Origin of the sequence: Streptomyces sp. NPDC048442 (genome assembly GCF_040651475.1) — a bacterium.
In the GTDB taxonomy this organism is placed as follows: Bacteria; Actinomycetota; Actinomycetes; order Streptomycetales; family Streptomycetaceae; genus Streptomyces.
Genome location: NZ_JBEZKB010000044.1, coordinates 1 through 54,472, shown reverse-complemented (window position 1 = coordinate 54,472; position 54,472 = coordinate 1). Strand labels below are relative to the sequence as shown.

At 70.5% G+C, this 54,472-nt stretch carries 41 protein-coding genes, 1 tRNA gene and 2 pseudogenes; 16 read left to right on the top strand and 28 right to left on the bottom strand.

The annotated features are described in order from the left end of the window. Positions 1–89: 89 nt before the first annotated feature. The 6 genes from hflX to miaA all read right to left on the bottom strand — a co-directional run bounded on the left by hflX (position 90) and on the right by miaA (position 8,266). Positions 90–1,568 carry a GTPase HflX gene (gene hflX / locus AB0D18_RS38790; protein ID WP_362430120.1) on the bottom strand — a complete coding sequence of 493 codons (1,479 nt, stop codon included), beginning with the start codon at positions 1,566–1,568 and terminating at the stop codon, positions 90–92. Positions 1,569–1,786: 218 nt separating this feature from the next. Beyond that, on the bottom strand, positions 1,787–3,283 hold the full coding sequence (locus AB0D18_RS38785) for a M1 family metallopeptidase (protein WP_362430117.1): 1,497 nt from the start codon (positions 3,281–3,283) through the stop codon (positions 1,787–1,789). Positions 3,284–3,401: 118 nt separating this feature from the next. Beyond that, positions 3,402–5,591, bottom strand: a complete 2,190-nt coding sequence (locus AB0D18_RS38780) for an HD domain-containing protein (RefSeq protein ID WP_362430114.1) — start codon at positions 5,589–5,591, stop codon at positions 3,402–3,404. 163 nt (positions 5,592–5,754) lie between these two features. After that, entirely contained in the window at positions 5,755–6,651 is an 897-nt protein-coding gene (dapF, locus tag AB0D18_RS38775; RefSeq protein WP_362430111.1) for a diaminopimelate epimerase, read from the bottom strand. Between the two features lie 89 nt (positions 6,652–6,740). Beyond that, entirely contained in the window at positions 6,741–7,220 is a 480-nt protein-coding gene (locus AB0D18_RS38770; RefSeq protein WP_362430134.1) for a hypothetical protein, read from the bottom strand. A 107-nt stretch (positions 7,221–7,327) separates the two neighbouring features. Continuing rightward, positions 7,328–8,266 (bottom strand): tRNA (adenosine(37)-N6)-dimethylallyltransferase MiaA, encoded by a 939-nt coding sequence (miaA, locus tag AB0D18_RS38765; protein ID WP_362430108.1) that lies wholly within the window; start codon positions 8,264–8,266, stop codon positions 7,328–7,330. A 183-nt stretch (positions 8,267–8,449) separates the two neighbouring features. Between miaA and AB0D18_RS38760 the strand changes: the two genes are divergently transcribed. Next, positions 8,450–8,761 carry a hypothetical protein gene (locus AB0D18_RS38760; protein ID WP_362430105.1) on the top strand — a complete coding sequence of 104 codons (312 nt, stop codon included), beginning with the start codon at positions 8,450–8,452 and terminating at the stop codon, positions 8,759–8,761. 51 nt (positions 8,762–8,812) lie between these two features. Next, positions 8,813–9,061 (top strand): antitoxin, encoded by a 249-nt coding sequence (locus AB0D18_RS38755; RefSeq protein ID WP_362430102.1) that lies wholly within the window; start codon positions 8,813–8,815, stop codon positions 9,059–9,061. A 184-nt stretch (positions 9,062–9,245) separates the two neighbouring features. Here the strand turns inward: AB0D18_RS38755 and AB0D18_RS38750 are convergent, their stop codons facing one another. Together AB0D18_RS38750 and miaB are read right to left on the bottom strand one after the other, a co-directional pair. Further along, positions 9,246–9,977, bottom strand: a complete 732-nt coding sequence (locus tag AB0D18_RS38750; protein ID WP_362430099.1) for a class III extradiol dioxygenase subunit B-like domain-containing protein — start codon at positions 9,975–9,977, stop codon at positions 9,246–9,248. A 51-nt stretch (positions 9,978–10,028) separates the two neighbouring features. Then, entirely contained in the window at positions 10,029–11,513 is a 1,485-nt protein-coding gene (gene miaB / locus AB0D18_RS38745) for a tRNA (N6-isopentenyl adenosine(37)-C2)-methylthiotransferase MiaB (RefSeq protein WP_362430096.1), read from the bottom strand. Between the two features lie 104 nt (positions 11,514–11,617). Here miaB and AB0D18_RS38740 point away from each other — a divergent pair, with 104 nt between their 5' ends. Continuing rightward, on the top strand, positions 11,618–12,616 hold the full coding sequence (locus AB0D18_RS38740; RefSeq protein WP_362430093.1) for a TAXI family TRAP transporter solute-binding subunit: 999 nt from the start codon (positions 11,618–11,620) through the stop codon (positions 12,614–12,616). Positions 12,617–12,641: 25 nt separating this feature from the next. Here the strand turns inward: AB0D18_RS38740 and AB0D18_RS38735 are convergent, their stop codons facing one another. Both AB0D18_RS38735 and AB0D18_RS38730 read right to left on the bottom strand, forming a co-directional pair. Beyond that, positions 12,642–14,033 (bottom strand): ATP-binding protein, encoded by a 1,392-nt coding sequence (locus AB0D18_RS38735; protein WP_362430090.1) that lies wholly within the window; start codon positions 14,031–14,033, stop codon positions 12,642–12,644. A gap of 129 nt (positions 14,034–14,162) precedes the next feature. After that, positions 14,163–14,861: pseudogene (locus tag AB0D18_RS38730) on the bottom strand (response regulator transcription factor); the annotation flags it as partial. Positions 14,862–15,117: 256 nt separating this feature from the next. Here AB0D18_RS38730 and AB0D18_RS38725 point away from each other — a divergent pair. From AB0D18_RS38725 to AB0D18_RS38690, 8 genes are all read left to right on the top strand, one after another. Continuing rightward, positions 15,118–15,903, top strand: coding sequence for an amino acid ABC transporter ATP-binding protein (locus tag AB0D18_RS38725; protein WP_362430087.1), 786 nt, complete (start codon positions 15,118–15,120; stop codon positions 15,901–15,903). An 80-nt stretch (positions 15,904–15,983) separates the two neighbouring features. Beyond that, positions 15,984–16,907: a glutamate ABC transporter substrate-binding protein gene (locus tag AB0D18_RS38720; protein ID WP_362430084.1), complete on the top strand. Its 924-nt coding sequence runs from the start codon at positions 15,984–15,986 to the stop codon at positions 16,905–16,907. Positions 16,908–17,026: 119 nt separating this feature from the next. Next, on the top strand, positions 17,027–17,674 hold the full coding sequence (locus AB0D18_RS38715; protein ID WP_362430081.1) for an amino acid ABC transporter permease: 648 nt from the start codon (positions 17,027–17,029) through the stop codon (positions 17,672–17,674). After that, positions 17,671–18,537 carry an amino acid ABC transporter permease gene (locus AB0D18_RS38710; RefSeq protein WP_362430078.1) on the top strand — a complete coding sequence of 289 codons (867 nt, stop codon included), beginning with the start codon at positions 17,671–17,673 and terminating at the stop codon, positions 18,535–18,537. Before AB0D18_RS38715 ends, AB0D18_RS38710 begins: the two co-directional genes overlap by 4 nt. A 222-nt stretch (positions 18,538–18,759) precedes the next feature. After that, the gene (locus AB0D18_RS38705; protein ID WP_362430075.1) at positions 18,760–20,424 is read left to right on the top strand and encodes an FAD-dependent monooxygenase; all 1,665 of its coding nucleotides are present in this window, start codon (positions 18,760–18,762) and stop codon (positions 20,422–20,424) included. 32 nt (positions 20,425–20,456) lie between these two features. Further along, on the top strand, positions 20,457–20,543 hold the full coding sequence (locus tag AB0D18_RS38700; RefSeq protein WP_362430131.1) for a putative leader peptide: 87 nt from the start codon (positions 20,457–20,459) through the stop codon (positions 20,541–20,543). A gap of 169 nt (positions 20,544–20,712) precedes the next feature. Further along, complete coding sequence (locus tag AB0D18_RS38695) at positions 20,713–21,261, top strand: cysteine dioxygenase (protein ID WP_362430072.1); 549 nt, start codon at positions 20,713–20,715, stop codon at positions 21,259–21,261. After that, entirely contained in the window at positions 21,258–21,686 is a 429-nt protein-coding gene (locus tag AB0D18_RS38690; protein WP_362430069.1) for a rhodanese-like domain-containing protein, read from the top strand. The genes AB0D18_RS38695 and AB0D18_RS38690 overlap by 4 nt, the downstream gene beginning before the upstream one ends. Positions 21,687–21,965: 279 nt before the next feature. Here the strand turns inward: AB0D18_RS38690 and recX are convergent, their stop codons facing one another. From recX to AB0D18_RS38670, 4 genes are all read right to left on the bottom strand, one after another. Further along, positions 21,966–22,868, bottom strand: a complete 903-nt coding sequence (gene recX, locus AB0D18_RS38685) for a recombination regulator RecX (RefSeq protein WP_362430066.1) — start codon at positions 22,866–22,868, stop codon at positions 21,966–21,968. A 3-nt stretch (positions 22,869–22,871) separates the two neighbouring features. Then, positions 22,872–24,002, bottom strand: coding sequence for a recombinase RecA (gene recA / locus AB0D18_RS38680; RefSeq protein WP_362430063.1), 1,131 nt, complete (start codon positions 24,000–24,002; stop codon positions 22,872–22,874). A gap of 216 nt (positions 24,003–24,218) precedes the next feature. After that, positions 24,219–25,370 carry an AI-2E family transporter gene (locus AB0D18_RS38675; RefSeq protein WP_362430128.1) on the bottom strand — a complete coding sequence of 384 codons (1,152 nt, stop codon included), beginning with the start codon at positions 25,368–25,370 and terminating at the stop codon, positions 24,219–24,221. A 261-nt stretch (positions 25,371–25,631) separates the two neighbouring features. After that, complete coding sequence (locus AB0D18_RS38670) at positions 25,632–25,826, bottom strand: DUF3046 domain-containing protein (RefSeq protein WP_362430060.1); 195 nt, start codon at positions 25,824–25,826, stop codon at positions 25,632–25,634. 79 nt (positions 25,827–25,905) lie between these two features. Between AB0D18_RS38670 and AB0D18_RS38665 the strand changes: the two genes are divergently transcribed. After that, positions 25,906–26,820 carry a hypothetical protein gene (locus AB0D18_RS38665; RefSeq protein WP_362430057.1) on the top strand — a complete coding sequence of 305 codons (915 nt, stop codon included), beginning with the start codon at positions 25,906–25,908 and terminating at the stop codon, positions 26,818–26,820. 113 nt (positions 26,821–26,933) lie between these two features. Here AB0D18_RS38665 and AB0D18_RS38660 read toward each other — a convergent pair whose 3' ends face one another. From AB0D18_RS38660 to AB0D18_RS38650, 3 genes and pseudogenes are all read right to left on the bottom strand, one after another. After that, positions 26,934–27,242, bottom strand: a complete 309-nt coding sequence (locus AB0D18_RS38660) for an AzlD domain-containing protein (RefSeq protein ID WP_362430055.1) — start codon at positions 27,240–27,242, stop codon at positions 26,934–26,936. Next, positions 27,239–27,979: an AzlC family ABC transporter permease gene (locus AB0D18_RS38655; protein WP_362430125.1), complete on the bottom strand. Its 741-nt coding sequence runs from the start codon at positions 27,977–27,979 to the stop codon at positions 27,239–27,241. The genes AB0D18_RS38660 and AB0D18_RS38655 overlap by 4 nt, the downstream gene beginning before the upstream one ends. Positions 27,980–28,096: 117 nt before the next feature. Beyond that, positions 28,097–28,957, bottom strand: a pseudogene (locus AB0D18_RS38650) (AraC family transcriptional regulator); the annotation flags it as partial. A gap of 92 nt (positions 28,958–29,049) precedes the next feature. Between AB0D18_RS38650 and AB0D18_RS38645 the strand changes: the two are divergent. The 3 genes from AB0D18_RS38645 (at position 29,050) to AB0D18_RS38635 (ending at position 35,807) form a co-directional block, all read left to right on the top strand. Further along, positions 29,050–33,789: a DEAD/DEAH box helicase gene (locus AB0D18_RS38645; protein WP_362430052.1), complete on the top strand. Its 4,740-nt coding sequence runs from the start codon at positions 29,050–29,052 to the stop codon at positions 33,787–33,789. Positions 33,790–34,098: 309 nt separating this feature from the next. After that, complete coding sequence (locus AB0D18_RS38640; RefSeq protein ID WP_362430049.1) at positions 34,099–34,959, top strand: DNA-formamidopyrimidine glycosylase family protein; 861 nt, start codon at positions 34,099–34,101, stop codon at positions 34,957–34,959. Positions 34,960–34,991: 32 nt separating this feature from the next. After that, positions 34,992–35,807: an SDR family oxidoreductase gene (locus AB0D18_RS38635; RefSeq protein ID WP_362430046.1), complete on the top strand. Its 816-nt coding sequence runs from the start codon at positions 34,992–34,994 to the stop codon at positions 35,805–35,807. 65 nt (positions 35,808–35,872) lie between these two features. Here AB0D18_RS38635 and AB0D18_RS38630 read toward each other — a convergent pair whose 3' ends face one another. From AB0D18_RS38630 to AB0D18_RS38585, 10 genes are all read right to left on the bottom strand, one after another. After that, the gene (locus tag AB0D18_RS38630; protein ID WP_362430043.1) at positions 35,873–36,115 is read right to left on the bottom strand and encodes a hypothetical protein; all 243 of its coding nucleotides are present in this window, start codon (positions 36,113–36,115) and stop codon (positions 35,873–35,875) included. Between the two features lie 186 nt (positions 36,116–36,301). After that, positions 36,302–36,775 carry a DNA starvation/stationary phase protection protein gene (locus AB0D18_RS38625; RefSeq protein ID WP_362430040.1) on the bottom strand — a complete coding sequence of 158 codons (474 nt, stop codon included), beginning with the start codon at positions 36,773–36,775 and terminating at the stop codon, positions 36,302–36,304. A 230-nt stretch (positions 36,776–37,005) separates the two neighbouring features. After that, a complete protein-coding gene (locus AB0D18_RS38620; RefSeq protein WP_362430038.1) occupies positions 37,006–37,401 on the bottom strand; it encodes a helix-turn-helix transcriptional regulator in 396 nt (131 codons plus the stop codon). A 109-nt stretch (positions 37,402–37,510) separates the two neighbouring features. Then, complete coding sequence (locus AB0D18_RS38615) at positions 37,511–37,999, bottom strand: nicotinamide-nucleotide amidohydrolase family protein (RefSeq protein ID WP_362430122.1); 489 nt, start codon at positions 37,997–37,999, stop codon at positions 37,511–37,513. A gap of 98 nt (positions 38,000–38,097) precedes the next feature. Further along, positions 38,098–38,757, bottom strand: coding sequence for a CDP-diacylglycerol--glycerol-3-phosphate 3-phosphatidyltransferase (pgsA, locus tag AB0D18_RS38610; protein WP_362430035.1), 660 nt, complete (start codon positions 38,755–38,757; stop codon positions 38,098–38,100). Next, positions 38,754–40,253, bottom strand: a complete 1,500-nt coding sequence (rimO, locus tag AB0D18_RS38605; RefSeq protein ID WP_362430032.1) for a 30S ribosomal protein S12 methylthiotransferase RimO — start codon at positions 40,251–40,253, stop codon at positions 38,754–38,756. Before rimO ends, pgsA begins: the two co-directional genes overlap by 4 nt. Positions 40,254–40,405: 152 nt before the next feature. Next, a complete protein-coding gene (locus AB0D18_RS38600) occupies positions 40,406–41,239 on the bottom strand; it encodes a helix-turn-helix domain-containing protein (RefSeq protein WP_362430029.1) in 834 nt (277 codons plus the stop codon). 302 nt (positions 41,240–41,541) lie between these two features. Continuing rightward, positions 41,542–44,424, bottom strand: coding sequence for a DNA translocase FtsK (locus AB0D18_RS38595; protein WP_362430026.1), 2,883 nt, complete (start codon positions 44,422–44,424; stop codon positions 41,542–41,544). Between the two features lie 166 nt (positions 44,425–44,590). Continuing rightward, positions 44,591–45,274 (bottom strand): response regulator, encoded by a 684-nt coding sequence (locus AB0D18_RS38590; protein ID WP_362430023.1) that lies wholly within the window; start codon positions 45,272–45,274, stop codon positions 44,591–44,593. Between the two features lie 287 nt (positions 45,275–45,561). Continuing rightward, positions 45,562–50,964, bottom strand: coding sequence for a HAMP domain-containing protein (locus tag AB0D18_RS38585; protein WP_362430020.1), 5,403 nt, complete (start codon positions 50,962–50,964; stop codon positions 45,562–45,564). A 381-nt stretch (positions 50,965–51,345) separates the two neighbouring features. Between AB0D18_RS38585 and AB0D18_RS38580 the strand changes: the two genes are divergently transcribed. Next, positions 51,346–53,985: a SpoIIE family protein phosphatase gene (locus tag AB0D18_RS38580; RefSeq protein ID WP_362430017.1), complete on the top strand. Its 2,640-nt coding sequence runs from the start codon at positions 51,346–51,348 to the stop codon at positions 53,983–53,985. Between the two features lie 87 nt (positions 53,986–54,072). On the opposite strand, the gene AB0D18_RS38575 is transcribed toward AB0D18_RS38580, so the two are convergent. Then, a tRNA-Thr gene (locus tag AB0D18_RS38575) sits at positions 54,073–54,145 on the bottom strand. Positions 54,146–54,472 lie beyond the last annotated feature (327 nt).

The window sequence follows — 54,472 nt, the reverse complement described above, 5'->3', positions numbered from 1 at the left end:
TATTCCCGCCCCCTTTCCCCCCGCCCCCATCCGGCGGGGGCCCCCCCCCCCCGTGACGGGGGTGCGGGCCACCGGCCTTTGTCTGCTGCTCAGTGCGCGGTGGGGACGAACGAAGCGAACTCCGCCGCCAGTTCCGCGTGCACCCGTGCCTTGAGCTGCGTGCCCTCCGGGGTGTGCTCCTCGGAGATCACCTCGCCTTCGGCATGCGCCCGCGAGACCAGTGCGCCCTGGATGTACGGCACGAGTGCCTCGATCTCGACCGAGGGGCGCGGCAGTTCGCGGTCGATGAGCTCCAGGAGCTCGTCGATTCCCTGACCCGAACGGGCCGAGACCGCGATGGCGTGCTTCTCGATGCGCAGCAGCCGCTGGAGGACGACCGGGTCCGCCGCGTCCGCCTTGTTGATCACGACGATCTCCGGCACGTCGAGCGCGCCGACGTCACGGATCACCTCGCGCACGGCGGCCAGCTGCTCCTCGGGCGCCGGGTGCGAGCCGTCCACCACGTGCAGGATCAGGTCGGAGTCACCGACCTCCTCCATGGTGGAGCGGAACGCCTCGACGATGTGGTGCGGCAGGTGCCGGACGAATCCGACGGTGTCCGCCAGCGTGTAGAGCCGCCCGCTGGGCGTCTCGGCACGGCGCACGGTCGGGTCGAGGGTGGCGAACAGCGAGTTCTCCACCAGTACGCCGGCGCCCGTGAGGCGGTTGAGCAGCGAGGACTTGCCCGCGTTGGTGTACCCGGCGATGGCGACCGAGGGCACCTTGTTGCGCCTGCGTTCCTGGCGCTTGAGCTCGCGGCCGGTCTTCATCTCCGCGATTTCCCGGCGCATCTTCGCCATCTTCTCGCGGATCCGGCGCCGGTCCGTCTCGATCTTGGTCTCACCGGGACCGCGGGTGGCCATGCCGCCACCGCCGCCGCCACCCATCTGACGGGACAGCGACTGACCCCAGCCGCGCAGTCGCGGCAGCATGTACTGCATCTGCGCGAGTGCGACCTGCGCCTTGCCCTCTCGGGACTTGGCGTGCTGGGCGAAGATGTCGAGGATCAGCGCGGTCCGGTCGACCACCTTGACCTTGACGACGTCTTCGAGATGGATGAGCTGGCCGGGGCTGAGCTCACCGTCACAGACCACGGTGTCGGCGCCCGTCTCCTGGACGATGTCGCGCAGTTCCAAGGCCTTGCCCGAGCCGATGTACGTCGCCGGGTCGGGCTTGTCGCGCCGCTGGACCACGCCGTCGAGCACCAGGGCTCCGGCCGTCTCGGCGAGCGCCGCCAGCTCCGCGAGGGAGTTGTCCGCGTCCTGCGCGGTCCCCGAGGTCCACACACCGACCAGCACGACGCGCTCCAGGCGCAGCTGCCGGTACTCGACTTCGGTGACGTCCTCGAGCTCGGTGGAGAGGCCCGCCACACGTCGCAGCGCGGCACGCTCGGAGCGGTCGAACTGGTCGCCGTCCCGCTCTCCGTCGATCTCGTGGCTCCAGGCGACGTCCTCTTCCATCAGGGCATCGGCCCGCAGGCTGTCTGTGATGTTGTCGTTCGTGGAAGGGGAAGAAGTGGAGGGGGTCATTGGATCCTTAGGTCGTGTGTCGGTGGACTCGTGTGTCCCTGCGGGAAGCCGGAAAGCTTCCGTCGATAGTCACAACGCGTGACGGGCTCGGATGATTCCCCGGGGTTCGCGTGAATTCCCGGGAAAGTTTCCGCCGTCGGGCTGTGCCGTCGACCCGTTGATGGTCGCACGCCACGGCCCAGTCGTCACACGGGTTTATCGGCCTGCGGCGCCCGTGCTCAACGGTGACTCGCCGGCCCCTGGGGCACCGAACTCTTCCAGTCCGAGTGTCCCGGCATCGGCGGGGTCTTCTGCCCGTACAGCCACTTCTGGAGAAACCCGGAAAGGTCGCGTCCGGCACTGTCCGAGGCCAGCTCGACGAAGTCCGCGGTGGTCGCCACCGAGTCCCGGTGCTCGCTCACCCAGCGCCGCTCGACCCTGTCGAACGCCGCCTCGCCGATCTCCTGGCGCAGCGCGTAGAGGACGAGGGCGCTGCCGTCGTACACGACCGGCCGGAAGATGCTGATCTTCTGGCCGGGCCGGGACGGCTTCGGGGCGGCCGGGGCGCCGCCCTCCCGCCGCCACTCGTCGGAACTGCTGTACGCGGCTTTCATGCGCTCCTCAAGAGGGCGCTGCTTCTGTGCGTACAAGGCCTCGTACCAGGTGGCGTGCCCCTCGTTGAGCCACAGGTCGGACCAGGAGCGGGGCGAGACGCTGTTGCCGAACCAGTGGTGCGCCAGCTCGTGCACCATGATCGAGTCGACGTACCACTCCGGGTAGCCGACGCCGGTGAACAGCGACCGTTCGAAAAGCGACAGGGTCTGTGTCTCCAGCTCGAATCCCGTGTTGGCCGCCGCGACGAGCACTCCGTACGTCTCGAAGGGGTAGCGCCCGACGCGTTCCTCCATCCACTCCAGGTGTGCCGGGGTCTTCTTCAGCCACGGCTCCAGCTGCTTCACGTCGGCGGCCGGCACCACGTCCCTGACGGGCAGGCCGTGCGGCCCCGTCCGGTGCAGGACGGCGGACCTGCCGATCGACACCTGGGCGAGCTCGGTCGCCATGGGGTGGCTGGTGCGGTACGTCCAGGACACCGCGTCCTTGGCCGGCCCGGGGGACTTCGCTCCCTTGAGGGCCTTGATCTGTCGCGGCACGGCGGACGGCAGCCCGTTGGCGACGACCGTCTGTCCCTTGGGCGCGGTCACCCGGAAGGTGAAGAAGGCCTTGTCGGAGGGGTGGTCGTTGCACGGGAAGACGCGGTGTGCGGCGTCCGCCTGGTTGGCCATGGCGAGCCCGTCGCCGGTGCGCACCCAACCGCCGTCGGAGGCGTCGCCGCCGGGGTTGCTGGTGTGCCGAACGGTGACAACCGTGCGGCTCCCCTCCTGGACGGCCTGCTCGGGCGTGACGACCAGGTCCTCGCCCGTGACGGCGAACTCCGCACCTGTGCCGTTGACGTCGACCGACTTCACGGTGCCGTGGGCGAAGTCGAGGTTGATGCGCTCCAGCGGCGCCGTCGCCCGCGCTTCGATCCTGGTGACGGCGTCCAGCGGCTTGCTGTGGTCACCGCTGTAGGTGAGCCCGATGTCGTACGAGAGGACGTCGTACCCCGGGTTGCCGAGGTGCGGGAAGAGCGGATCGCCGATGCCGAGGGGTACGGGGGCCGGCAGGACGGCACCGACGAGGGAGACGGAGGCCGAGGCCAGCAGAACGGCACGCAGGCGCCGGAAGGTGAGCAGCATGAACTACCGCTATCAGCGCGCGAGTCCACGCGGGGGGACGGCACGCACCGCACCACCCGAACGAGGGTCGGCCACGCTGTGAATCCGATCCGGACAGCGCGACCGCTTTGTGGCGCCGTCAGGCGGTCGCCGGGTGCTGGGCGCGGCCGACGTCGTACACCCCGGGCACCTCGCGCATCGCCCGCATGAGCGCGGGGAGTCCCGCGGCGTCCGGGAGCTGGAGGGTGTACGTGTGGCGGACGCGCTGCTCGGAGGGCGGTTCGACGGTGGCCGAGACGACTTCTGCCCCGGCCGTCGCGATGGCCTCCGTGAGGTCGGCCAGCAGGTGCGGCCGGCCGAAGGACTCGGCGACCAGGGTCACCCGGCAGTCCGTGGTGTCCTGCCAGCGCACACCGACGGGCTCCCGTCCGAGGGCCCGCATCCGGGCGACGGCGGCACAGCCCTCGCGGTGCACGGTGACGACGCCGCCGCGCACCGCGAAGCCGAGGACCCGGTCGGGCGGGACGGGCGTACAGCATCCGGCCAGGCGCACACTCGCGTCCGGCAGGTCGGTCACGGCGTTCTCCACGACGGGCCGCGAAGCCCCCTCCACGGCCGCAGGGGCGCCGGAGACCGGCGGAGCGACCCCCGGGGCTCCCGCCGTCTCTCCGTCCGGCCTGCCGCGCTTCGGGAGCCCCGCGTCGTGCGCGGTCTCCGGGTCGGCGAGCCAGCCCGCGATCGCGATCCGTGCGGCGGGGGTGCGCGCGTGGTCGAGCCAGTCAGGCGAGGGCCCGGAGGCCGCGTCGTGGGCCAGCAGCAGCTGCACGCTGTCGCCGTCGCACAGCACCGTGCTGAGCGTCGCCAGACGGCCGTTGACGCGCGCACCGATGCAGGCGTGGGCGGCCTCGCCGTACTGCGCGTACGCGGCGTCCACACAGCTCGCGCCGGCGGGCAGCCCGAGCGTGCCGCCGTCGGAGCGGAACACGGTGATCTCCCGGTCCTGCGCGAGATCGGCCCGCAGCGAGGTCCAGAAGGCGTCGGGGTCGGGCGTGGACTCCTGCCACTCCAGGAGCCTCGACAGCCAGCCGGGCCGGGTCGGGTCGACGCGCTCGCCGTCGGGTACGGATTCGGCGGCGTCCGGCTGGGCGTACGGGTTGCCGAGCGCGACGACGCCCGCCTCGGCCACTTTGTGCATCTGGTGCGTACGGATGAGGACTTCGGCGACCGCCCCGTCGCCGCCGGCGACCGCGGTGTGCAGCGACTGGTACAGGTTGAACTTGGGCGAGGCGATGAAGTCCTTGAACTCGGAGATCACCGGGGTGAAGCAGGTGTGCAGCTCGCCGAGGACCGCGTAGCAGTCGGCGTCCTCACCCACCAGTACGAGCAGCCGCCCGAAGTCCGTGCCCCGCAGGTCGCCGCGTTTGCGGGAGACCCGGTGCACGGAGACGGAGTGCCGTGGCCGGACGACGACCTCTGCGGTGATCCCCGCCTCTTTGAGGACGCCGCGGACGTTGTCGGCGATCGGGGCGAGGGGGTCGCCCTGGGCCGCGTTGTTGTCGATCAGCGTGCGGGTGCGGGCGTAGTCGTCGGGCTGGAGGATCGCGAAGACGAGGTCCTCCAGCTCGGTCTTGAGCGCCTGCACCCCGAGCCGTTCGGCGAGCGGGATGAGTACCTCGTGGGTCACCTTGGCGATGCGGACCTGCTTCTCGGGGCGCATCACGCCCAGGGTGCGCATGTTGTGCAGCCGGTCGGCGAGCTTGATCGACATCACGCGTACGTCGTTGCCGGTGGCCACCAGCATCTTCCGGAAGGTCTCCGGTTCGGCGGCGGCCCCGTAGTCGACCTTCTCCAGCTTGGTGACGCCGTCGACGAGGAAGCACACCTCGTCGCCGAACTGCTCGCGCACCTGCTCCAGGGTCACGTCCGTGTCCTCGACGGTGTCGTGGAGGAGGGACGCGGTCAGGGTGGTGGTCTCGGCGCCGAGCTCGGCGAGGATCAGCGTGACGGCCAGCGGGTGTGTGATGTACGGCTCGCCGCTCTTGCGCATCTGTCCGCGGTGCGAGGACTCGGCGAGGACGTAGGCCCGGCTGAGGATCGTCAGGTCGGCTTCCGGATGGTGCGCGCGGTGGGCCTCGGCCACATGGGCGATCGCGTCGGGGGTGCGGCCCCGCGCGGCGGAACCGAGCAGGGCTGCCTTGCCCAGTCGGCGCAGGTCGATCCGGGGACGGCCGCGCCTGCGGCCCTGCGCGGTCCGCTGGAGCGCCGCCGGCTGGGTCAGCGGGCGAAGCTCTGGCGACACACCGTTGGGATTGGTGGCCTCTGCACTCATGGGCACCTCCGGCAGCCTCGACCGGCGGTGGGCGGGTGGCGACTCCCCCTGCCTTCGTACGGGCGTGTCCCGTCGGGGCCGGTGCTTGATGCTACCGAGCCCACCATGCGGTGCTTACCGGGTCCCGCCAGGCGTGAACCGGATCACCCATTCGAGCGAAGGTCTATGCGGTGCTGTTTTCGATGTTTCCGAGCCATGAAGGCTCGATGTGCCCCTCCGCGACGATGACGGCGGGGCCGGTCATCTCGACTGCGCCGTCCGGCCGTTCGGTGATCATGAGGCGTCCGCCGAGGACGTCCACGGTGTACGTCACGGGGGCACCGGTGACGGTGGGGTCGGCCCCGTCACGGCGGGCGGCGGCCACCGCCACGGCGCACGCACCCGTACCGCAGGAGCGTGTTTCGGCGGCGCCGCGCTCGTGGACACGCATCGCAACGTGCCGCGGGCCGCGGTCGACGACGAATTCGACGTTCACCCCCTGCGGGTAGGCGGTGGCGGGGCTGAACGGCGGCGGGGTGTACAGATCCCCGGCGTGCGCCAGGTCCTCGACGAAGGCGACGGCGTGGGGGTTGCCCATGTTGACGTTACGGGCGGGCCAGCTGCGGTCGCCGACGGAGACGGTGACGTCGCCCTCGGGCAGCGCTGCGCGGCCCATCGAGACGGTGACGTCGCCGTTCTTGTCGAGGTGGACGCGCTTGACGCCACCTCGGGTGGCGATGTCGAGGTCACCCTCGTCGACGAGGGCGGCGTGCTGGAGGTAGCGGGCGAAGACGCGTACGCCGTTGCCGCACATCTCGGCGACGGAGCCGTCGGCATTGCGGTAGTCCATGAACCACTCGGCCGTGTCGGCCATCGCGCGCGCGTCGGGGTGCGTGGCGGACCGAACGACGTGCAGCAGCCCGTCGCCGCCGATGCCGGCCCGGCGGTCGCACAGCCGGGACACGACGGATGCGGGCAGGTCGAGGACGTTCTCCGGGTCAGGAACGATCACGAAGTCGTTCTCGGTGCCGTGGCCCTTGAGGAAGGCGATCGGCGCGGGGGCGGCAGATGCGGTGGTCACGCGATCCATCGTAAAGGGAGGGACCGACAACGGATCTTCGGCTGCGGTGCTCACCAAAGCGGTGCGGGAAGGTGCTCGGCGCGACAGTGTCAGCGGAGCCGGGCGACGCGCCAGACAGCGAGGGCGATCAGTACCGCGCACACCGCCGCATAGAGCGCGGCGACCCGCCAGTCCGCTCGTCCGCCGGAGCCACGGGCGGGAAGGCCCGGCCAGGTGTAGCCGACGCGGCGGGCGGCCATCATGCCCCAGCCTGCGGCGCAGCTGCTGATCAGCAGGCCCAGCATGGCGACGACCGCTCCTCCGTCACCGGTCTCGAAGGCCAGGGGGAACGCGAACATCAGCGATCCGAGGGCGGCGAGCATCACGATCGGGGCGAGCTGCCAGATCCGCAGGCGCCGCTGCGGCCGCAGCTCCACCTCGACCTCGGCCTCCGGGTCGGGCAGACCGGGGACTTCTGGAATCTCCGGGACGTCGGGAAGTTCTCCCGGTGCGCCGGGCTGGTCTTCGGGCCCGTCAGGACTCAACCGCTCCGGTTCTTCCTGTGCTCTGTCACGAGGGCCGGCCTCCATCGCCACGCGCCCTCCCCACTCGGACTCCAACTGTCGATCGAAGCTCGATGATGGCACGCGCTCGGGCACCCGAATGACGGGCGGAGCGTCCCGATGCCATCACGTGATCAGGCTGTGACCGCCCGTTCGAGCAACGCCAGCGCCTGGTGCGGGAGTTCCGCACGGTGCTCGGCCGCACCGCTCAGCCAGTGCACCCGGGGGTCGCGGCGGAACCAGGAGTCCTGGCGGCGGGCGAACCGCTTGGTGGCACGCACCGTTTCGGCGCGCGCCTCGTCGTCGGTGCAAGCGCCCGTGAGTGCGGCCAGTACCTGCTGGTATCCCAGGGCCCGCGAGGCGGTGATGCCTTCGCGCAGCCCCAGCTCCGCCAGTGTGCGCACCTCGTCCACCAGGCCGGCGTCCCACATGCGGTCCACGCGCGTGGCGATGCGTTCGTCGAGCTCCGGGCGGGCGACGTCCACGCCGATCTGCACGGTGTCGTACACCGACTCGTGGCCGGGCAGATTGGCCGTGAAGGGGCGTCCGGTGATCTCGATCACTTCGAGGGCACGGACGATGCGGCGGCCGTTGCTGGGGAGGATGGCGCGGCCCGCGTCGGGGTCGGCGGCCGCGAGGCGCAGATGCAGGGCGCCGGGGCCCTGTTCGGCCAGTTCGGCCTCCAGTCGGGCACGTACCACGGGGTCGGTGCCGGGGAACTCCATGACGTCGATGGCGCCCTTGACGTACAGCCCGGAGCCTCCGACGAGGACGGGGGTACGGCCCTCGGCGAGCAGCCGGTCGATCTCCTTGCGGGCGAGCCGCTGGTACTCGGCGACGTTCGCCGTGACGGTGACGTCCCAGATGTCGAGCAGGTGGTGCGGGATACCACCGCGCTCCTCGGGCGTCAGCTTGGCGGTGCCAATATCCATCCCCCGGTAGAGCTGCATGGAGTCGGCGTTGACGACCTCGCCCCCGAAATGCTGGGCAAGGGCTACGCCCAGATCGGACTTTCCGGCCGCGGTCGGTCCGACGACGGCGATGACCCGCGGTGCGGGAGCTGCGCTTCTCACTGACCCAGTCTCGCAAACCTCACGGCCGGTCCCCGAACGAGCGACGTGACGGCACACGCGCGGGGTCGTTTCCTGTTGCGAGGTTCCGCACGCCGGTTTACGGACCGGTGTCCCCGGGCGACGCAATGGGACGCACCGGCAGGACGCGGGATTTCGCCCACACGAGTACGATATGGAGTAGATATGGGCGTTTTTGCAATGTTTCGCCGGAAGTCGAAGGACGCCGCAGAGGTGTCCACCGAGGAGGGCCAGGAGGCCACTCCGACGGCCGACACCAACGGGGAGTCCGTGACCGCCGAAAAGGCGGAGGCTCCGGAACCCTCGAAGGCCGAAGCGACCTCCTCCGACGAAGCCCCTGCTGGGGCGGCGACCACGGAAGCGGACACTCCGGCGGCCGAGGACGCCGAGGAAGCCGCCGCGGGCCTGGAGATCCCCAAGCAGCAGTCCGCGGAGGAAGCAGCGGACAATGAGGTCGGCGAAAGCGTCCGGAAGTAGAACCTCCGGATCCGACAACGAACGAATACGTCCCCACAGGGAAGGTGACCCATGGGCTTCCTGGACAATTTGAAAGCCAAGCTGGCTCCGGCGAAGGAAAAGGCCGCAGACCTCGCGCAACAGCACGGGGGCAAGATCGAGCAGGGCCTCGACAAGGCCGCTCAGGCAGTCGACTCCAAGACCAAGGGCAAGTACAGCACCCAGATCCAGTCCGGGACGGGCAAGGCAAAGGACGCCCTGGACCGTCTCTCCACGAAGGACGACGGCGGCACTGCGCCGCCCCCGCCGCCTGCTTCCTGAAGCTTCCGGCGCGATACGGGAACGGCCGCGGAACCATTTCGGTTCCGCGGCCGTTCCCGTGTTGTCAGCGCACCTTGGAAATTCAACAAGGCAGCAATTCCGGTCCCTTTCCCAGGGCCGGTGGGCCCGTTGCAGGGCCTACAGGGGCCCTTTCCGGGGCCTACAGGGCCCCTTTCCGGGGCCTTCAGGACCAGGCGGCGACGAAGTACCCCACGCCGTACGGAGCACCCTCGTACAGCAGTTGCCCGCCCAGGCCCGTCCCCTCCCCGGCTCCCGCAAGCACCTGCCAGGGGGCGCGGCCGGCGGCCTTCAGCGCGTACGCCAGGTCCTCGTCCAGCGCGAGCAGGGCTGCGGTGTCGGCGGTGCCCAGCGCCCGGACCGCGGCGGCGTCGAAGCCCTCGGCGCGCTCGTCGAGGTAGCCGGGTGCCTTGAGGGTGCGGCAGGCGCTGCCGTCGCCCATCACCAGGAGGGCCACCCGGTCCGCCCTCTTGGCGATCTCGCGGCCCGCTTCCGCGCATCGGGCCGCGGCCAGGGGCTCTCCGCCGAGCCCCTCCACGGGGGCGCCCGCCCAGTCCGTACGGCCGAGGAGCCAGGCGGCGACGGAGAGGGAGACGGGAAGCGTGCGCTCCTGGGCGGCCCCGTCGGCACCGGGGCCGGTACCGGTCTCGGCACCGAGCCGGACTTCGAGGTCCACGCCGAAGCCCGCGAAGCTCCCCCTGGCGCCCTGCGGGTGCGTGCCCCTGCCGTCCTGCCCGGCGGGGCCGATCACGACCAGCAGGTCGGGCCTGGACGCGGCGAGCACACCCAGCGCGTCGGCGCAGGCTTCCCGTACGGCATCGAGTTCGGCCGCGGCACCTGCGGCGACCTCGGGGACGAGCAGCGGCGGACAGGGGCATACGGCGGCGGCTACGAGCATGTCCGGCAGCCTAACGCGGGGCCGCCCGGCCCCCGTCGGAGAGCGGAGGTGTCAGCCGACGCTGCAGCCGCCCGTGGCAGCCGGCAGCGGTTCCGGTACGCCGATCTTCGGCAGGCCCAGCATGACGCCGGGGCCCTGCTGCGGTTCGGCGTTGCGCTTCTCCCAGGCGTCGCCGGCACGGGTGCGGCGAACGGCCTGCGTCTCGCCCTCGGCGAGCAGGTGGTGCGGCGCGGCGTAGGTGATCTCGACCGTCACCACGTCACCGGGGCGCACGTCCTGCTCCGGCTTGGTGAAGTGGACGAGCCGGTTGTCGGGGGCACGGCCGGACAGCCGGAGCGTGGCACCGTCCTTGCGCCCCTCGCCCTCGGCGACCATGACCTCCAGGGTGCGGCCGACCTGCTTCTTGTTCTCCTCCCAGGAGATCTCCTCCTGAAGGGCGACCAGCCGCATGTAGCGCTCCTGGACAACCTCCTTGGGGATCTGGTTCTCCATGGTGGCCGCGGGGGTGCCGGGGCGGATGGAGTACTGGAAGGTGAAGGCGTTGGCGAAGCGGGCCTCGCGGACCGTGTGCATCGTCTGCTCGAAGTCCTCCTCGGTCTCTCCGGGGAAGCCCACGATGATGTCGGTGGAGATGGCGGCGTCCGGCATCGCGGCGCGCACCTTCTCGATGATCCCGAGGAAGCGGTCCTGCCGGTAGGAGCGGCGCATCGCCTTGAGGACCGTGTCCGAGCCGGACTGGAGCGGCATGTGCAGCTGCGGCATCACGTTCGGCGTCTCGGCCATCGCGGCGATCACGTCGTCGGTGAAGTCGCGCGGGTGCGGCGAGGTGAAACGGACCCGCTCCAGTCCTTCGATCTTCCCGCAGGCGCGCAGCAGCTTGCTGAAGGCCTCGCGGTCACCGATGTCGGAGCCGTACGCGTTGACGTTCTGCCCGAGCAGGGTGATCTCGGAGACGCCCTCGTCGACCAGGGCCTCGATCTCGGCGAGGATGTCGCCGGTCCTGCGGTCCTTCTCCTTGCCGCGCAGTGCGGGCACGATGCAGAAGGTGCAGGTGTTGTTGCAGCCCACGGAGATGGAGACCCAGGCGGCGTAGGCGCTCTCGCGGCGCGTGGGCAGCGTCGAGGGGAACGCCTCCAGCGACTCGGCGATCTCGACCTGCGCCTCTTCCTGGACGCGGGCCCGCTCCAGCAGCACCGGCAGCTTGCCGATGTTGTGCGTGCCAAAGACCACGTCGACCCAGGGAGCCCGCTTGGTAATGGTGTCGCGGTCCTTCTGCGCCAGGCAGCCGCCGACGGCGATCTGCATGCCGGGCCGCTTCGTCTTCATCGGCGCGAGCCGCCCGAGATTGCCGTACAGCTTGTTGTCGGCGTTCTCCCGGACCGCGCACGTGTTGAAGACGACGACGTCGGCGTCACCGTCGGCCCCTTCGGGCGCACGGACGTATCCCGCGCCCTCCAGGAGGCCCGACAGGCGCTCGGAGTCGTGGACGTTCATCTGGCACCCGTAAGTGCGCACCTCGTATGTCTTCTCGCTCATCTCGCCCACCAGGGTACGGGGCCCGCGGCGTCCGGGACGTCGCGCGGTGTCCGCTCCCGGATTCCTCTGGTCGGCGGGGCCGGTGAGCTGGCAGGATCGTGGGCATGCCCACCCTCCTTGCCCGTATCGGACGCCGCCGTGCCCTTCAGGGGGTGGTCGCCGCGCTGGCGGTGTGCGGACTGCTGCTGTGGTGGCTGCTGCCGTCCGGTGCCCCGTCGCCGACGGGGCAGATCACGTTCAGCACGGGCGTGCGGACCGGTGTGTACCAGCGGTACGGGGTGCTGCTCGAGGAAGCGCTGCGCCGGGACATGCCGGAGGTCGGTGTCGCACTGCTCACCAGCGAGGGCTCGCAGCAGAACCTGGCACGGGTCATCGCCGGCAAGGCGGACTTCACGATCGCGACCGCCGACGCCGTCGCGAAGTACCAGCGGGACCACCCGGAGGTCGCGGGCCGGCTGCGCGGCTGCGCCCGCCTGTACGACGACTACGTGCAGCTGGTGGTGCCGGCCGAATCGAAGATCCGTACCGTCGCCGATCTGCGTGACAAGCGGGTCGCCGTGGGACAGGAGGGGTCCGGGGTGCGGCTGCTGTCGAACCGGCTGCTGTCGGCGGCCGGGCTGGACCCCGAGCGCGACGTGAAGCCGGTGTCGATAGGGATCGACACGATGCCGGGGCAGCTGGAGACCCACGGCATCGACGCCTTTTTCTGGTCGGGCGGGCTGCCCACCAGTGCCGTCCGCGACCTCTCGGAGCGGATGGCGGTACGGCTGGTCCCGCTCGGTCCCGAACTGGTGGAGGCGTTGCAGAAGCCCGGCGACATCACGCGCTACTACCGGTCGGCCGTGATGCCTGCCGACGCCTACGAAAAGGTGCGCAACAAGGCGGCCGTACCCACGGTGGCGGTGGCCAACCTGCTGGTGACCACGGACCGTACGGATCGGGAGCTGACGGACCGGTTCACCCGGACGGTGATCGCCAGCCGGGACCGGATCGGGCGGCAGGTGCACGCCGCGCAGTTGGTGGACCTGCGCACCGCGATCTACACGGACCCGCTGCCGCTGCACGAGGGCGCGGCGCGCTACTACCGGTCGGCGAAGCCGTGACGGCAGGGGCCGGCCGGGCGCACGGTCACGGCTCGGTGCGCGGGACGGTGACCGTCACGCGCAGCCCGTGGGGTTCGTTCGCCCCATAGGCGAGCGTGCCGCGGCCCGCGAGGAGCAGGGCGCGGGAGATGGACAGGCCGAGGCCGGATCCCTTGACGTTCTGGTGGCGGTTGCTGCGCCAGAACCGGTCGCCGACGCGGGCCAGTTCGTCCTCGGTCAGGCCGGGTCCGCCATCGGCGACCACGACCGTGCAGGTGTCCCTCTGGGACTCGACGGTGACCGTCACCTGCTCGCCGGCGGGCGTGAACTTCAGTGCGTTGTCGACCACCGCGTCGAGCGCGCTGGAGAGCGCCACCGGGTCGGCCCACGCGGTGACGGCCGCGGGCCCGCTGCGCAGCAGGCGTACGCCCTTGTCGTCGGCGAGCGGGGACCAGGCGGCCACCCGTTCCGTAGCCATCTCGCCCAGGTCGACCAGCCGGAGGTCCGCCGGGGCGTGTTCGGCCTGCGCCAGGTCGAGGAGGTCGTCGAGGACCCGGGCCAGGCGCTTGCCCTCGGTGCGCACGGAGGCGATCTCCTCGTTGCCTTCGGGGAGTTCGAGGGCGAGCAGTTCGATGCGCAGGAGCAGGGCGGAGAGCGGGTTGCGCAGTTGGTGCGAGGCGTCGGCGACGAAGGCGCGCTGCTGCTCCAGCACGTCCTCGACGTTGTCCGCCATCTCGTTGAACGAGCGGGCGAGACGGCGGAGTTCCGGCGGGCCGCCGGCGGGCGCGACCCGTGAGTTCATCCGGCCGGTCGCTATGTCGTGCGTGGCTGCGTCCAGGACGCGGACCGGCCGGAGCACCCATCCCGTGAGCCGGAAGGCCGCGCCGATCGCCACGAACAGGGCCGCGAACTCGCCCGCCGCGATCAGCAGCCAGTCGTGCAGGATGCGGGAACGCAGCTGCCCGGTGGGCGAGTCGGTGACCACCACCGCGACCACGTCGCCGTCCCGTACCACCGGCGAGGCCACCACCAGTGTGTGGTCCTGCCAGGGCCAGACCTGGGGCGGGTCGTGGCTGCGCCGCCCGGCGAGGGCCTCCTGGAAGGCGTCCCTGCCGCGGTCTCCGGCCGCCTGCACGGTCCAGTCGGCGGGGGCGGCCGCCATGACGTCGCCGTCGCGGTAGTAGACGCCGACCCGGATGCCGTACACCTCCTGGTAGCGGCCGAGTTCGGTCTCCAGGGTGCCCTGTCGTTCGTCCTTGACCGCGGTGCGCTCGGTGACGAACTGGGCGAGGGCGGCGAAGCGCGCGGTGTCGTCGATCCGGTCGATCACCACCTGCTGCTGCTGCGCCGCGGCCATCCGTACGGCGAGCGGGAAGCCGAAGGCGATCAGCATGCCCGCGAGCAGGATGATGAGGAGCGGGAGGAGGCGGGTGCGCACGGGGAGTTACGTGGCCCGGGGTGCGTCGGGGGCGCCCGGGCCGCCAGGAGCAGAAGGGGCACCCGGGACGTCAGGAGCCGCAGGGGCGCCCGGAGCGGCAGGCGCACCAGGAGCACCGTCCAGTGGCTCCGGGGCGACCAACCGGTAGCCGACGCCCCGCACCGTCTCGATCAGGGTCGGCATCCGCAGTTTGGAGCGCAGGGACGCCACATGGACCTCCAGCGTGCGCCCGGTGCCCTCCCAACTCGTGCGCCACACCTCGCTGATGATCTGCTCCCGACGGAAGACGACGCCGGGACGCTGGGCGAGGAGCGCGAGCAGGTCGAACTCCTTGCGGGTCAGCTGGACCGCCGTCCCGTCGACACTGACCCTGCGAGTGGGGAGTTCGATGCGCACGGGACCGAGACGTACCGCCGTGTCACCGGAGGCGCCAGGTGCTTCCCCGGTGACCGTGCGCCTGCTCACCGCGTGGATACGGGCCAGGAGTTCGCCGGTGTCGTAGGGCTTGGTCACGTAGTCGTCGGCACCGAGGTTCAGTCCGTGGATGCGGGAGCGGACGTCGGCCCGCGCGGTCACCATGATCACCGGTGTGCTGGTGCGCTTGCGGATCTTGCCGCAGACCTCGTACCCGTCCTGGTCGGGCAGGCCGAGGTCGAGCAGGACGACTCCGAAGGGCTCCTGCTCATGAGGGATGCGGTCGTCGGGGAGAAATGCCTGGAGCGCCTCTTCGCCGTTGCGGGCGTGGACGACCTGGAAGCCGTGCCGGGAGAGGACGGCGGACAGAGCGGCGGCTACGTGGTTGTCGTCCTCGACGAGCAGCAGTCTCATGGTCTTCCCCCTCCCCTGCGCATCTTTCGTGTTGTTGGCCTCATGGCATCCACGCCGATGCGGACACTCTGCGTCAAGACCCTCCTCATCACGGGCTTGTTCCGTTATGGAGCCGGTATCCCCACCCGGTGCCCCGTTCACGCAGAGTGTCCGGTTGAGGCCGGATCGTTATGCTCAATTTCCGCTCAGATGTAATGACGCTGGTCGCACTGGGTGACTAGGGTCCTCCCAACCGAGGAGGACGGAGCAAAAGCCGATGAGCGGAGTTTCAGTGACCAAGGGCGCCCAGGACGCAGTACCGGCGTCAGGCGATCTGGTCGTGCTGAGCAACGTCAACAAGCACTTCGGCGCGCTGCATGTGCTCCAGGACATCGACCTGACCATCGCCCGTGGCGAGGTCGTCGTCGTCATCGGGCCCTCCGGGTCCGGGAAGTCCACGCTGTGCCGCACGATCAATCGCCTGGAGACAATCGACTCGGGCGCCATTCGCATCGACGGGAAGCCCCTGCCCCAGGAGGGCAAGGAGCTGGCGCGCCTGCGCTCCGACGTCGGCATGGTGTTCCAGTCGTTCAACCTCTTCGCCCACAAGACGATTCTTGAGAACGTCACGCTGGGCCAGATCAAGGTCCGGGGGACGGACAAGAAGACCGCGGAGGCGAAGGCGCGCACCCTGCTGGACCGGGTGGGTGTCGGCGCGCAGGCGGACAAGTACCCCGCGCAGCTCTCCGGCGGTCAGCAGCAACGCGTCGCCATCGCACGGGCGTTGGCCATGGAGCCGAAGGTCATGCTCTTCGACGAGCCCACGTCGGCGCTCGACCCGGAGATGATCAACGAGGTCCTGGAGGTCATGCAGCAGCTGGCCCGCGACGGCATGACCATGGTGGTCGTCACCCACGAGATGGGCTTCGCGCGCTCGGCGGCGAACCGGGTCGTCTTCATGGCGGACGGGAAGATCGTCGAAGAGGCCACGCCGGACCAGTTCTTCAGCAACCCTCGTAGCGACCGGGCCAAGGACTTCCTGTCGAAGATCCTTCACCACTGACGGACCGTCGGCCGTTGTGCCGATTCCCCGTCCGCCGGAGAATCCCGGCCAACGACACAACGACGTAAGGGATGTTCACCATGAAGCTCCGCAAAACAGCCGCCGTGGCAGCCATGGCCGCCGCGCTCGCCCTGACCGCGACCGCCTGTGGTGGCAAGGAGGGCTCGGCCGGTGACGGCGCCAAGGCCCCCGGCGGCGCCAACGCGCCCAAGGCCCCGAAGTACACGGTCGCCAAGGACGTGAAGCTCGACGGCTCCCCCGGCTTCAAGGCTGCCAAGTCGCGCGGCAAGCTGGTCATCGGCGCCAAGGCCGACCAGCCGTACCTCGGCTTCGAGGACCAGTCGACCAAGGTCCGCTCCGGCTTCGACATCGAGATCGCCACGATGATCGCCGCCGACCTGGGCTTCGCGCCCGACCAGATCGAGTGGAAGACGGTCAACTCCGACCTCCGTGAGACGACCATCGCGCAGGGTCAGGTCGACTACTACGTCGGCACGTACTCGATCAACGACAAGCGCAAGAAGCAGGTCGGCTTCGCGGGCCCGTACTACAAGGCCGGCGCGGACCTCCTGATCCGCAAGGACGAGACGGCGATCAAGGACAAGACCACCGTCAAGGGCAAGAAGGTCTGCTCCATCAAGGGCTCGACCCCGCTCCAGGAGATCAAGAAGCCGGAGTACGGCGCCTCGGTCGTCGAGCTGGGCAAGTACTCGGACTGCGTGCAGCAGCTCCTGAGCAGCCAGGTCGACGCGGTCACCACCGACGACGCGATCCTCAAGGGTTACGCGGCGCAGAACTCGACCAAGCTCAAGGTCGCCGGCCAGCCCTTCACCAACGAGCTGTACGGCATCGGCCTGAACAAGGACGACAAGGCGCTGCGCGACGCGATCAACGAGTCGCTCACCAAGCACGTCAAGGACGGCACCTACAAGAAGATCTACGACGCGACGCTGGGCCTGTCCGGCTCCACGTTCGCCGAGCCGCCGGCCGTCGAGAAGTACTGATTCCGGCCGGTCGACCGCTGCCCCTTCCGGTCGACTGACGCGCCCCGTACACCCGCTGGGACCGTACGGGGCGCTGCTCCCCCTGCCCTCCAGCCGCTGACCGCCGACGCGGAGACCTCATGAACGTACTGACCGACCATCTGCCTTTGTTCTGGGAAGGCTTCATAGGCACCGTCTTCATCACCGCGGTCAGCAGCGTGATCGCCATGGTCCTTGGGCTGATCATTGCGGGGTTTCGGGTCTCACCCGTGCCCCCCTTGAGGTTCTTCGGCACCGCCTGGGTCACGATCCTGCGCAACACCCCGCTCACCCTGCTCTTCCTGGTCACCACGTTCGTCGTGCCGGAGATCTTCTTCCCGGGAATGAGCCCCTTCCTGCTCGGCGCCGTCGCGCTCGGCTTCTACACCTCTTCGTTCGTCTGTGAGGCGGTCCGCTCCGGCATCAACACGGTGCCCGTCGGCCAGGCCGAGGCGGCCCGTTCGCTCGGCATGACCTTCGGCCAGACGCTGCGGATGATCATCCTGCCGCAGGCCACCCGGACCGTACTGCCGCCGCTGAGCAGCATCTTCATCGCGCTCACCAAGAACTCGGCGATCGCAGGTGCGTTCGGCGTCACAGAACTCTTCGGTGTGCAGAAGACATTGAGCGAGGACGGCTACGCGATCCTGCCGATCTTCATCTTCGTCGCCCTCGGCTATCTGATCGTCACCTTCGCCATCAGCGGCCTCTTCCGACTCCTTGAGCACCGTATGGAGGTCGCACGATGAGTGCCAGCGTTCTCTACGACGCCCCCGGCCCCAAGGCCAAGATCCGCAACCGCATCTACACGGTCGTCGGTTCGGCAGCCATCCTGGGTCTCCTCGGCGTCGCCATCGTCCGTCTCGCGGACAAGGGGCACCTCGCCCCCGAGATGTGGGACATCTTCAACTACGCGGGCATCCGGCAGAACATCGCCGAGGCCCTGGTCGCCACCCTCAAGGCCTTCGGGCTCGCGGCGGTCGGCTCCCTGATCCTCGGTGTGATCCTGGCCGTCGCCCGGCTCTCCGACCACAAGGCGATCAGCTGGCTGGCCACCGGGTTCATCGAGCTCTTCCGCTCGATCCCGCTGCTGATCACGATCTACGCCGTGTGGGCCGGGTTCCTCTCCGACGTACCGCTGTGGGCACTGGCCATCGGCCTGTCCATCTACAACGGCTGTGTGCAGGCGGAGGTGCTGCGCGCGGGCATCAACTCGGTGCCGCGCGGCCAGAGCGAGGCGGCGTACGCGCTCGGCATGAGCAAGACGCAGGTCATGGTCAGCGTGCTGATCCCGCAGGCGGTCCGGGCGATGCTTCCGACGATCATCAGCCAGCTGGTGGTGACCCTGAAGGACACGTCGCTCGGCTTCATGATCCTTTACCCGGAGCTGCTGAACACCGCCCGTCTGATCGCGAGCAACACCCTGGTCAACGGCATGTACCCGTACGTCTCGACGATCGTCGTGATCGGTCTGCTGTACATCGCGCTGTGTCTGCTCCTCTCCGCACTCGCCACCTGGATCGAGAAGCGGGGGCGGCGCGCCAAGACGGGCATCACCCCGACCAAGGAGGAACCGGTCCCCGGGGCGATAGGCGGAGGCGCGAACCTCTAGCAGCCAGAACCCGCTGCGCGCCGGAGCAGCCGAAGAAGCCCCCGCGCACAGCAAACTGACGATTAATGAGGCAGCGGCCCCGCGCCGCTGCCTCCGTCACTTGACGCAAGCACCCGCAGTGGGTTGCATACGTTCTGTGATCGAGCACCGTTTTTCCACAGCCTCACGCATGGCTTCTCGCGCAGCTCTCCGCTTGTCCGTACGGGGCGGAGGGGCCGCGTCGTGGACCCGGTGATCGTCGTCGGCGCCGGACCGGTCGGGCTCGCGCTCGCCCTGTCCCTCGCCGCACAGCAAGTCCCCTCTGTCGTCCTCGACGAGGGCGACGGCACACAGGAACCGCGCACGGCCAGGACCGTGGTGCTGCGGCCGGACACCGCCGCCCTGGTCGAACGGCTCGGCTGCACCGCCGCCCTGGCCGAGGGGGCGCTCTGGTCCGGTTGGCGGTCGATGCGGCGCAAGCAGGTCGTACGAGAACTAACGCTCGGTGACGACAGCGAGTTCCCGGCCCCCCTGCACCTTCCGCAGCACGCCCTCACCCAGGGGCTGTACGACGCCGCCGTCGCGCACCCCCTGATCGAGCTGGCGATGCTCGCGCGCGTGGACACGATCGAGCAGGACGCCAAGGGCGTCACCGTGCACACCCGCGAGCCGGGATACCTGTACTGGCGCGGCAGTTACCTGGTCGGCTGCGACGGCGCCCGCTCCACGGTCCGCAAACTCCTCGGCATCCGCTTCGCGGGCCGCACCGCCGTCGAACGGCACGCCGTCGCCGCCCTGCGCACCGAACTCCCCTGGCCCGGCACCACTTTGCTGCACCGTCAGCCACCCTGGCAGGTCGGCGGCCCCGAAGTGACGGCCCGCCCGCTCCCCGACGGCGTGTGGCGCCTCGACTGGCTGCTTCCGCCGCGCGGCGACCTGGTCACCCCCGACGCCCTGGTGTCCCGGATCCGCGACACCCTGGCCGGCTGGTGCGGCGAGACACCCTCGTACGAACTCATCGACACCGGCGTGTACACGCTCCACCACCGCCTGGCCCAACGCTGGCGCGAGGGGCGGTCGTTCCTCGCCGGGGACGCGGCGCACCTGCTGGGCGCGCTCGGCACCCAGGGCGTCGACGAGGGCCTGCGGGACGTCGAGAACCTGGCGTGGAAGCTGGCGCACGCCTGCCACCACGAGGCTTCCACGACCCTGCTCGACAGCTATGAGGCGGAGCGGCGCACCGCTGTCGCGGCCCGGCTGCGCGCGGCCGACCAGGTGCTGCCGATCCTGCGGGGCGGCAGCGGCCTGCGCACGGTCCTGCCGGGATCCGCGCGCCTGCGCACGGTCCTGCCGGGATCCGCGCGCAGCCACGACAGCCTGCTCGCGGACGGCCATCTGGGCGGCGGCGCTCTGGGCGCCCCGCCCGTCTACACGCACTCCCCGCTCGCTTTCCCGCCGCACGGGGACACGGAGGCCGACGTCGCCACCGCGAGTGGTGCGCCCGTCGAGGACGTCCGGGTGACCGCGCCGGACGGCACCGCCGTACACCTGCGGGACAGGCTGGGGCAGGGACACCTGCTGGTGGTCCTGGTCGCGCCGGGCACCGGGGTGTGGGACCGGCGGCACTGGATGTCGGCGGGCGTGATGCCCCGGCTGGCCGCGGCGGTGACCGCCCTGCCCGTACCGGCGGAGCTCCTCGTCGCCGAGGGCTACCCGGGGGCGACGGCGCACACCGTGCTGCTCGTACGCCCGGACGGGCACCTCGTCGCGGCCTTCGACGGAGTGCATCCGGCGGAGCTGCACGCGGCGGCCGACGCGGCACGCGGGGGTGCTCCCGGGGCCGCCGGGGCGCTCGACGAGGCTTCCGGCGCCCCCGTGCCCACCGATCGGACCGCGGACATCAATTGACCGGCGCAGGCGCACATGGTGTACTCCGGAACGTGAGCGACACCGTGGTGTGCCTGTGGCGGAGGGTCCATATGGACCTGGTCCGCTACGCGGGCTGTGTCTGTCGCCCGTCCTGTTGATTCGCCCCCTTATCTCTCCGCGCGCGGCGTGCTGCCACCTCAACCTCTTTGAGGCCTCGCTCTCTTTGAGGCTTCGGTCTCTTTGAAGCCTCAAGCTCTTTGAAGCTTCGAGGGGTTTGTGGCCTTGGGCGCCCGCGCGTACCCGCGAACCTCTCAGGACGGTCTCCCCGTGTCTCTTCCCGCACCCGTACGCACCCCTGCCCACGCCTCCGCTCCCTCTCGGACGGCGCCCACTCCCGCCGAACTCCTCGGCTTCGTACGACGCACCGCGGCCGACGCCGCTCTGGTGGCCTCCCTTCCCCTCGATCCGGAGGGGCGTACGTGGGTACGTCTCGACGGGCCCGGCGGCAGCGAGGCATGGCTGATCGGCTGGCCGCCGGGGGCCGGGACCGGGTGGCACGACCACGGTGGCTCGCACGGCGCTTTCGCGACGGCGGCGGGCGGCCTGACCGAACAGTCCCTGGCCGCCCGGCTGCCCACCGAGGGGTGGAAGACCCTGGAACTGGCCGACGGGGTGGACAGGGAACGCACGTTGGAGCCCGGACAGGGGCGCGCCTTCGGGGAACACCATGTGCACCAGGTCCTCAACGAGTCGGACGAGGCGCACGCGATCTCGGTGCACGCCTACTACCCGCCACTGCCGCTGATGCGGCGGTACAGCCGTACGGGCGCGGTGCTGCGCCTGGAGCAGGTGGAGCGTCCGGAGGAGTGGCAGTGAGTGAGCCGAACCAGGTGAGTGAACGTCAGATTCCGCTGGGGATCGACGAGTTGCTGGAGCGAGTGCGCGAAGGGCTCGACCGGGTCGGACCGCGGGAGGCGTACGACGCCGCGGCCTCGGGGGCACTGCTGGTGGACATCCGGTACTCGGCCCTGCGCGAGCGGGACGGGCTGATTCCGGGTGCGCTGGTGGTGGAGCGCAACGAACTGGAGTGGCGGCTCGATCCTCACGGCAGCCACCGGGCGGCGGAGGCCACCGGGCACGATCTGCACGTCGTGGTGATCTGCAACGAGGGGTACGCGTCGAGTCTCGCGGCGGCGTCCCTGCGGCAGTTGGGGCTGCACCGGGCCACCGACCTTGACGGCGGATTCCAGGCCTGGCGGACGGCGGGCCTGCCCGTCGTGTCCGTACGGGACGGGCGGTAGGCACAGGCAGTAGGGACGTACGGGACGGGCAGTAAGCACGGGGCAGGAGGTACGTACGGGACGGGCGGTAAGTACGGTGCAGGAGGTACGGGCATGCCCCGCGGGCCCCCTGGGTGCAGGGGGCCCGACGGACTACAACCTTCCGCCGGGAGCCGGAGCGGCGCGCGGCCCTGGGTCGGATCCCAGATCGGAGCAGCCCCCGGCTCCGGGCCGGAACAGCTCGCGACCCCGGTCCTGAACGGCTCGCAGTCCCCGTCCGGAACGGCTCGCCGCCCAGGGTCAGAACGGCTCGTAGTCCAATCCGTCCGTCTCCTCGCCCTCTTCCTCCAGGGCCTGCCTGACCAGCCGCAGAGCCAGGCCCTCCGGGTAGCCCTTGCGGGCCAGCATCCCCGCGAGACGGCGCAGACGCTTGTCCCGCTCCAGCCCCCGGGTGGAGCGGAGCTTGCGGGCCACGAGCTCGCGGGCGGTCGCCTCCTCCTGCTCGGAGTCGAGCTGCCCGACGGCCTCGTCGATCAGGCTCGGCTCCACTCCCTTGGTGCGCAGCTCACGGGCGAGCGCCCGCCGGGCCAGCCCCTTGCTGTGGTGGCGGGACTCGACCCAGGCGTCGGCGAACACCGCGTCGTTGATCAGACCCACTTCTTCGAAGCGGGACAGCACCTCGTCCGAGACGTCCTCGGGGATGTCCCGCTTGTGCAGGGCGTCCGCGAGCTGCTTGCGGGTGCGGGGGGTGCCGGTGAGCAGGCGCAGACAGATCGACCGCGCCCGCTCCGCCGGGTCCTGGGGCGGCTTCTCCCCAGGACCCCCGCCGTCCCCGGAAGCGCGGGAGCTCCGGGAGTCCCCAGCGCCCCCGGTGCCCCCTGCACCCCTGGAGCCGCGCGAGGACCGGGAACCCCGGGTGCCTCTGCGGCCCCTCCCGGACTCCCCGAACCCCTCGGCCTCCCCCGGCCCCTCGGCGTCCCGGGCGGACCAGGGGAGCCGGGGAGGCCCGTCGGGCACCCCTGCTTCCACTGCCTCCCCCGCTCCGCCGGCGCGCCCGGCGCCACTCTCACGCCACGTACGACCGTCACGCCACGCACTGCCGCCGCGCCCGGCGCCGTCTCCGTGAGCGGCACCGGCCGTGGACTCGCCGTACCCGCCGTGCTCGTCGTCCGTGCTGCCCGGCCAGTCAGTTCTCCGGGTCACGGACTAGCTCTTGGCCGCCGCAGCCTTGGCCGTCTTGGCCTTGGCCGCCGGAGCCGGTACGGACTTCGCGTCGGCGGCCGGTGCGGCCCCCGCCGCGTCCGCGCCGGGCTCGCCCTCGGGAGCATCCGTCTTGGGCTTGACGCCGACGCCCAGCTTCTCCTTGATCTTCTTCTCGATCTCGTCGGCGAGATCGGGGTTGTCCTTCAGGAAGTTACGGGCGTTCTCCTTGCCCTGGCCGAGCTGGTCGCCCTCGTACGTGTACCAGGCGCCCGCCTTGCGGACGAAGCCGTGCTCCACGCCCATGTCGATCAGACCGCCCTCGCGGCTGATGCCCTGGCCGTAGAGGATGTCGAACTCGGCCTGCTTGAAGGGCGGCGCGACCTTGTTCTTGACGACCTTGACGCGGGTGCGGTTGCCGACCGCGTCCGTGCCGTCCTTGAGGGTCTCGATGCGGCGGATGTCGAGGCGCACCGATGCGTAGAACTTGAGCGCGCGGCCACCGGTCGTGGTCTCCGGCGAGCCGAACATCACACCGATCTTCTCGCGAAGCTGGTTGATGAAGATCGCGGTGGTCTGGGACTGGTGCAGCGCACCAGTGATCTTGCGCAGCGCCTGGCTCATCAGCCGGGCCTGGAGACCGACGTGCGAATCGCCCATCTCGCCCTCGATCTCCGCACGCGGCACGAGCGCCGCCACGGAGTCGATGACGATCAGGTCGATGGCACCGGAGCGGACCAGCATGTCCACGATCTCCAGCGCCTGCTCACCGGTGTCCGGCTGGGAGAGGATCAGGTTGTCCGTGTCGACGCCGAGTGCCTTGGCGTACTCGGGGTCGAGCGCGTGCTCCGCGTCCACGAAGGCGACGGTGCCGCCGGCCTTCTGCGCGTTGGCCACGGCGTGCAGTGTCAGGGTCGTCTTGCCGGAGGACTCCGGTCCGTACACCTCCACCACACGGCCGCGCGGCAGTCCGCCGACGCCGAGGGCGATGTCCAGGGCTGTGGACCCGGTGGAGATGACCTCGATGGGGTCGTTCGGCCGGTCGCCCAGGCGCATCACTGCGCCCTTGCCGAATTGTCGTTCAATCTGTGCGAGAGCGGCGTCCAGCGCCTTCTCGCGGTCGGTGCCTGCTGCCATGGGTTCCACCCGATTTGCTTGAGTCGATCGCTTCACGTCAATGACGCTAACGCCTGCCACTGACAATCGGCCTCGGCGCCGCCCTGACCTGTGGATAACCCCGTGAGAACCACCGGGACCACAGGGCCGCACCACCAATGAGAATGGATGTTCGATTTTGCTGTCAAGTGAGACCCTCGGGCCTCCCGGCGGTGCTCTCGCGGCCTTCTCAGAGGATCAGGCGTCGTCCCCCGGCACGGACTGAGGCGGCTGCTGCTCTCCGCGGCCGCGGCGCAGCGTGACCCGAATCCGGGCCAGCGCCGATGCCCGCCTGCTCCGGTGGCCGTGCACCCGGGGGTCGTCGGTCACGTCGTACCGCTTCACGTACGCCCCCAGGAACGCCTGGAGCGTGGCGACGGCCGGGATCGCGATGAGCGCGCCGATCGCGCCCATCAGCGCGGTGCCCGCGACGACCGAGCCGAAAGCGACGGCCGGGTGGATGTCGACCGTCTTGGCGGTGAGCTTGGGCTGCAGGATGTAGTTCTCGAACTGCTGGTAGACGACCACGAAACCGAGCACCCACAGCGCGTACCAGGGGTCCACCGTAAAGGCGATCAGCATCGGCAGCGCGCCCGCCAGGTACGTGCCGATGGTCGGGATGAACTGCGAGATCAGGCCCACCCACACCGCGAGCGCGGGCGCGTACGGCACGCTGAGGATCACCAGCAGGACGTAGTGCGCGATGCCCGAGACCAGGGCCATCAGGCCGCGCGAGTAGAGGTAGCCGCCGGTCTTGTCGACGGCGATCTCCCAGGCGCGCAGCACCTCCATCTGACGGGCGGGCGGCAGTACGGAGCACAGTGCGCGGCGCAGCCGGGGCCCGTCGGCGGCGAAGTAGAACGAGAACAGAAAGATCGTCAGCAGTTTGAACAGGCCGCCCAGCACTGTCGTGGAGATGTCCAGGACGCCGCTCGCGCTGTTCTGTACGTACTTCTGGAGCCAGTCGGAGCGCAGCAGGCTGTCCTGCACCTCGACCCTGGACTGCTGGGTGTTGAAGGTGTGGTTTATCCAATTGATCACCGAGTCCAGGTACTTGGGGAACTCGTCGACCATCTCCACGATCTGACCGGCCAGCATCGACCCCAGCATCACGACGAAGCCGAGGCCCGCGATCATCACGCCGAAGAAGACCAGGAAGGTGGCGAGACCGCGGCGCATCCCCCGGGCCGCCATCCGCCCTACCGCCGGCTCCACCGCGAGGGCGAGGAAGAAGGCGATCACGATGTTCAGGAGCAGCTCGATGAGCTGGTGGAACGCCCAGGAGCCGAGCTGGTAGCAGGCGAAGAGGGCGAGGGCGAGCACCATGGCGCGCGGCAGCCAGCGGGGCATGCGCGCCAGTCCTGTGGGCGCGGCCCCGGGGGGCGCGGCGCTCGGCCGGTCGGTTGCCTGGGCTTGCGCGGGATCCGGGGCTTTCGCCACGTCCTCGGCGCTCTCATCAGTCGGGGCCACGGGGCCAAGTGTCACTCATGAGTACGACAACGACGCACCCGTGTCACCTCATAGAGGCAGCTCACGGAGCAACTCACAACGGGTAACTCACAGGGAGTAACTCACCAAGCACCTCATAGAGGCGGCTCACGGGGCCGGGTGTCAGCGCCTGTCCCGGGGGACGTCCATCGCGCCGCACACGGCGTGCCACACGCTCTTCGCGTCCCAGCCCGCGTCGAGCGCCCCGTACACCGTACGGCCGCCGAGTTCGGACATCACATGGTCGCGGGCGAAGGAGTCGGCGTAGCTCTCGCCGAAGTGCGCCGCCATCCGCTCCCAGAAAATCGTCAACCGCATGACACCAGTATCGCGCCCCTGAGAGTGCAGAGCGGTCCGCACACCTTGCCTCCCGCGCCATCCGCCCTACCGTCGGCACATGGCTGGAATTGGAGTTTCCCCCCTCGCCCGCGCCGAGCACTTCGTCTGGCTGACCGCCCGGGTCCTGGAGCAGCGGCGTTTCGCGTACCACTTCCTCGGCGGCGGCGCGGATCAGGTCGAGACCGCGCTCACCGCGTACCTGGGCGAGGACGGCGGTTTTGGCCACGCGCTGGAACCCGATCTGCGGGGCCCGGTGAGCCAGCCGCTGCACACGGCGCACGCGCTGCGCGTGCTGGAATCGATCGGCCGGTGCGGCGGCACGCGCGTGGAGCGCATCTGCCGCTATCTGACCGAGGTGTCGGCGAAGGACGGCGCACTGCCCGCCGTGCATCCCTCGCAGCGCGGGTATCCGGCCGCGCCCTTCGTCCCCGTCCTGGACGATCCGCCGAGCGAGCTGCTGGCGACGGGTCCGGTAGTGGGGCTGCTGCACCGCAACGAGGTGTGGCACGCCTGGCTGTTCCGGGCCACCGACTTCTGCTGGGCCGCCGTGGAATCCCTGAGGACGTCGCATCCGTACGAGATCCAGGCCGCCGTCGCGTTCCTGGACGGCGTCCCGGACCGCTCCCGCGCCCAGGCCGCCGCGGACCGGCTCGGCCGGCTGGCGCGCGAGCAGGGGCTGGTGGTGCTGGACCCTGCCGGACGCGACGGGGTGCCGGTGGCGCCCGGCTACGCACCGGGTGAGCACCACTTCGCGTACGACTACGCGCGCGTGCCCGACTCCCTGGCACGCGGCTGGTTCACCGACGAGGAGATGGCGCGCTCCCTGGACTTCCTGGCGGCGGAGCAGCAGGAGGACGGCGGCTGGCCGCTCCGGTGGCGGGCGTGGGCACCGGGATCGGCGCTGGAGGCGCGTCCCCTCGTCACCATCGAGGCGCTGCTGACGCTGCGCGCGTACGGCAGGGAGATCGACTGAGGCGGACGCGCGCCGCCGGCCAGGGGTGCCACCTCCCGGGGGTGCCACCGTCCGGGGTGCCACCGTCCGGGGCTTACGCCGTCCGACGCGCCGCAGCCACTATGTGGGCGCTGTCAGCCGCCCAGCGCACGCACCCCCGCTGTGACGGCGACAGCGGCGCCGACGACCACCAGGAACGGCGCCCTCAAGAGGAGCGCGAGCGCTGCTGCCGCGAGACCCGCCGCTCGGGCATCCAGCACCAGTTCCTGCCCGGTGGCGAAGGTCTGCTGGGCGGTGAGCGCGGCCAGCAGTGCTACGGGCAGCAGGGCCGCGAGATGCCGGACGAGCGGGCGTTCCAGAGTGTTCGCGGGGACCAGCAGTCCGAGCAGTTTGACGAGGTAGCAGCCCACTGCGGTGGCGAAGATGGCGATCCAGACGCTCAACGGACCTCTCCCTTCGGGCTGCTGCGCCGGTCACGACGGCTGTCGGTGCGGCCCTGGAAGAAGAGCACCAGGGGCGCGGCGAGGGCGGCCGCCAGGACGGGCACTCCGCCCGGCAGGACCGGCAGCAGCCCCAGCCCCAGCAGGACCGCGATGCCCGCGACGGCGCGCTCCGCGGTCGTACGCAGCATGGGTGCGAGCAGTGCGAGGAAGACGGCGGGGGCCGCCGCGTCCAGCCCCCAGCCGTTGGTGTCGCCGATCGCTTCGGCCCCCAGTGCGCCGAGCAGCGTGGTGAGGTTCCACAGCACGTAGAGCGTGAGGGCGGTGACGGTGAAGCCGAGGCGCGCACTGCGCCGGGTGGGCTGGGCGAGTGCGACGGCCGACGTCTCGTCGATGACCGCCTGCGCAGCAAAGGGGCGTACGAGGCGGGGAAGGGCGAGCAGCTGCGAGAGCCGCAGCCCGTAGAACGTGTTGCGCACGCTGAGGAAGAAGGCCCCCGCGGCAGCGGTGAGCGGGTTTCCGCCGGCCGCGAGCGCACCGACGAGTGCGAACTGCGAGGCTCCGGTGAACACCAGCAGGCTGAGCGCGCAGGTCTGCGCGAGGGTGAGCCCTGCGCCCGCCGAGGTCACTCCGAAGGCGAAGCCGGAGAGTCCGACGGCGAAGCCGACGCCGAGTGCGTCCCGCACGACGGCCGCGTCGGTCTTGGGCTCGGCCCCGGTCGCCCCGGACGCTCCAGCCATCCCGGTCGCCCCGGGCGCCCCAGCCACCCCTGCCGCTGTTGCCGCTGTTGTCCGTATGTCCTGAAATTCTGCGGATGCTGTCTGATCTGCCACGCCCGGGACGCTATGCCGGGCCGGTCCACCGGTCTTGTACGTTCTTGCACGCTCCCGGCGGTACGCCCCCGGGGGCACCCCGACGATGCGAGTGAAGTGCCTGTTGAGGTGCGGCTGGTCGGTGAAACCGACCGCGAGGGCGGCCTCCGCGGGCGCCGTCCCGGCATTCAGGAGGTGCTGGGCACGGCGTACCCGCGCACTGGTCAGCCAGGTGTGCGGGGGCATGCCGTAAGCCGCCTTGAAGGCACGCAGCAACGCGAAGGGGCTGGTGCCGAGCTCCCGGGCAAGGCTCTCCAGCGACGGCGGCCGCGTCATCCGCTCGGCCAGGATCTCCCTGGCCAGCGCCGCGGTGCGGGCAGCAGCGGGGAGGGGTCCGCGGGCGGGCAGGGAGCGGCCGTGGCGCCGCAGCATCCTGGCGATGGCGACGCGGAACACCGTGTCGGCGGCGAGCGCGTTGCCCGCCTCGGCCGCCAGGTGCACCTCGTGGACGAGCCGCGCGGTGTCCGGGTCGTGGACGATCGTCTCGGCGAACCCCGCGGTGCCGCGCAGTGTGGTGGTCTCGGCCGCGACGCCGGCCACCAGTTCCTTCGACGGGTAGAGGGTGGCGTACGACCAGCCTTCCGGAACGCCGGCGTGGGCCGCGTGCGGCACCTCCGGGTTGATCATGACGACGCTGCCGGGCACGGCACTGATCGTGCCGTCAGGCATCAGAACGTCCTCGATGCCCCGGCGCACGGCCCCGAGAACGAACCCCTCGTGGCTGTGGCGCGGAAAGGCGTGCCGCACGTACCTGGCCCGCAGCAGGTCGAGGCCCGGCACCCCGGCGTACTGCCAGTGCCGCGCCCACTCGCCCGGTCGCTCGGTGGCCGTCGATCCCTTCTCCATCCGTCCATTCTGCGCCTGCTCACCTGGCCCCTGACCTGCGCGTCCACGGTGTGGACCGGGCATTGTCAGTGGCTCGGTGCACGATAGGGGACATGGCCAAGACCGCGCTCGACTCGTTCTCCCCCGCGACCAGCAGCTGGTTCACGGGAGCCTTCCGTACGCCCACCGCGGCGCAGGAAGGCGCCTGGCGGGCCATCGGCGAGGGCTCGGACGTGCTGGTCGTCGCCCCGACCGGCTCGGGCAAGACGCTCGCTGCCTTCCTGGCCTCGCTCGACAGGCTCGCGTCCACGCCTCCGCCCGCGGACGCGAAGAAGCGCTGCCGAGTGCTGTACATCTCGCCGCTGAAGGCCCTCGCGGTAGACGTCGAGCGCAACCTCCGCAGCCCGCTGACCGGCATCCGCCAGGAGTCCGTGCGGCTGGGGCTCCCCGAGCCGGACATCCGGGTCGGCATCCGCTCCGGCGACACGCCGCCCGCCGAGCGCAGGTCGATCGCGACCAAGCCGCCGGACATCCTGATCACCACCCCCGAGTCGCTGTTCCTGATGCTCACCTCCTCCGCGCGCGACGCCCTGGAGGGCGTGGAGACGGTGATCCTGGACGAGGTGCATGCCGTGGCGGGCACCAAGCGCGGGGCGCACCTCGCCCTGTCGCTGGAGCGGCTGGACGAGCTGCTCCCCCGGCCCGCCCGCCGGATCGGGCTGTCCGCGACGGTCCGCCCGGTCGACGAGGTGGCCCGCTTCCTGTCCCCGCAGCGCAGGGTCGAGATCGTCCAGCCGCCGTCCGGCAAGGTCTTCGACCTGTCGGTGGTGGTGCCCGTCGAGGACATGGGAGAGCTGGGCGGCTCCCCCGCCAGGGACGACGACCAGGGTGACAAGCCGTCCATCTGGCCGCAGGTCGAGGAGCGGATCGCCGACCTCGTCCAGGCGCACCGTTCGACGATCGTCTTCGTCAACTCCCGCCGCCTCGCCGAGCGCCTGTGCAACCGGCTGAACGAGATCGCGTACGAGAGAGCCACCGGCGAGGCCCTCCCCGAGGGCGGTTCCCCCGCCGAGCTGATGGGGCAGTCCGGGGCCGCCCAGGGCGCCCCGCCCCTCCTGGCCAGGGCGCACCACGGCTCGGTCTCCAAGGAGCAGCGCGCGCTCGTCGAGGAGGATCTGAAAGCGGGCCGGCTGCCCGCCGTCGTCGCCACCTCCAGCCTCGAACTGGGCATCGACATGGGCGCGGTGGACCTGGTGATCCAGGTCGAGTCGCCGCCTTCGGTAGCCTCCGGCCTCCAGCGCGTGGGCCGCGCGGGACACCAGGTGGGCGCGGTGTCCACCGGCGTCGTCTTCCCCAAGTACCGGGGCGACCTGGTCCAGGCGGCCGTGGTCACCGAGCGGATGCGCAGCGGTTCCATCGAGTCCCTGCGCGTCCCGGCCAACCCCCTCGACGTACTGGCGCAGCAGCTCGTCGCGATGGTCGCCATGGACACGTGGCAGGCCGACGACCTCCTCGCGCTCGCCCGCCGCGCGGCCCCCTTCGCCTCCCTGCCCGAGTCGGCTTTCACCGCCGTCCTCGACATGCTCGCCGGGCGCTACCCCTCCGATGCCTTCGCCGAGTTGCGCCCGCGCGTCGTCTGGGACCGCATCGCCGGTACGGTCACGGGCCGGCCGGGAGCGCAGCGGCTCGCCGTCACCTCGGGCGGCACCATCCCCGACCGCGGTCTCTTCGGCGTCTTCCTGGCCGGGTCCGACCCGAAGAAGGGCGGCGGCCGGGTCGGCGAGCTCGACGAGGAGATGGTCTACGAGTCCCGTGCGGGCGACGTCTTCACCCTGGGTACGACGTCCTGGCGCATCGAGGACATCACCCGCGACCGGGTCCTGGTCTCACCCGCTCCCGGCGTGCCCGGCCGGCTCCCCTTCTGGAAGGGCGACCAGCTGGGCCGCCCGCTCGAACTGGGCCGGGCGCTCGGCGCGTTCCTCCGCGAGATCGGCAATCTGAAGCCCGACAAGGCCCGCGCCCGGCTCCGGGCCGCAGGCCTGGACGACTGGGCCACCGACAACGTCCTGTCCTACCTGGACGAGCAGCGCCGCGCGGCCGGTCACGTACCGGACGACCGCACGATCGTCGTCGAGCGGTTCCGCGACGACCTGGGCGACTGGCGGGTCGTCGTGCACTCCCCCTTCGGCGCGCAGGTGCACGCCCCGTGGGCACTGGCGCTCGGTGCCAGGCTCTCCGAGAAGTACGGCATGGACGCCCAGGTGATGCATGCCGACGACGGCATCGTGCTGCGCCTGCCGGACGCGGACCTGCTGGGGCTCGACCTGATGGGCCTGGACCCGCTGGACGCCCCGGCGAAGCCCCTGGGTACCGAGTACGACAGCGACCAGGCCCCGATCAGTGCCGCCGACACCCTCTTCGACAAGGGCGAGGTCGCGCAGATCGTCACCGACCAGGTCGGCGGTTCAGCCCTGTTCGCCGCCAGGTTCCGGGAGTGCGCCGCCCGCGCGCTGCTGCTCCCCCGCCGCAGCCCAGGCAAGCGCACCCCGCTCTGGCAGCAGCGCCAGCGAGCCTCCCAACTCCTGCAGGTGGCAGCCGAGTTCGGCTCGTTCCCGATCGTCCTCGAAGCGGTCCGCGAGTGCCTCCAGGACGTCTTCGACGTGCCGGGCCTGACCGAGCTGATGGGCGACATCGAGGCCCGCCGTGTCCGACTCGTCGAGGTCACCACGCCCGAGCCGTCCCCCTTCGCCCGCTCCCTCCTCTTCGGCTACGTCGCACAGTTCCTGTACGAGGGCGACTCGCCCCTCGCTGAGCGGCGCGCCGCGGCGCTCTCGCTCGACTCCCGCCTCCTCGCCGAGCTGCTCGGCCAGGCGGAGCTGCGCGAGCTGCTCGACGCGGACGTCCTGACCCAGCTGGAGCAGGAGCTCCAGTGGCTGACCGAGGACCGCCGTATCAAGGACGCCGAGGGCGTCGCCGACCTGCTGCGCGTCCTCGGGCCGCTCACCGGGGCCGAGCTGGCCGAGCGCGGCGCGGACCCCGGATGGCCCGCCGACCTCGCCGACGCACGGCGCGTCATCGGCGTCCGTATCGCCGGAACGGACCACTGGGCGGCGATCGAGGACGCGGGACGGCTGCGCGACGCGCTCGGCACGGCACTGCCGGTGGGTGTCCCCGAGGCGTTCACCGAGCCCGTCAAGGACCCTCTGGGCGACCTCCTCTCCCGGTACGCCCGCACGCACGGCCCCTTCACGTCCACCACCGCCGCCGCCCGCTTCGGCCTCGGCACCGCGGTCACGGACGGCGCCCTCCACCGGCTGGCCGCGGGCGGCCGGGTCGTCCAGGGCGAGTTCCACCCCTCCGGCATCGGCCAGGAGTGGTGCGACGCGACGGTCCTGCGCCGGCTGCGCCGCCGTTCCCTGGCCGCACTGCGCCAGGAGCTCGAACCGGTCGCACCGGCAGCCCTCGCCACCTTCCTCCCCCAGTGGCAGCACTACGGCAGCAACGGCCTGCGCGGCATCGACGGCCTGGTCCGCGCCGTGGAACAGCTGCAGGGCGCCGCCGTCCCGGCCTCCGCCCTGGAAAAACTCGTGCTCCCCTCCCGCGTCGCGGGCTACACCCCGGCCCTCCTCGACGAACTCACCACCACCGGCGAGGTGTTGTGGGCAGGTGCGGGCGCCCTGCCGGGCAAGGACGGCTGGGTCTCCCTCCACCTCGCCGACACCGCCCCACTGCTCCTCCCACCACCTCATCCCCTCGAACTCTCCGCGCTCCACGAGTCCGTCCTCACCTCCCTCTCCGGTGGGTACGGCCTGTTCTTCCGCCAGATCGCCGACCAGATCCGCGCCACCACGCACCCCGACGCCACGGACCCCCAACTGGCCGACGCCCTCTGGGACCTGGCCTGGTCAGGCCGCCTCACCAATGACACGCTCGCCCCGCTGCGCGCCGTCCTCGGTTCCGGGCGCACGGCGGGCGCCACCGCGCATCGCGCGAAACGCACCGTCCCGCGCGGCCGTTACGGCTCGCTCACCGGAGCCGCCCGCCCCGTCTCCCGCACCGGGCCGCCCACGGTCGCAGGCCGCTGGTCGCTGCTGCCCGCGCCCGAACCGGATCCCACCCACCGGGCCCACGCCCTCGCCCGCACCCTCCTCGACCGGCATGGTGTCGTCACCCGCGGCGCGGTCGCCGCCGAGGGGGTGGAGGGCGGCTTCTCTGCGATCTACCGGATCCTCGCCGCGTTCGAGGACAGCGGGCAGGCACGGCGGGGTTACGTCGTCGAGGGCCTGGGCGCCGCCCAGTTCGCGATGGACGGCGCGGTCGACCGGCTCCGCGCGGCGGCGACGGCCCGCGACCGCGCCGAGGGCGACGCACCGAACCGGGCCGTCGTCCTGGCCGCCGCCGACCCCGCCAATGCGTACGGCGCAGCCCTGCCCTGGCCCGAGCCACCGGCCGGGGTGACCCACAAGCCGGGCCGCAAGGCCGGATCCCTGGTCGTGCTGGTCGACGGCGAACTGACCCTCTACATGGAGCGCGGCGGCAAATCCCTCCTCGCCTGGCCAACCCACCCCGACCTGCCGGACTCCCCCGGCACCGACCCCACCCCACCCTCCGCGCACACCCCGCACACCCCGCACACCCCTTACGCCTCTCACGCCTCGACCGCCCCGGACGCCCCCGACGACCGCCTCCGCGCCGCAGCCGACGCCCTCACCGCGTCGGCCCGCGCAGGGGCCCTCGGCACGGTCACCGTCGAGCGCATCAACAACACACCCGCCCTCACCTCCCCCTTGGGCCGCACCCTCGAATCAGCCGGCTTCCACGCCACCCCCAAGGGCCTCCGCATGCGCCCCTGAACCCACTCACCCCAGCCCCCGAACTCACCCACCCCCACCCCCACCCCCAGCACCCAGCACCCAGCACCCAGCCACCCTTGGGCAGCGGAGCCGCCCCTCCACCCCCGCTCCCCCAGCCTCCATGGGCAGCGGGGCCGCCCTCCCCCGAGGGAGCGGCCCCCCACGCGGAGCGCGCCCCCCCACCCCGGCCCACGCTCACCCCCACCCACACAGTGGCGAAACGCCTGCCCACAGCGGCCACGGTGCAAGGAGGGGAGACGCGAAGGGAACCACCCGCCCCCACCACCCCATTTCCCCCATCATGGACACATGCCCGAAGGAGACACCGTCCGGCAAGCCGCCCACCGCCTGCACACCGCCCTCGCCGGCCGCCCCCTCACCCACGCCGACCTGCGCGTCCCCCGCTTCGCCACCGCCGACCTGGCCGGCCGCACGGTCCTCGACGTCACCTCGTACGGCAAGCACCTCCTCACCCGCATCGAGGGCGGCCTCACCCTCCACTCGCACCTCCGCATGGACGGCTCCTGGAAGATCTACACCCCCGGCGAGCCCTGGCGCGGCGGCCCCGCCCACCAGATCCGCGCCATCCTCCAGAACGCCGACGCCACCGCCGTCGGCTACCGCCTTCCCGTCCTCGAACTCCTCCGTACCGCCGACGAAGCCACCGCCGTCGGACACCTCGGCCCCGACCTCCTCTCCCCCGACTGGGGCACGGAGCTCCAGGGCCGAGCCGTACGCAATCTCCTCGCCGCCCCCGACCGCCCCCTCGGCGAAGCGCTCCTCGACCAGCGCAATCTCGCGGGCATCGGCAACGTCTACAAGTCCGAGCTCTGCTTCCTCGCCCGGGTCACCCCCTGGCTCCCGGTCGGCGCTCTCGACCCCGACGTCCCCGCCCGCCTGGTCGCGACCGCCCACCGCCTGCTCGACGCGAACAAGGACCGTCCCGACCGCCGCACGACAACCACCCCTCGCACCTCAACCACCACCCGCACCTCAACCACCAACCGCGCCTCCACCACCCGCACCTCCGACCGCCTCTACGTCTACGGCCGCGAGTCCCGCCCCTGCCTCCGCTGCGCGACGCCGGTCCGCAAGGCCGACCAGGGCGACGGAACCCGCGAGCGGCCGACCTACTGGTGCCCGAACTGCCAGTCGGGTCCCACCAATTGACGCACCGTCAGATCAAATCGTACGGTCGGGCCATGGCTCTCCCCGTACGACTCCAGGCGTACGACCTGACCGGCCGCACCGCATTCGTCACCGGCGCCGCGAGCGGCATAGGCCGCGCCACCGCCGAACTACTCGCCGAAGCGGGCGCCACCGTCCACTGCGCGGACCGCGACGAGGCGGGCCTGGCCGAGACCGCCCGCCGGATCACCAAGACCGGCGGCACCGCGGCCACCCACACCCTCGACGTGACCGACCGCACCCGCCTCCGGGAGGCCATGGCGACCGCCGAGCGCGTCGACATCCTCGTCGCCGCCGCCGGAATCATGCACTCCAGCAGCGTCCTGGACACCACCGACGAGGACCTCGACCGGGTCCTCGCCGTCAACTTCAAAGGAGTCCTGTACGCCTGCCAGGAAGCAGCCCGCACCATGCTCGCGGCGGCCCCAGGCACCGCCTACGGCCCGGAAAGCTGCCCTGAAAGGCCCCCCGGCAGCATCATCACCGTCGCCTCGGGCGCCGTCGACTCCGCCAACGCCGGCCTGCTCTGCTACAGCGCGGCCAAGGCCGCGGTCGTCCAGCTCACGAAGACCCTCGCCACCGAGCTGGGCCCGCACGGCATCCGCGTCAACGCGGTTGCCCCCGGCTGGGTCCGTACGCCCATGACCGATCGCCACGACGCCACGCTCCAGCACAGCGCCGAAGCCTTCATGACCCGCATCACCCCGCTCGGCCGCGTCGGCGAACCCGAGGACGTCGCGCACGCCGTCCTGCACCTCGCCTCCGACGCCGCAGCCTTCACAACGGGCCAGATCCTCCGCCCCAACGGCGGCGTCGCCATGCCTTGGTGAACGAGCCCCACCCCTGACCCACCCGACCAGAACAATCCTCCGCCCGCCTCACCCCTCCGCCCGCCTCACTCCTGCCTCCGCCTCACCCCTGCCCCCGCCCCCCGAGCCGCCACATGCACCGGCAGCAGACTCAGCCCCCACCCCCCTGCAGCCACCGCCCCCTCCACCACACCCGTCCCCTCGGGTGCCAGCAGCAGCCGCAGCACCGCCCACCACCACACCCCGCCGAGCACCAGCCCCAGCGCCCCCAGCAGCAACACCCGACGCCCCTGCGGCCCCCGGCTCCCCCAGAACTCGCGCCGCACCATCGCTGCCTCCTCCGGCCGACGCTAGACCTGGGCATTCCCGTACGGGAGGGCGCACCAGGTGCAACGGGAGCGCTCGAAGCACCCACCGCGCACCCGGCGCACACCCGGCCCCGTACGACTCACACCATCACGCGCCCTACGCGGCGCCACCATCACGCGCCGTACGCGGCGCCACCATCACGCGCCCTATCCGGCGCTCTCCGCCTGGAACATCCACGCATGCTTCTCCAGGTCGGCCGTCAGCCCGATGATCAGGTCCTGGGTCACCGGGTCCGGGTCGCCGGTCACGTCGATGCGCTCGCGCATCCCGACGATCACCGCGCCGAGCGCGTCCACCAGGATCCGCACCGCGTCAACGTCCTTGATCCAGCCCGTCGGCGTCTCCTTGACGGCGCTCGAAGCGGAGACCGTCGAGGCCCGCCCGTCCGGGCTGACCCCGAGCGCGGAGGCCCGCTCGGCGACCGAGTCGGAGTGCAGACGCGCCGAAGCCACCACGTCGTCGAGCTGAAGGTGTACGGAACGGAAACGCGGTCCCACCACGTTCCAGTGGACCTGCTTGGCGACCAGCGACAGGTCGACCAGGTCCGCCAGCGCGCCCTGCAGCGCTTCGCCGACCACCTTGAGGTCCGCCTCGGGCAGGGTGCTCTTCACGACAGCCATGGAGTGTCCTCCTCAGACATCACAGAAATCTGCATCAGCACTTCCAACCCTGCCACAACTGATCCAATTCGGTCATTCAGGGTATGCAACAGGGCAGGAAACAGGGTATGAAAACGATTGGCGGGATACGCAAAAGACCGGAGCCCCGACCGACCCGCAGAACGGGATCGGCCGAGGCTCCGGCACAGCCGGTGCTACGCCATTCGCCAGGCGGAGCACCACTTCATTCGCTAGGCAGCGACGACGTCCACCGCTTCCGCAGGTGCCTTGATCGTCACTCGCTCGGTCGGCACACCGGACACACCGGTCACCGACGTCACGGAGACCGCATTGAGCATCGGTCGTACTGGCTGGCGCACCGGCGTCTCGCCGGCCGCAGCCGACGCAGCCAGTTCGGCCAGGGAGAGTTCGTCGCTCACTTCCCTCATGAGCTCGGACATCCGTACATCAAGCGCGTCGCAGATCGCGGAAAGCAGCTCGGAGGATGCCTCCTTCTGCCCCCGCTCAACCTCGGAGAGATAACCGAGCGAAACCCGGGCGGACGAGGAGACTTCGCGCAGAGTACGGCCCTGGCGCTGGCGCTGCCGACGCAGCACGTCACCCAGCAGGCGACGGAGCAGAATCATCGGTGGCTCCCTCCTCGGACCGCGTAGCCGCATCCTTCACGCCCCACCGTACCGCCTCGCGGTGCGGCCGTGCGGGGAGCGATGTCGTGTTCACTCAGGGCTGCAAACATCAAGTTCCCCCGTTGTGTTCCGTATCCTGTGCCCGCGCATTTTCGACCAGTTCACCTGCGAGCAGCTCGAAAACTCCCCGCACACTCTCTCTACGGATGTCCGAACGGCTGCCGTTCAACCTCAGTGCGGCCACTTTCCCGGCTCCGCCGGGCCCCGCGACCGCCACGAAAACCGTGCCGACGGGCTGTCCGTCCTGCGGGTCGGGCCCCGCGACGCCGGTCGTGGAGATCCCCCAGTCGGCCCCCAGCACCCGCCGCACACCCTCCGCCATCTGCCGGGCGACCCCGGCGTCCACCGCGCCGCGCTCCCGCAGAAGGTCCGGCGCGACGCCGAGGATGTCCCGCTTCAGCTCGGTCGCGTAAGCGGTCACGGACCCCCGGAAGACCTTCGAGGCGCCGGGCACGCCCGTGAGCTCGCCCGCCACCAGCCCCCCGGTCAGCGACTCCGCGACGGCGAGGGTCTCACCCCGCGCACCGAGCACCGCCAGGACCCCGGCGGCACCCTCCGTACCGCTGGTCCCAGAAGTACCGGAAGGCTCACCAGAAGTACCGGAAGGCTCAAAAGCACTGGTAGAAAAGCCGGAACTCACCGATCGGCCCGCTCTGCCGCAAGCCCCGCCCGCCGCAGCACGACCGCCTGCCGTACGTAGTCGAGGCCGGTGACCACGGTCAGCGCCACGGCCACCGCCATCACCCACCACCGGAAGGTGGCCAGCGGCCCGGTCAGCGCGAGCACGTACATGCCGACCGCCGTGCCCTGCGCGAGCGTCTTCATCTTGCCGCCGCGACTGGCCGGAATGACCCCGTGCCTGATCACCCAGAACCGCATCAGCGTGATCCCGAGCTCGCGGAAGAGAATCACCCCGGTCACCCACCAGGACAGGTCGCCGAGCCCCGACAGACAGATGAGGCCCGCAGCCATGATCGCCTTGTCGGCGATCGGGTCGGCGATCTTCCCGAAGTCCGTGACCAGGTTGTACGTACGCGCCAGATGCCCGTCGAAGACGTCCGTGATCATGGCGACGGCGAACGCCGCCCAGGCCCACGCCCGCCAGATCGGGTCGTACCCGCCGTCGGCGAGCAGCAGCATCACGAAGCCCGGCACGAGCACCAGCCGCAGCATCGTCAGGATGTTGGCGATGTTCCACAGACTGGCCTGGCTCACCGCCGCAGCTCCCAGCTTTCCGCCGGTCACCGGCGTCGACCTGCCGGTACCGCCCGCCGCGGACGCCGGGATTCCGCTCATCTGGCCGCCTCCTCAGGGACCTCACTGGTGCTTCCGTCACCGGCACCGGGCAGCGGCTCGGCGACGAGGTCCACGCCCTCGGTACCGACCACCTTTGCCACGACCATACGACCGGGCGTCAAGCCGTGGCTGGTCGTGAAGACCACCTGGCCATCCGTCTCCGGCGCCTGGTGAGCCGCACGGCCGATCGCACCGTCCTCCTCGTCGATGGACTCGACGAGCACCTCCAGCGTCTCGCCGAGCCGCTCCTCCGCCCGCTGGGTGGTGAGCTCCTCCGCGAGCCGGGAGATGTGCGCGAGCCGCTCGGCGATCGTGTCCGCGTCGAGCTTCTTCTCGTACGTGACCGCCTCGGTGCCCTCTTCGTCCGAGTAGCCGAACACGCCGATGGCATCCAGGCGCGCACCGGTGAGGAAGCGTTCCAGCTCCGCGAAGTCCTCCTCGGTCTCGCCGGGGAAGCCCACGATGAAGTTGGAGCGCACACCGGCCTGCGGCGCCTTGCTGCGGATGGTTTCGAGCAGCGTCCAGAACTGCTCGGTGGATCCGAAGCGGCGCATCGCGCGCAGCACTCCGGGCGCCGAGTGCTGGAAGGACAGGTCGAAGTAGGGGGCGACCTTCGGCGTCGACGTCAGTACGTCGATGAGGCCCGGCCGCATCTCGGCCGGCTGGAGGTAGCTGACGCGCACCCGCTCGATGCCGTCGACCTCGGAGAGCTCGGGCAGCAGGGTCTCCAGGAGACGGATGTCACCGAGGTCCTTGCCGTACGAGGTGTTGTTCTCGGAGACCAGCATGACCTCCTTGACGCCCTGCTCGGCCAGCCAGCGGGTCTCCTGGAGCACGTCGCTGGGGCGCCGCGAGATGAAGGAGCCGCGGAACGACGGGATGGCGCAGAACGAGCAGCGCCGGTCGCAGCCGGACGCCAGCTTCACCGAGGCGACCGGGCTGGTGCCCAGGCGGCGGCGGAGCGGCGCGCGCGGCCCCGACACGGGGGCGACGCCTTCGGGCAGGTCGGCGGGGGCCGGAGCGGCCTCCTGCGCGTGACCCGGCAGCGAGACGTCGGCCGACTGGCGCTCGGCGGGGCTGATCGGGAGCAGCTTGCGCCGGTCGCGCGGGGTGTGGGCCTCGACGCTGCCGCCCGCGAGGATGGTCTGGAGGCGGTTGGAGATGTCGGCGTAGTCGTCGAAGCCGAGCACTCCGTCGGCCTCCGGCAGGGCCTCCGCGAGGTCCTTGCCGTACCGCTCGGCCATGCAGCCCACGGCGACGACGGCCTGGGTCCTGCCGTGATCCTTCAGATCGTTGGCTTCGAGCAGGGCGTCGACGGAGTCCTTCTTGGCGGCCTCGACGAATCCGCAGGTGTTGACGACTGCGACGTCCGCGTCCGAGGCGTTCTCGACGAGCTGCCAGCCGTCCGCTGCCAAGCGGCCTGCCAGCTCCTCCGAGTCCACCTCGTTACGGGCGCAGCCAAGAGTGACAAGGGCGACGGTGCGGCGTTCGGGCATGGACTCAAGACTACTTTGTCCCGGCGCAGACCCGGGCCGCGAGGGGCCACGACCGCTCCCCTCACGGCGCAACCCCTTCCCGACCTGCGAAGACGTACGGGCGGGGCGTACGAGCGGGGCGTACGAGAGGGACCTGCGGAGAACAGCGTCGACTAGCCCGCCGCGGGGTCGCCCTTGGTGTACGTGAGCCGCTCGACCTGGCCCGGCTGGAAGTCGTCCTGGACCTCCTTGCCGTTCACGAACAGCTGGATCGCGTCGGCGTCGCCGAGCACGACGTCGAGCTGCTCGGGGTCGGTGAAGGTCTTCGACTCGCCCTTCTTGAGGAATCCGTCGAAGAGCAGCCGGCCGTTGCGCGCGCGTGCGGAGACCCAGCTCTTGCTGCCGGTCGCCACCATCTTGACCGTGACGCGGTCCTTCGGGGCTGCCGCGATGGCGCTGTCCGTCGGGTCGGGCTTGGGGTCGACGGGCCTGACCGGGGTCTTCGTGGGAGTGGGCTTCGGAGCGGGCGCGGTGGCGGTGGCACCCTCGGCGACGCTCCGGGTGCTGCTCGGCTTGTCGTTGCCGCTGAACATCGTGAAGCCGACGAAGCCGACCACCGCGACGATCGCCGCCACCATCGCGGCGGTCCAGTTGGGCCTGCGCCGCTCGGGCCTGATCCGCTCCGCCTCGAAGAGCGGGGCGGCCGGGGTCGGGGCGGGCCGCCCGCCGTGCTCGCCGTCGTACTGCGCGACGAGGGCGGAAGGATCGAGTCCGACGGCGCTCGCGAGCGTACGGATGTGGCCGCGGGCGTAGACGTCGCCGCCGCAGCGGGAGAAGTCGTCCGCCTCGATGGCGTGGACGATCGGAATGCGCACCCGGGTCGACGTACTGACTTCATCGACCGTCAGACCTGCGGCGATCCGGGCCTGCTGGAGGGTACGACCGATCGGGGGCCGGTCGTCTTCAGGAGCGTTGCCGGGAGAGTCTGGAGAGTTGCCGATGGACACGGGGGCGCCTTTCGAGCGTGAGCCACCTGCTGGAGGTTCAGTCTAGGGGGGTGACGAAAGGGTGGGGCAAGCGGGAGAGCCGTCTTTGTACGCCATCGGAACGGCCGGGCACCCCGAAGGCACCGCAGGGCCACCCACGGTTCCACCGCTGACGGACCATGACGACTCCCTCCCCTCAACTGGACGTACGCGCAAGGGAAACGGTTGCCTCTGTTTCTCTTACGAGTGAGTCTTGTCGGGCTGTACGACGTATGGCTGTACGACGTATGGCCGTACGAAGTGTGGCCGTACGAAAATGAGCCCTACGAAGGAGACTCTCCCCGGATCACGTCCAGTACGCCATCCAATTCGTCCGGCTTCACGAGAACGTCGCGTGCCTTGGACCCCTCGCTCGGCCCCACGATGCCCCTGGACTCCATCAGGTCCATGAGCCGACCCGCCTTCGCGAAGCCGACCCGCAGCTTGCGCTGAAGCATCGACGTCGACCCGAACTGGGTGGAAACCACCAGCTCAGCGGCCTGGCACAGCAGATCCAGGTCGTCGCCGATATCCTCGTCGATCTCCTTCTTCTGCTTGGTGCCGACCACCACGTCGTCCCGGAAGACCGGGGCCATCTGGTCCTTGCAGTGCTGGACGACGGCCGCGACCTCGTCCTCGGTGACGAAGGCTCCCTGCATACGGGTCGGCTTGTTCGCCCCCATCGGCAGGAAGAGCCCGTCCCCCTTGCCGATCAGCTTCTCGGCGCCCGGCTGGTCGAGGATGACCCGGCTGTCGGCGAGCGAGGAGGTGGCGAAGGCGAGCCGGGACGGCACGTTCGCCTTGATCAGACCGGTCACGACGTCCACCGAGGGCCGCTGGGTGGCGAGCACCAGATGGATGCCGGCCGCACGGGCCAACTGGGTGATGCGGACGATCGAGTCCTCCACATCGCGCGGCGCGACCATCATGAGGTCCGCCAGCTCGTCGACGATGACGAGCAGGTACGGATAGGCCTGGAGCTCCCGCTCGCTGCCCTCGGGCGTCTTGAGCTTGCCGCTGCGGACGGCCGCGTTGAAGTCGTCGATGTGCCGGTAGCCGAAGGCCGCCAGGTCGTCGTAGCGCAGGTCCATTTCCCGTACGACCCACTGCAGCGCCTCGGCGGCCCGCTTCGGGTTGGTGATGATCGGGGTGATCAGGTGCGGGATGCCCTCGTACGCGGTCAGCTCGACCCGCTTGGGGTCGACGAGCACCATCCGTACGTCCTCGGGGGTGGCCCGGACCATGACCGAGGTGATCAGGCAGTTGATGCAGGACGACTTTCCGGAACCGGTGGCTCCGGCGACCAGGACGTGCGGCATCTTCGCCAGGTTGGCCATCTCGTAGCCGCCCTCGACGTTCTTGCCGAGCGCCACCAGCATCGGGTGGTTGTCCTCGGCCGCGTCCGCGAGACGGAGCACGTCGCCGAGGTTGACCATTTCGCGGTCGCTGTTGGGGATCTCGATGCCGACCGCGGACTTGCCGGGGATCGGCGAGATGATCCGTACGTCGGGTGAGGCCACCGCGTACGCGATGTTCTTGGTCAGTGCGGTGATCTTCTCGACCTTGACGGCCGGGCCGAGCTCGACCTCGTACCGGGTGACCGTCGGGCCGCGGGTGAAGCCGGTGACGGCCGCGTCGACCTTGAACTCCATGAAGACGTTGGACAGGGACTCCACGACCGCGTCGTTGGCGGCGCTGCGCGTCTTGCCGGGGCCACCGCGCTCCAGCAGGTCCAGGGAGGGCAGGGAGTACGTGATGTCGCCGGAGAGCTGGAGCTGCTCGGCCCGCGGCGGCAGCGACGCGGTCTCCTTCGGCGGCTCCTTGGTGAGGTCGGCGGCGCGGGACGGCGGGGAGTCCAGCCTGGCTCCGACCGGACGCGCCCGCTCCGGCGCCCTGGCCGGCGGTTCCGACGGCGCGGAGGGGGCGGACGGGGCCGAGGGGGCGGACGGGCCGGAGAGGGCCGACGGCACGGCCTCCCGCGCCGACGGCACGGACGACGTCCGCTCCTGCTCCTGCGAGACCCCGTGCGTGAGGTCGGCGACGATCGGCGACGGCGGCAGTCCGTTCATCACCGCCCCGTCGAGCGCGGCGGCAGCGGCCGCGGCCACGTCCACCGCGTCCAGCGGCCGGGCGAACTGCGAGGGCTGCACGGACGGCGCCCTGCGGGGCCTGCGGCGCCGTCCCAGCGCCTCCTCCTCCGCCGCGTCCGGGTCGTGCTCCGGCGCTTCGCTCCGGCGCACGGAGGGCCGCTGCGAGCCTGCCGGAAGCGCCTCGCGCCACTGCTCGTCGTACCGCTCGTCGTCCTCGTGCTGCACGGCGGCCGCCTCCGGCCGCGCCTCGATGACCCCGAGCCGGACGCCCAGCTGCCGCAGCCGCTGCGGAATCGCGTTGACCGGTGTCGCCGTGACCACCAGCAGCCCGAACACGGTGAGCAGCAGCAGCAGCGGTACGGCCAGCACCTCGCCCATCGTGAAGGTCAGCGGCACCGAGGCCGCCCAGCCGATCAGCCCGCCCGCGTCCTGCATCGCCTCGCTGCCGTCGCCACGACCGGGCGACCCGCACGCGATGTGCACCTGCCCGAGCACGCCGATCACCAGCGCGGAAAGACCGATGACGATCCGTCCGTTGGCCTCGGGCCGCTCCGGATGCATGATCAGCCGGATGCCCATGACGCCGAGCAGCAGCGGTACGAGCAGGTCCAGCCGGCCGAAGGCGCCGGTGATCAGCATCTCCACCAGGTCGCCGACAGGACCGCGCAGATGTGCCCAGGTCCCGGCCGCGACGATCAGCGCGAGGCCGAGCAGCAGCAGGGCGAGCCCGTCCTTGCGGTGCGCCGGGTCGAGGCCCTTCGCGCCACGCCCTATGCCGCGGAACATCGCACCGACGCCGTGGGCCAGGCCCAGGTAGGCGCCGCGCGCAAGCCTGTAGATGCCCCCGGTCGGGGACGGCGCGGGCTTGGGTGCCGGCCTGGCCGCCTTCTTGGCAGGGGCTTTCTTCGCCGGAGCGGACTTCTTCGCCGCGGGTTTCGCCGCGCTCTTCTTCACCGGTGGTTTCGCGGCGGCCTTGGCGGGCGCCGCCTTCTTCGCAGCGCCCGGCGTACGACCGGTGCGCGGCTTCGCGGTGCCCGTCGTGCCCTGGGAACCCTTGCCGGACGTACGTGAGGCCATGGGGCTAGAGGTTACCGGTGGAGACGCCGAGCGACACGTGTGCCTACGGCATCACCCGGACGTGTCGCCCTTTGCACAGCGGGAAATTGACATGCCGACAGTCCCGCATCCGATGCCACGACTGCCCCGCAGCTGACGTATCGCCTGCCACGGGACTGCCGCACCGTCAGTTCTGCGACGGGAGTGTCCCCGTACCGCCACCCGTACCCGGCTCGAGCGCGTCGAGCGCCCGGCGCAGACCGGTGAGTTTGCGCTCCAGGTGTGCGGCGGTGGCGACGGCCGCGGCATCCGCCGAGTCGTCGTCGAGCTGCTTGGAGAGCGCCTCCGCCTGCTCCTCGACCGCCGCGAGCCGTGCGGACAGCTCGGCCAGCAGCCCGACAGGCTCCTTGACCGCCCCCGCGTCCGCCCGGTTCGTACCCTCCAACTGGAGGCGCAGCAGCGCTGCTTGCTCCCGCAGCTGACAGTTCTTCATGTACAGCTCGACGAACACCGAGACCTTGGCGCGGAGCACCCACGGGTCGAAGGGCTTCGAGATGTAGTCCACCGCGCCGGCCGCATAACCCCGGAAGGTGTGGTGCGGGCCGTGGTTGATCGCGGTGAGGAAGATGATCGGGATGTCCCGCGTCCGTTCCCGTCGCTTGATGTGCGCGGCGGTTTCGAATCCGTCCATGCCCGGCATCTGTACGTCCAGCAGGATGACCGCGAAGTCATCAGTAAGCAGTGCTTTGAGCGCTTCCTCCCCTGACGATGCCCTCACCAGTGTCTGATCGAGCGCGGAGAGAATGGCCTCCAGCGCCAACAGATTCTCCGGCCGGTCATCGACCAGGAGGATCTTGGCCTTCTGCACCATGGCCCGTCCTCCTCGCCCCGGCAGTGCACCGGGCGCCGCCCCGGAGGACGACTCCCTTGCGTCGCCCGTCCTTGTGCCGGTCATGGTAGCCGTACCCACCCGGTCGCCACACCCTGTCACCGCGATGTCACTGTGCACGTAGCAGAAACGCATCGGGAGACCAGAAGGTTCCCCGAATACCGTGCTCTCACACGCCGTCGGCCACAGTCAGTCAACACGACTGCCCGCGGCCGACGCCCGCTTGCCCCCACCGTACGGTCACCCGAGCACCCGCACCGCGGGCGGGCTCACTCCTCCCCGCGCATCCACTGTTCCATCACACCGAGCAGATGGTCCGGGTCGACCGGCTTCGTCACGTAGTCGGAAGCACCGGAGTCGATCGCCTTCTCCCGGTCGCCCTTCATCGCCTTGGCGGTGAGCGCGATGATCGGCAGCCCGGCGAACTGCGGCATCCTGCGGATCGCCGTCGTCGTCGCGTAGCCGTCCATCTCCGGCATCATGATGTCCATCAGCACGACCGTCACATCGTCGTGCTGCTCCAGGACTTCGATGCCCTCGCGCCCGTTCTCCGCGTACAGCACCGAAAGCCCGTGCTGCTCCAGGACGCTGGTGAGCGCGAAGACGTTGCGGATGTCGTCGTCGACGATCAGCACCTTCTCGCCGGAGAACCCGAAGGTCCGCCGCTCCTCGGGCGCCGAGTCCTGGTTCTGCTGCCCCACCCACGGATCCTGCGGCGTACTGCCGCTCGCGGCCGCCGCCGGCTGGCCGGACAGCGCGGGCCGCTGCTCGGTCGCGCCGAGTGCCATGCGGCGGCGCCGGAACAGCCCGGCGGGCCCGGTCTGCGGATCGTTGCGTACGACACCGAGGTGGTACGGGGACTCCGCCTGCTCCGGGGCGTCCTGCGCCGCCGCCCGGCGCGGCAGTTCGAGCCCGCCGGGAGCGAGCTGCGGGTAGCCCTGGGGCGGCAGTTCGCTCGGGTGCAGCGGGAGGTACAGCGTGAACGTCGAGCCGCGGCCCGGCTCGCTCGCCGCGTGGATCTCGCCGCCGAGGAGCCTGGCGATCTCCCTGCTGATGGACAGACCCAGGCCCGTACCGCCGTACTTCCTGCTGGTCGTGCCGTCGGCCTGCTTGAACGCCTCGAAGATGACGCGCATCTTGCTGGCCGCGATGCCGATGCCGGTGTCGGTCACCGAGAAGGCGATCAAGTCGCCGTCGACGTCCCGCAGCGACCCGGCTTCGAGCAGCTGCTCGCGGATCTCGTGCGGTACGTCGGCGTTGGCGGGCCGGATCACCAGCTCGACGGCGCCGGTGTCGGTGAACTTCACCGCGTTGGACAGCAGGTTGCGCAGCACCTGCAGGAGGCGCTGCTCGTCGGTGTGCAGGGTGGCGGGCAGCTCCGGCGAGACCCGTACCGAGAAGTCGAGCCCCTTCTCCGCGGTGAGCGGCCGGAAGGTGGCCTCCACGTAGTCGACAAGCTGGACCAGGGCGATCCGGGTCGGCGAGACGTCCATCTTGCCCGCCTCGACCTTGGACAGGTCGAGAATGTCGTTGATCAGCTGGAGCAGGTCGGAACCGGCGCCGTGGATCGTCTCGGCGAACTCGACCTGCTTCGGGGAGAGGTTCCCGTCGGCGTTGTCGGCGAGCAACTTGGCCAGGATGAGCAGGGAGTTGAGCGGCGTACGCAGCTCGTGCGACATGTTCGCCAGGAACTCCGACTTGTAGCGCATGGAGACCGCGAGCTGCTCGGCCCGCTCCTCCAGCACCTGCCGGGCCTCCTCGATCTCGGTGTTCTTCACCTCGATGTCGCGGTTCTGCCGGGCCAACTGCTCGGCCTTCTCCTCCAGTTCGGCATTGGACTCCTGGAGGGCCTTCTGCCGGTTCTCCAACTCCTCGGAGCGCTCGCGCAGTTGCTCGGTCAGCTCCTGCGACTGCTCCAGCAGGACCTCGGTCTTCGTATTGACGCTGATGGTGTTGACGCTGGTCGCGATCATTTCCGCGATCTGGTTCAGGAAGTCCTTCTGGATGTGCGTGAACGGCTGGAACGACGCCAGCTCGATCACCCCCAGCACCTGCCCCTCGAAGACCACCGGCAGCACGATCACATGAGCGGGCGGCGCCTCTCCGAGCCCCGAGGAAATCTTGAGGTACCCCTCCGGCACCCGCACCTGGATGGTCCGCTTCTCCTCCGCGGCCGTCCCGATGAGGGTCTCCCCCGGCCGGAAGACGGTCGGCATCGCACCCGCCGAGTAGCCGTAGCTCCCGCGCATCCGCAGCTGGTACAGGCCGTCCACTTCGGTGCCGACCTCGGCTCCCTTGGCGGCCGACGACGCCCCCGAGGGGAGCGCCAGGAAGAACGCGCCCTGCTGCGCCGAGACCACCGGCGTCAGCTCGCTCATGATCAGCGACGCCACGTCGTCGAGGTCCCGGCGGCCCTGCATCAGACCGGAGATCCGGGCCAGGTTGCCCTTGAGCCAGTCCTGCTCCTGGTTGGTCTGGGTGGTGTCGCGCAGGTTGGCGATCATGGTGTTGATGTTGTCCTGGAGCTCCTGGATCTCGCCCCTGGCATCCACGTCGATCTTCAGGCTGTGGTCGCCGCGGGTGACCGCCGTCGCGACCTTAGCGATGGCGCGCACCTGGCGGGTGAGGTTCCCCGCCATCTCGTTCACGGACTCGGTGAGGTCGCGCCACGTGCCGTCGACGTCCCGCACCCGCGCCTGACCGCCCAGCTGCCCGTCGGTGCCCACCTCGCGGGCCACCCGGGTCACCTGGTCGGCGAACGAGGACAGCTGGTCGACCATCGTGTTGATGGTGTCCTTCAGGTCCTGGATCTCGCCGCGGGCATCAATGTCGATCTTCTTGGTGAGGTCGCCCTTGGCGATGGCGGTGGTGACGGTCGCGATCTGCCGCACCTGACCGGTCAGGTTGGACGCCATCGAGTTCACCGACTCGGTGAGGTCCTTCCACGTACCGGCGACACCCGGTACGCGCGCCTGGCCGCCCAACTCGCCCTGCGTGCCCACCTCGCGGGCCACCCGGGTCACCTCGTCGGCGAACGACGACAGCGTCCGCACCATGGTGTTCACCGTGTCGGCCAGCTCCGCGACCTCGCCGCGCGCCTCCACGGTGACCTTCTTCGTCAGGTCGCCGTTGGCGACCGCGGACGAGACCCGGGAGATGTTGCGCACCTGCGACGTCAGGTTGTTCGCCATGAAGTTGACGTTGTCGGTGAGTTCCTTCCAGATGCCAGTGACCCCGCGCACCCGGGCCTGACCACCGAGAATGCCCTCCGTACCCACCTCGCGGGCGACCCGGGTCACCTCGTCGGCGAAGTTGGAGAGCTGGTCGACCATCGTGTTCACGGTCGTGACGAGGTCGAGGATCTCACCCTTCGCATCGACGGTGATCTTCTTGGACAGGTCACCCGTAGCCACCGCGGTCGTGACCTCGGCGATGTTGCGCACCTGCGAAGTCAGGTTGTTGGCCATGAAGTTGACGGACTGGGTGAGGTCCTTCCAGGTGCCGCTGACGCCCTGGACCTCGGCCTGCCCGCCGAGCATGCCCTCGGTGCCCACCTCACGGGCCACCCGGGTCACCTGCTCCGCGAAGTTCGAGAGCTGGTCGACCATCGTGTTGAGGGTGTTCTTCAGCTCCAGGATCTCGCCGCGGGCATCCACGTCGATCTTCTGCGACAGGTCACCGCGCGCCACAGCCGTGGCGACCTGCGCGATGTTGCGCACCTGGGCGGTGAGGTTCCCGGCCATGCCGTTCACCGAGTCCGTCAGGTCGCGCCACACACCGGCGACGCCCGGCACCTGCGCCTGACCGCCGAGCCGTCCCTCCGTACCCACCTCACGGGCCACCCGGGTCACCTGGTCCGCGAACGCGGACAGCTGGTCGACCATCGTGTTGATGGTGTTCTTCAGCTCCAGGATCTCGCCGCGGGCATCCACGTCGATCTTCTGCGACAGGTCACCGCGCGCCACCGCCGTCGTGACCTGGGCGATCTGCCGCACCTGCGACGTCAGGTTCCCGGCCATGAAGTTGACGGAGTCGGTGAGTTCCTTCCACGTACCGCTGACGCCGTCGACACGCGCCTGACCGCCGAGCCGTCCCTCCGTGCCCACGTCGCGCGCCATCCGCGTGACCTGGTCGGCGAACGCGGACAGCTGGTCGACCATCGTGTTGACGGTGTTCTTGAGCTCCAGCATCTCCCCGGAGACGTCGACGGTGACCTTCTGCGACAGATCGCCGTTGGCGACCGCCGTCGTCACCTGCGCGATGTTCCGCACCTGGCCCGTGAGGTTGCGGAAGGCCGTATTGACCGAGTCGGTCAGGTCCTTCCACGTACCCGCCGCACCCGGCACCTGCGCCTGACCGCCCAGCTGCCCCTCGACACCGACCTCACGCGCCACCCGCGTCACTTCTGAACCGAAGGACTGCAGCTGCTCCACCATGGTGTTGACGGTGTTCTTGAGCTCCAGCATCTCCCCGGAGACGTCGACGGTGACCTTCTGCGACATGTCACCGTTGGCGACCGCCGTCGTCACCTGCGCGATGTTCCGCACCTGGTCCGTGAGGTTGCGGAAGGCCGTATTGACCGAGTCGGTCAGGTCCTTCCACGTACCCGCCGCACCCGGCACCTGCGCCTGACCGCCGAGCAGCCCCTCGCCGCCGACCTCGCTGGCGACCCGGGTCACCTCGTCCGCGAACGTACGCAGCGTCTCGGTCATCTGGTTGATCGTTTCGGCCAGCTGTGCGACCTCGCCGCGCGCGTTCACCGTGACCTTCCGCGACAGATCGCCGCTCGCGACCGCCGTCGTCACCTCGGCGATACCCCGCACCTGGGACGTCAGGTTCCCGGCCATGAGATTTACGGAATCGGTGAGGTCCTTCCACACTCCGGCCACACCCGGCACCTGCGCCTGCCCGCCGAGCTCGCCCTCGGTGCCCACCTCGCGGGCCACCCGGGTCACCTCGGAGGAGAACGACGACAGCTGGTCCACCATCGTGTTCACGGTGTTCTTCAGCTGCAGCATCTCGCCGGCCACGTGCACCGTGACCTTCCGCGACAGATCGCCCTTGGCGACCGCCGTCGTCACCAGCGCGATGTCCCGGACCTGTGCGGTCAGCCGGTAGGCCATCGTATTGACGGAGTCGGTGAGGTCCTTCCACGACCCGGACATGCCGCGCACCTGCGCCTGCCCGCCCAACTTGCCCTCGGTACCGACCTCAAGGGCGACCCGCGTCACCTCGTCGGTGAACGCGGACAGCTGGTCGACGAGGTTGTTGACCGTACGCCCGACCTTGAGGAACTCTCCCCGCAGCGGGTGCCCGGTGCCCTCCCCGCCCTGCGACCGCAGCTCCATCCGCTGCTCCAGGTCGCCCTCCGCCACCGCTGACAGCACCCTGCCGACCTCGGACACCGGTCGTACGAGATCCTCGACGAGCGCGTTGGAGGCGTCGATCGCCGTCGCCCAGGAGCCCTCGCAGGCCCCGGTCTCCAGCCGTTCGGCCAGCTTGCCCTCCCGGCCGACCATCCGCCGTACCCGTGCCAACTCGCCCGTCAGATGCAGATTCCGATCGGCCACCTCGTTGAAAACGGCGGCGATTTCCGACATCACTCCGTCGCCGGAGACCGTCAGCCGCTTCCGGAAATTGCCGTCCCGCATCGACACCAAGGCGGTCAGCATGCGGTTCAGCGCAGCCGTATCCACCTCGGTTGTCCCATTGTTCCGGGACCGTCCGCCTTTTGTGCGCGTGCTCTTGCCCCGCGCCGCCACGCCAGACTCCACCGTGTCCCTCCCGCAGGGATCGACCGTACTTCCCAGGTCTTCGCTTAAAGCTTTCCCAGTCTTCCACCTTGACGCACCGCTGTGTCCGACAGTCGGTGCGTGACGCCCCCGACGTCAAATCGTTGGAGCGTACAGTGACCGCGCCGATCCTCCCGCGCACACCCAGCCGCACCCAGTCAGGACGCAGTGGCACACCACCGCGGCCGACGGTCTAGCCTGGCAGGGCGAATCGAAGCCGCGAGAAACGGGCACAGGACTCGGGGAAGCGACGAACACCACATGGGGAGTGCTGTGATCACGGCGCGGGCGGCTGCCACTTTCGACCCTGTCGGGCGGTCGGTCGCGACTGCCCGTGCATTCGTACGGGACACACTCCAGGGCTGGGGGCACTCCGAACTCGTCGACGACGCGGTGGTCCTCACCAGCGAACTCGTCACCAACGCCGTCGTCCACGCGGGCACCCAGGCCGACGTCCTGTGCCTGCGCACCGAGGACGGCATCCGCGTCGAGGTCGGCGACCGCTATCCGGAGCGCGAGGTACCCCTCCAGGGCACCGGACTCTCCCTCGGCGGCCCGGACCGCGAAGGCGGCCGCGGCCTACTCCTCTGCGCGGCCCTCGCCTCCAAGTGGGGCGTCGAGTACACGCCCACCCAGAAGCACGTCTGGTTCCAACTCGACCTCCCGCAGCGCCCGGTGGGCACCCGCCTCGCCGGCCCGGTCCTCACCGACGCGATGCTCCCGGTCGCCGACGGCCGCATCCGCGTCGCGGTCGTCCAGATAGACCGCATCGGCGCCATCGCCTCCTGGAACGAGGACGCCGAGGACCTCTTCGGGTACGCACCCGAGCAGGTCACCGGCAAGCCCCTCACCGACCTCGCCGCCTGGCCGCAGACCCCCGGCATCGGCACCGGCATCGCCGAGGCCCTCCAGATGTCCCGCTGGGAGGGCAGTTACGGCATTCGCGGCGAGGACGGTCGCGTCGTCCCCGTGTACGCCTCTCATCTGCGCGTCCGGGACAACGAGGGCGAGCCGTCCACCGTCTGTCTGCTGGTGCGCGACGTCGAGCGCGCCGTCCTGCAGACCCCGCAGCGCCCGCCGTCCGTCGACGCCGCGGGCGGCAGCCACGTCGAGGGCCGGGCCACCGACCCCTTCGAGGTCTTCATCGGCTCCCCCGCCCCCGACGACCTCGACGGCCTCCTGCAGCGCACGGTCGAGCGCGCCCGCGACATGCTCGACGCGGACTCCGCCTTCCTCCTCCTCGCCACCGACGACGAGACCGAGCTGGAGGTACGCGCAACCACCGGTCTGCCCTCCGCCCGCCAGCGCTTCGCCCGCGTCCCCGTCGAGGCCGGCACCGGCAGATACGGCTCCGCCCGCATGCCCGCCGTCCACGAGGACCTCGCGGCCGTCCCCGGCGCCGTTCCGCTCCTCAACGGCACCGGCATGCGCTCCGTCGTCACCGTTCCCCTGAAGGTCGAGGGCCGCCTCACCGGCTCCCTCGGCGTCGCCGCCGAAGCAGCGGGCCGGTACACCAACGAGGAGGCCCTGCGCCTCCAGTTCGCCGCCGACCGCATCGCGCTCGCCGTCGAGTCCGCCCGCCTCGGCGAGCTCGAACGCCTCCGCCGCGGCTCCCTCTCCTTCCTCGTCGAAGCCTCCGACCTCCTCGCCGGCACCCTCGACCGCGACCAGACCCTCGCCCTCATGGCGCAGATGACGGTCCCCACCCTCGCCACCTGGTGCGCCGTCTACACGATCGCCGACCAGGCCTCTGACCCGTACCTCTCCTACGTCCTGCACGAGGACGAGGAGCGCATCGACGGCCTCAAGGCCCTGCTCTCCCGCATCAACCCGCCCGACCCGGTACCCACCCCGGGCGCCCGCATCTGGAACGCCCCGGGCGAGGCCGCCCACCAGGCCGCCCTGCGCACCTCCATGCGCAGCCTCGGACTCGGCTCGACCCCGCACCTGGGCTCGGGCATCGGCACCACGCTCGCCACGGCCGCAGCGGTCGGCGGCGAAACCGTGGTCCTCCCCCTGGTCGCCCGCAACCGCGTCATCGGCATGCTGACCCTCGGCAAGCCCACCGACGACCACTTCCGCCAGGAGATCCTCGAGCTCGCCGAGGACCTCTCCCGCCGTGCCGCTCTCGCTCTGGACAACGCCCGCCTGTACTCGGAGCGCATGGCCATCAGCCAGTCCCTCCAGCGCAGCCTGCTCCCCCCGGAGCTCCCGCACGTCCCCAACGTCGAGGTCGAGGTCATCTACCGCGCCGCAGGCGAGGGCAACGAGGTGGGCGGCGACTTCTACGACCTCTTCCCGATCCGTGACGGCGCGTACGGCTTCGCCATCGGCGACGTCTGCGGTACGGGCCCCCAGGCAGCCGCGGTCACCGGCCTCGCCCGTCACGCCCTGCGCCTCCTCGCCCGCGAGGGCTTCGGCGGCCCGGCGGTCTTGGAGCGTCTCAACGCGGCGATCCTCGACGAAGGCGAACGCAGCCGCTTCCTGACCCTTCTCTACGGCGAGCTGTGGCCCCAGGAGGACGGCAGCTCCATCCTCAAGATCGTCTGTGCGGGCCACCCCCTCCCGCTCCGCCTCCGCCAGGACGGCACGGTCACCCCCGCCGCCGAACCGCAGCCTCTCCTCGGCGTCATGGAGGACCTGGAGCTCTACGAGGAGACCATCACCCTCGACCCCGGCGACGTCCTCCTGTGCGTCACGGACGGCATCACGGAGCGCCGCGAGGGCACCCGCATGCTCGGCGACGACGGCCTGGCCGAAGTCCTCGCCGGCTGTACGGGTCTGACGGCCGGCGCCGTCGCCGCACGCGTCCTGCGCGCCGTGGAACGCTTCGCCGCCGAGCCCGCCTCTGACGACATGGCCATCCTCGCGATGCGCGTCCCGGAGCCCCTGAAGCAGTAACTCCCGTGCGGGCGGAGCTGGTCCGCCCGCACACACCGGCATACACGAAAGGCCCCCGCCAACCGGCGGGGGCCTTTCTGTTTGCTGAGCCCCAATGCGGAATCGAACCGCAGACCTTCTCCTTACCATGGAGACGCTCTACCGACTGAGCTATTGGGGCCTCGTTGCTCTGCAGCAACGAGATAGATCATACCCATAAAACTGCGGAACTTCGAACCACTCATCAATCCATCCCTCCGGGCGGCCATGCCGGCCGTCCCACGGGCCCGCAACCGGTTGCGGCGGTACGGACACCGAGCAGCCGCCCTGAGGCAGGAAGCCTTCCGCCTCAAGGGGCCTCCCGCCTCAACTCCTGGCAGGACCGCCTGAGTTGCCGACCCGAATGGCGAATGGCCTGTGAACGCAGAAAAGCCCCGCACCAGTTTCCTGGTGCGGGGCAATCCCACAATAATTGTTCGGCGGCGTCCTACTCTCCCACAGGGTCCCC

Bases quoted from the DNA above. Each gene is read 5' to 3' on its own strand.
- hflX (WP_362430120.1), bottom strand. From the start codon at position 1,568: ATGACCCCCTCCACTTCTTCCCCTTCCACGAACGACAACATCACAGAC.
- AB0D18_RS38785 (WP_362430117.1), bottom strand. From the start codon at position 3,283: ATGCTGCTCACCTTCCGGCGCCTGCGTGCCGTTCTGCTGGCCTCGGCC.
- AB0D18_RS38780 (WP_362430114.1), bottom strand. From the start codon at position 5,591: ATGAGTGCAGAGGCCACCAATCCCAACGGTGTGTCGCCAGAGCTTCGC.
- AB0D18_RS38770 (WP_362430134.1), bottom strand. From the start codon at position 7,220: ATGGAGGCCGGCCCTCGTGACAGAGCACAGGAAGAACCGGAGCGGTTG.
- AB0D18_RS38760 (WP_362430105.1), top strand. From the start codon at position 8,450: ATGGGCGTTTTTGCAATGTTTCGCCGGAAGTCGAAGGACGCCGCAGAG.
- AB0D18_RS38755 (WP_362430102.1), top strand. From the start codon at position 8,813: ATGGGCTTCCTGGACAATTTGAAAGCCAAGCTGGCTCCGGCGAAGGAA.
- AB0D18_RS38750 (WP_362430099.1), bottom strand. From the start codon at position 9,977: ATGCTCGTAGCCGCCGCCGTATGCCCCTGTCCGCCGCTGCTCGTCCCC.
- miaB (WP_362430096.1), bottom strand. From the start codon at position 11,513: ATGAGCGAGAAGACATACGAGGTGCGCACTTACGGGTGCCAGATGAAC.
- AB0D18_RS38740 (WP_362430093.1), top strand. From the start codon at position 11,618: ATGCCCACCCTCCTTGCCCGTATCGGACGCCGCCGTGCCCTTCAGGGG.
- AB0D18_RS38725 (WP_362430087.1), top strand. From the start codon at position 15,118: ATGAGCGGAGTTTCAGTGACCAAGGGCGCCCAGGACGCAGTACCGGCG.
- AB0D18_RS38720 (WP_362430084.1), top strand. From the start codon at position 15,984: ATGAAGCTCCGCAAAACAGCCGCCGTGGCAGCCATGGCCGCCGCGCTC.
- AB0D18_RS38715 (WP_362430081.1), top strand. From the start codon at position 17,027: ATGAACGTACTGACCGACCATCTGCCTTTGTTCTGGGAAGGCTTCATA.
- AB0D18_RS38710 (WP_362430078.1), top strand. From the start codon at position 17,671: ATGAGTGCCAGCGTTCTCTACGACGCCCCCGGCCCCAAGGCCAAGATC.
- recA (WP_362430063.1), bottom strand. From the start codon at position 24,002: ATGGCAGCAGGCACCGACCGCGAGAAGGCGCTGGACGCCGCTCTCGCA.
- AB0D18_RS38675 (WP_362430128.1), bottom strand. From the start codon at position 25,370: ATGCCCCGCTGGCTGCCGCGCGCCATGGTGCTCGCCCTCGCCCTCTTC.
- AB0D18_RS38670 (WP_362430060.1), bottom strand. From the start codon at position 25,826: ATGCGGTTGACGATTTTCTGGGAGCGGATGGCGGCGCACTTCGGCGAG.
- AB0D18_RS38665 (WP_362430057.1), top strand. From the start codon at position 25,906: ATGGCTGGAATTGGAGTTTCCCCCCTCGCCCGCGCCGAGCACTTCGTC.
- AB0D18_RS38655 (WP_362430125.1), bottom strand. From the start codon at position 27,979: ATGGCTGGAGCGTCCGGGGCGACCGGGGCCGAGCCCAAGACCGACGCG.
- AB0D18_RS38645 (WP_362430052.1), top strand. From the start codon at position 29,050: ATGGCCAAGACCGCGCTCGACTCGTTCTCCCCCGCGACCAGCAGCTGG.
- AB0D18_RS38640 (WP_362430049.1), top strand. From the start codon at position 34,099: ATGCCCGAAGGAGACACCGTCCGGCAAGCCGCCCACCGCCTGCACACC.
- AB0D18_RS38635 (WP_362430046.1), top strand. From the start codon at position 34,992: ATGGCTCTCCCCGTACGACTCCAGGCGTACGACCTGACCGGCCGCACC.
- AB0D18_RS38630 (WP_362430043.1), bottom strand. From the start codon at position 36,115: ATGGTGCGGCGCGAGTTCTGGGGGAGCCGGGGGCCGCAGGGGCGTCGG.
- AB0D18_RS38625 (WP_362430040.1), bottom strand. From the start codon at position 36,775: ATGGCTGTCGTGAAGAGCACCCTGCCCGAGGCGGACCTCAAGGTGGTC.
- AB0D18_RS38620 (WP_362430038.1), bottom strand. From the start codon at position 37,401: ATGATTCTGCTCCGTCGCCTGCTGGGTGACGTGCTGCGTCGGCAGCGC.
- pgsA (WP_362430035.1), bottom strand. From the start codon at position 38,757: ATGAGCGGAATCCCGGCGTCCGCGGCGGGCGGTACCGGCAGGTCGACG.
- rimO (WP_362430032.1), bottom strand. From the start codon at position 40,253: ATGCCCGAACGCCGCACCGTCGCCCTTGTCACTCTTGGCTGCGCCCGT.
- AB0D18_RS38595 (WP_362430026.1), bottom strand. From the start codon at position 44,424: ATGGCCTCACGTACGTCCGGCAAGGGTTCCCAGGGCACGACGGGCACC.
- AB0D18_RS38590 (WP_362430023.1), bottom strand. From the start codon at position 45,274: ATGGTGCAGAAGGCCAAGATCCTCCTGGTCGATGACCGGCCGGAGAAT.
- AB0D18_RS38585 (WP_362430020.1), bottom strand. From the start codon at position 50,964: ATGCTGACCGCCTTGGTGTCGATGCGGGACGGCAATTTCCGGAAGCGG.
- AB0D18_RS38580 (WP_362430017.1), top strand. From the start codon at position 51,346: ATGGGGAGTGCTGTGATCACGGCGCGGGCGGCTGCCACTTTCGACCCT.